The sequence below is a fragment of the Vibrio sp. 947 genome (assembly GCF_033339115.1).
Taxonomy (GTDB): domain Bacteria; phylum Pseudomonadota; class Gammaproteobacteria; order Enterobacterales; family Vibrionaceae; genus Vibrio; species Vibrio alginolyticus.
Genome location: NZ_JAWOTX010000013.1, coordinates 57,672 through 115,342, shown reverse-complemented (window position 1 = coordinate 115,342; position 57,671 = coordinate 57,672). Strand labels below are relative to the sequence as shown.

Annotated in this window: 53 protein-coding genes (2 of these 53 cut by a window edge); 32 read left to right on the top strand and 21 right to left on the bottom strand. The window is 45.0% G+C overall.

Annotated features, from left to right (window positions below):
• From R7Q39_RS17065 to R7Q39_RS17045, 5 genes are all read left to right on the top strand, one after another.
• Positions 1-999 carry the 3' portion of a heme lyase CcmF/NrfE family subunit gene (locus R7Q39_RS17065; RefSeq protein ID WP_053349548.1) on the top strand. 978 nt of this gene lie to the left of the window's left edge, so only the last 999 of its 1,977 coding nucleotides appear in the window; its start codon lies beyond the left edge, outside the window; its stop codon occupies positions 997-999.
• A gap of 1 nt (position 1,000) precedes the next feature.
• Positions 1,001-1,555: a DsbE family thiol:disulfide interchange protein gene (locus R7Q39_RS17060; RefSeq protein WP_005380518.1), complete on the top strand. Its 555-nt coding sequence runs from the start codon at positions 1,001-1,003 to the stop codon at positions 1,553-1,555.
• Positions 1,552-2,037, top strand: coding sequence for a cytochrome c-type biogenesis protein (locus tag R7Q39_RS17055; protein ID WP_005380519.1), 486 nt, complete (start codon positions 1,552-1,554; stop codon positions 2,035-2,037). The genes R7Q39_RS17060 and R7Q39_RS17055 overlap by 4 nt, the downstream gene beginning before the upstream one ends.
• Positions 2,037-3,251: a c-type cytochrome biogenesis protein CcmI gene (gene ccmI, locus R7Q39_RS17050; protein ID WP_318076476.1), complete on the top strand. Its 1,215-nt coding sequence runs from the start codon at positions 2,037-2,039 to the stop codon at positions 3,249-3,251. The genes R7Q39_RS17055 and ccmI overlap by 1 nt, the downstream gene beginning before the upstream one ends.
• A 216-nt stretch (positions 3,252-3,467) precedes the next feature.
• On the top strand, positions 3,468-4,241 hold the full coding sequence (locus R7Q39_RS17045) for a VacJ family lipoprotein (RefSeq protein ID WP_005380523.1): 774 nt from the start codon (positions 3,468-3,470) through the stop codon (positions 4,239-4,241).
• Between the two features lie 74 nt (positions 4,242-4,315).
• On the opposite strand, the gene R7Q39_RS17040 is transcribed toward R7Q39_RS17045, so the two are convergent.
• The 4 genes from R7Q39_RS17040 to R7Q39_RS17025 form a co-directional block, all read right to left on the bottom strand.
• The gene (locus R7Q39_RS17040) at positions 4,316-5,632 is read right to left on the bottom strand and encodes an outer membrane protein transport protein (RefSeq protein ID WP_005380525.1); all 1,317 of its coding nucleotides are present in this window, start codon (positions 5,630-5,632) and stop codon (positions 4,316-4,318) included.
• 309 nt (positions 5,633-5,941) lie between these two features.
• Positions 5,942-7,201, bottom strand: coding sequence for an outer membrane protein transport protein (locus R7Q39_RS17035; RefSeq protein ID WP_154205112.1), 1,260 nt, complete (start codon positions 7,199-7,201; stop codon positions 5,942-5,944).
• A 297-nt stretch (positions 7,202-7,498) separates the two neighbouring features.
• Entirely contained in the window at positions 7,499-8,230 is a 732-nt protein-coding gene (locus R7Q39_RS17030; protein ID WP_025767180.1) for a DUF3379 domain-containing protein, read from the bottom strand.
• Entirely contained in the window at positions 8,223-8,798 is a 576-nt protein-coding gene (locus R7Q39_RS17025) for a sigma-70 family RNA polymerase sigma factor (protein ID WP_033907378.1), read from the bottom strand. Before R7Q39_RS17025 ends, R7Q39_RS17030 begins: the two co-directional genes overlap by 8 nt.
• A gap of 720 nt (positions 8,799-9,518) precedes the next feature.
• On the opposite strand from R7Q39_RS17025, the gene fadI reads away from it, so the two are divergent.
• On the top strand, positions 9,519-10,826 hold the full coding sequence (gene fadI / locus R7Q39_RS17020; RefSeq protein ID WP_213966702.1) for an acetyl-CoA C-acyltransferase FadI: 1,308 nt from the start codon (positions 9,519-9,521) through the stop codon (positions 10,824-10,826).
• Positions 10,826-12,937 carry a fatty acid oxidation complex subunit alpha FadJ gene (fadJ, locus tag R7Q39_RS17015; protein ID WP_005384446.1) on the top strand — a complete coding sequence of 704 codons (2,112 nt, stop codon included), beginning with the start codon at positions 10,826-10,828 and terminating at the stop codon, positions 12,935-12,937. The genes fadI and fadJ overlap by 1 nt, the downstream gene beginning before the upstream one ends.
• Before the next feature lie 62 nt (positions 12,938-12,999).
• Here the strand turns inward: fadJ and R7Q39_RS17010 are convergent, their stop codons facing one another.
• Together R7Q39_RS17010 and R7Q39_RS17005 are read right to left on the bottom strand one after the other, a co-directional pair.
• Positions 13,000-13,254 (bottom strand): hypothetical protein, encoded by a 255-nt coding sequence (locus R7Q39_RS17010; protein ID WP_005384444.1) that lies wholly within the window; start codon positions 13,252-13,254, stop codon positions 13,000-13,002.
• Positions 13,255-13,421: 167 nt separating this feature from the next.
• Positions 13,422-16,199: an insulinase family protein gene (locus tag R7Q39_RS17005; RefSeq protein ID WP_017820804.1), complete on the bottom strand. Its 2,778-nt coding sequence runs from the start codon at positions 16,197-16,199 to the stop codon at positions 13,422-13,424.
• 374 nt (positions 16,200-16,573) lie between these two features.
• Between R7Q39_RS17005 and sixA the strand changes: the two genes are divergently transcribed.
• Positions 16,574-17,038 carry a phosphohistidine phosphatase SixA gene (gene sixA, locus R7Q39_RS17000; protein WP_318076475.1) on the top strand — a complete coding sequence of 155 codons (465 nt, stop codon included), beginning with the start codon at positions 16,574-16,576 and terminating at the stop codon, positions 17,036-17,038.
• Positions 17,039-17,134: 96 nt separating this feature from the next.
• Here sixA and smrB read toward each other — a convergent pair whose 3' ends face one another.
• Positions 17,135-17,665, bottom strand: a complete 531-nt coding sequence (gene smrB, locus R7Q39_RS16995; RefSeq protein WP_318076474.1) for an endonuclease SmrB — start codon at positions 17,663-17,665, stop codon at positions 17,135-17,137.
• Positions 17,666-17,727: 62 nt separating this feature from the next.
• Between smrB and prmB the strand changes: the two genes are divergently transcribed.
• Positions 17,728-18,660, top strand: coding sequence for a 50S ribosomal protein L3 N(5)-glutamine methyltransferase (gene prmB, locus R7Q39_RS16990; protein WP_318076473.1), 933 nt, complete (start codon positions 17,728-17,730; stop codon positions 18,658-18,660).
• Positions 18,661-18,840: 180 nt separating this feature from the next.
• Positions 18,841-19,926, top strand: a complete 1,086-nt coding sequence (gene aroC / locus R7Q39_RS16985) for a chorismate synthase (RefSeq protein ID WP_033907375.1) — start codon at positions 18,841-18,843, stop codon at positions 19,924-19,926.
• Between the two features lie 223 nt (positions 19,927-20,149).
• Here the strand turns inward: aroC and R7Q39_RS16980 are convergent, their stop codons facing one another.
• Positions 20,150-20,773 (bottom strand): trimeric intracellular cation channel family protein, encoded by a 624-nt coding sequence (locus tag R7Q39_RS16980; protein ID WP_005380544.1) that lies wholly within the window; start codon positions 20,771-20,773, stop codon positions 20,150-20,152.
• Between the two features lie 332 nt (positions 20,774-21,105).
• Between R7Q39_RS16980 and R7Q39_RS16975 the strand changes: the two genes are divergently transcribed.
• From R7Q39_RS16975 to R7Q39_RS16965, 3 genes are all read left to right on the top strand, one after another.
• On the top strand, positions 21,106-21,636 hold the full coding sequence (locus R7Q39_RS16975; protein ID WP_005380546.1) for an elongation factor P hydroxylase: 531 nt from the start codon (positions 21,106-21,108) through the stop codon (positions 21,634-21,636).
• A 25-nt stretch (positions 21,637-21,661) separates the two neighbouring features.
• Positions 21,662-21,925: a YfcL family protein gene (locus tag R7Q39_RS16970; protein ID WP_033907374.1), complete on the top strand. Its 264-nt coding sequence runs from the start codon at positions 21,662-21,664 to the stop codon at positions 21,923-21,925.
• 146 nt (positions 21,926-22,071) lie between these two features.
• Positions 22,072-22,596 (top strand): NADPH-dependent FMN reductase, encoded by a 525-nt coding sequence (locus tag R7Q39_RS16965; RefSeq protein WP_005380552.1) that lies wholly within the window; start codon positions 22,072-22,074, stop codon positions 22,594-22,596.
• Positions 22,597-22,672: 76 nt separating this feature from the next.
• Here R7Q39_RS16965 and mnmC read toward each other — a convergent pair whose 3' ends face one another.
• The gene (mnmC, locus tag R7Q39_RS16960) at positions 22,673-24,691 is read right to left on the bottom strand and encodes a bifunctional tRNA (5-methylaminomethyl-2-thiouridine)(34)-methyltransferase MnmD/FAD-dependent 5-carboxymethylaminomethyl-2-thiouridine(34) oxidoreductase MnmC (protein ID WP_064354220.1); all 2,019 of its coding nucleotides are present in this window, start codon (positions 24,689-24,691) and stop codon (positions 22,673-22,675) included.
• A 128-nt stretch (positions 24,692-24,819) separates the two neighbouring features.
• Between mnmC and fabB the strand changes: the two genes are divergently transcribed.
• The 10 genes from fabB to purF all read left to right on the top strand — a co-directional run bounded on the left by fabB (position 24,820) and on the right by purF (position 39,090).
• A complete protein-coding gene (fabB, locus tag R7Q39_RS16955) occupies positions 24,820-26,031 on the top strand; it encodes a beta-ketoacyl-ACP synthase I (protein WP_005380557.1) in 1,212 nt (403 codons plus the stop codon).
• Between the two features lie 340 nt (positions 26,032-26,371).
• Positions 26,372-27,505 carry a 4-phosphoerythronate dehydrogenase gene (locus R7Q39_RS16950; protein WP_318076472.1) on the top strand — a complete coding sequence of 378 codons (1,134 nt, stop codon included), beginning with the start codon at positions 26,372-26,374 and terminating at the stop codon, positions 27,503-27,505.
• Complete coding sequence (locus tag R7Q39_RS16945) at positions 27,502-28,515, top strand: aspartate-semialdehyde dehydrogenase (RefSeq protein WP_017635929.1); 1,014 nt, start codon at positions 27,502-27,504, stop codon at positions 28,513-28,515. The genes R7Q39_RS16950 and R7Q39_RS16945 overlap by 4 nt, the downstream gene beginning before the upstream one ends.
• 197 nt (positions 28,516-28,712) lie before the next feature.
• Positions 28,713-33,008: a FimV/HubP family polar landmark protein gene (locus R7Q39_RS16940; protein ID WP_318076471.1), complete on the top strand. Its 4,296-nt coding sequence runs from the start codon at positions 28,713-28,715 to the stop codon at positions 33,006-33,008.
• A gap of 142 nt (positions 33,009-33,150) precedes the next feature.
• A complete protein-coding gene (gene truA / locus R7Q39_RS16935; RefSeq protein ID WP_053304165.1) occupies positions 33,151-33,945 on the top strand; it encodes a tRNA pseudouridine(38-40) synthase TruA in 795 nt (264 codons plus the stop codon).
• A gap of 197 nt (positions 33,946-34,142) precedes the next feature.
• Positions 34,143-35,069 carry an acetyl-CoA carboxylase, carboxyltransferase subunit beta gene (gene accD / locus R7Q39_RS16930; protein ID WP_005380583.1) on the top strand — a complete coding sequence of 309 codons (927 nt, stop codon included), beginning with the start codon at positions 34,143-34,145 and terminating at the stop codon, positions 35,067-35,069.
• A 46-nt stretch (positions 35,070-35,115) separates the two neighbouring features.
• The gene (gene folC, locus R7Q39_RS16925; protein ID WP_213970724.1) at positions 35,116-36,378 is read left to right on the top strand and encodes a bifunctional tetrahydrofolate synthase/dihydrofolate synthase; all 1,263 of its coding nucleotides are present in this window, start codon (positions 35,116-35,118) and stop codon (positions 36,376-36,378) included.
• A 14-nt stretch (positions 36,379-36,392) separates the two neighbouring features.
• Complete coding sequence (locus tag R7Q39_RS16920) at positions 36,393-36,986, top strand: SPOR domain-containing protein (protein ID WP_005380588.1); 594 nt, start codon at positions 36,393-36,395, stop codon at positions 36,984-36,986.
• Positions 36,987-37,047: 61 nt separating this feature from the next.
• The gene (locus R7Q39_RS16915; RefSeq protein WP_005380590.1) at positions 37,048-37,539 is read left to right on the top strand and encodes a CvpA family protein; all 492 of its coding nucleotides are present in this window, start codon (positions 37,048-37,050) and stop codon (positions 37,537-37,539) included.
• A 36-nt stretch (positions 37,540-37,575) separates the two neighbouring features.
• Entirely contained in the window at positions 37,576-39,090 is a 1,515-nt protein-coding gene (purF, locus tag R7Q39_RS16910; protein WP_005380592.1) for an amidophosphoribosyltransferase, read from the top strand.
• 65 nt (positions 39,091-39,155) lie between these two features.
• Here the strand turns inward: purF and R7Q39_RS16905 are convergent, their stop codons facing one another.
• Positions 39,156-40,031 carry a LysR family transcriptional regulator gene (locus tag R7Q39_RS16905; protein ID WP_005384959.1) on the bottom strand — a complete coding sequence of 292 codons (876 nt, stop codon included), beginning with the start codon at positions 40,029-40,031 and terminating at the stop codon, positions 39,156-39,158.
• 289 nt (positions 40,032-40,320) lie between these two features.
• On the opposite strand from R7Q39_RS16905, the gene R7Q39_RS16900 reads away from it, so the two are divergent.
• From R7Q39_RS16900 to recR, 7 genes are all read left to right on the top strand, one after another.
• Positions 40,321-41,427 (top strand): response regulator, encoded by a 1,107-nt coding sequence (locus R7Q39_RS16900; protein ID WP_005380606.1) that lies wholly within the window; start codon positions 40,321-40,323, stop codon positions 41,425-41,427.
• A 223-nt stretch (positions 41,428-41,650) separates the two neighbouring features.
• Positions 41,651-41,782 carry a hypothetical protein gene (locus tag R7Q39_RS16895; protein WP_005380608.1) on the top strand — a complete coding sequence of 44 codons (132 nt, stop codon included), beginning with the start codon at positions 41,651-41,653 and terminating at the stop codon, positions 41,780-41,782.
• A 33-nt stretch (positions 41,783-41,815) separates the two neighbouring features.
• Positions 41,816-42,202 (top strand): YbaN family protein, encoded by a 387-nt coding sequence (locus R7Q39_RS16890; protein ID WP_080276930.1) that lies wholly within the window; start codon positions 41,816-41,818, stop codon positions 42,200-42,202.
• A gap of 162 nt (positions 42,203-42,364) precedes the next feature.
• A complete protein-coding gene (apt, locus tag R7Q39_RS16885; protein ID WP_005380615.1) occupies positions 42,365-42,910 on the top strand; it encodes an adenine phosphoribosyltransferase in 546 nt (181 codons plus the stop codon).
• An 8-nt stretch (positions 42,911-42,918) separates the two neighbouring features.
• Positions 42,919-45,024: a DNA polymerase III subunit gamma/tau gene (gene dnaX, locus R7Q39_RS16880; protein WP_318076470.1), complete on the top strand. Its 2,106-nt coding sequence runs from the start codon at positions 42,919-42,921 to the stop codon at positions 45,022-45,024.
• A gap of 82 nt (positions 45,025-45,106) precedes the next feature.
• Positions 45,107-45,436, top strand: coding sequence for a YbaB/EbfC family nucleoid-associated protein (locus tag R7Q39_RS16875; protein WP_005380618.1), 330 nt, complete (start codon positions 45,107-45,109; stop codon positions 45,434-45,436).
• A gap of 30 nt (positions 45,437-45,466) precedes the next feature.
• Entirely contained in the window at positions 45,467-46,066 is a 600-nt protein-coding gene (gene recR / locus R7Q39_RS16870) for a recombination mediator RecR (RefSeq protein WP_237306468.1), read from the top strand.
• A 51-nt stretch (positions 46,067-46,117) separates the two neighbouring features.
• Here recR and aqpZ read toward each other — a convergent pair whose 3' ends face one another.
• The 3 genes from aqpZ to R7Q39_RS16855 form a co-directional block, all read right to left on the bottom strand.
• A complete protein-coding gene (gene aqpZ / locus R7Q39_RS16865; protein WP_237306469.1) occupies positions 46,118-46,816 on the bottom strand; it encodes an aquaporin Z in 699 nt (232 codons plus the stop codon).
• Positions 46,817-47,046: 230 nt separating this feature from the next.
• Entirely contained in the window at positions 47,047-47,295 is a 249-nt protein-coding gene (locus R7Q39_RS16860) for a YkgJ family cysteine cluster protein (protein ID WP_017820793.1), read from the bottom strand.
• A 138-nt stretch (positions 47,296-47,433) separates the two neighbouring features.
• Positions 47,434-47,682, bottom strand: coding sequence for a GlsB/YeaQ/YmgE family stress response membrane protein (locus R7Q39_RS16855; RefSeq protein ID WP_005380625.1), 249 nt, complete (start codon positions 47,680-47,682; stop codon positions 47,434-47,436).
• A 188-nt stretch (positions 47,683-47,870) separates the two neighbouring features.
• Here R7Q39_RS16855 and R7Q39_RS16850 point away from each other — a divergent pair, with 188 nt between their 5' ends.
• Positions 47,871-48,311: a YcgN family cysteine cluster protein gene (locus R7Q39_RS16850; protein ID WP_005384948.1), complete on the top strand. Its 441-nt coding sequence runs from the start codon at positions 47,871-47,873 to the stop codon at positions 48,309-48,311.
• A gap of 191 nt (positions 48,312-48,502) precedes the next feature.
• Positions 48,503-50,182 carry a mechanosensitive ion channel family protein gene (locus R7Q39_RS16845; RefSeq protein ID WP_005380681.1) on the top strand — a complete coding sequence of 560 codons (1,680 nt, stop codon included), beginning with the start codon at positions 48,503-48,505 and terminating at the stop codon, positions 50,180-50,182.
• 69 nt (positions 50,183-50,251) lie between these two features.
• Here the strand turns inward: R7Q39_RS16845 and R7Q39_RS16840 are convergent, their stop codons facing one another.
• The 8 genes from R7Q39_RS16840 to R7Q39_RS16805 all read right to left on the bottom strand — a co-directional run.
• Entirely contained in the window at positions 50,252-50,536 is a 285-nt protein-coding gene (locus tag R7Q39_RS16840; RefSeq protein ID WP_025767189.1) for a putative quinol monooxygenase, read from the bottom strand.
• A gap of 17 nt (positions 50,537-50,553) precedes the next feature.
• Positions 50,554-50,949 (bottom strand): VOC family protein, encoded by a 396-nt coding sequence (locus tag R7Q39_RS16835; protein ID WP_005380685.1) that lies wholly within the window; start codon positions 50,947-50,949, stop codon positions 50,554-50,556.
• 140 nt (positions 50,950-51,089) lie between these two features.
• Positions 51,090-51,389, bottom strand: coding sequence for a ribbon-helix-helix domain-containing protein (locus tag R7Q39_RS16830; RefSeq protein ID WP_005384938.1), 300 nt, complete (start codon positions 51,387-51,389; stop codon positions 51,090-51,092).
• A gap of 136 nt (positions 51,390-51,525) precedes the next feature.
• Positions 51,526-53,103, bottom strand: coding sequence for an alkaline phosphatase (locus tag R7Q39_RS16825; RefSeq protein WP_318076469.1), 1,578 nt, complete (start codon positions 53,101-53,103; stop codon positions 51,526-51,528).
• A 398-nt stretch (positions 53,104-53,501) separates the two neighbouring features.
• Positions 53,502-53,861: a hypothetical protein gene (locus R7Q39_RS16820; protein ID WP_005380688.1), complete on the bottom strand. Its 360-nt coding sequence runs from the start codon at positions 53,859-53,861 to the stop codon at positions 53,502-53,504.
• A gap of 251 nt (positions 53,862-54,112) precedes the next feature.
• A complete protein-coding gene (locus R7Q39_RS16815) occupies positions 54,113-55,060 on the bottom strand; it encodes a ChaN family lipoprotein (protein WP_318076468.1) in 948 nt (315 codons plus the stop codon).
• Between the two features lie 97 nt (positions 55,061-55,157).
• Positions 55,158-55,985 (bottom strand): 23S rRNA (guanine(745)-N(1))-methyltransferase, encoded by an 828-nt coding sequence (gene rlmA, locus R7Q39_RS16810; protein WP_262591432.1) that lies wholly within the window; start codon positions 55,983-55,985, stop codon positions 55,158-55,160.
• Positions 55,986-56,081: 96 nt separating this feature from the next.
• On the bottom strand, positions 56,082-57,671 hold the 3' portion of the coding sequence (locus R7Q39_RS16805) for a methyl-accepting chemotaxis protein (protein ID WP_262583926.1). The gene runs 447 nt beyond the window's last position; only the last 1,590 of its 2,037 coding nucleotides appear in the window; its start codon lies beyond the right edge, outside the window — the gene reads right to left on this strand; the stop codon is at positions 56,082-56,084.

Sequence of the window (57,671 nt, the reverse complement as noted above, 5' to 3'; positions counted from 1 at the left end):
TTATTGCTGTTTGCCGTAAAAGGGGCAGCAGTGCGTGTACGAGGTAACTTCGACTTAGTCTCACGTGAAAATGCGCTCTTAGCCAACAACGTATTACTTATCGCCGCTCTTGTTGTGGTGTTAGTGGGGACACTGTTGCCGCTCGTACACAAGCAGCTTGGTTTGGGGTCGGTCTCTATCGGTGCGCCATTCTTTGACATGCTATTTGCGTGGTTAATGATGCCATTTGCTTTTCTGCTTGGTATTGGTCCTCTTATTCGCTGGAAGCGAGACAGTTTATCTAAACTTGTGAAACCAATGCTCGTTTCAGGTGTGCTTGCTTTCGCCTTGGCCGCGCTATGCGTGTACCTATTTGCCGATTTCTTCTCAACCATGGCTTACATTGGTTGGGTGATGGCGATTTGGATTATTGCGATGCATGGCTTTGAACTGTACGAGCGCGCAACGCACCGTCATAGCTTTAGTGAAGGTGTTCGCAAGCTGCAACGTAGCCACTGGGCAATGATGTTGGGTCATGTTGGTCTGGCGGTATCTGTTATCGGTATTGCGATGGTACAGAACTACAGCATCGAGCGTGATGTACGTTTAGCACCTGGCGAACACTTCCAAATTCAAGGCTATGATTTCTACTTCTCAGGCTTGCGTGATAAAGATGGTCCAAACTACGATGGCTACATCGCAGACTTTGAGATCACACACAATGGCAAATACGTGAATACGCTTCACGCAGAGAAGCGCTTCTACCGTACGGCTAAGTCTATGATGACTGAAGCAGCCATTGACCGTGGTATTAGCCGCGACCTATACATTGCAATGGGTGAACGTTTAGACGACAACCGATCTTGGGCTGTTCGTATTTACTATAAACCGTTCGTTCGTTGGATTTGGGCTGGCTCTTTGATTATGGCATTAGGCGGCGCACTAGCGATTTCTGATAAACGCTACCGCTTCCGTAAATCGCCGAAGAAAAACGCGAAGTCAAAAGAGCAGGAGGCATAACATGAATAAGAAAATCTTATTTATTCCGCTTGTCGCTTTCATGATTCTAGCGGGCATTTTCGCAACCCAATTAATGCGTAACCAAGAGGGCGATGATCCAACTAAATTGGAGTCGGTTTTGGTTGGTAAGCCTGTTCCTGAATTTCACTTAGAAGATCTGGCTGAGCCTGGAAAACAGTACGACCAATCAATTTTTAAAGGTGAACCGTTGCTCTTGAACGTTTGGGCAACGTGGTGCCCAACGTGTTATGCAGAGCATAAATACCTAAACGAATTGGCGGGTAAGGGCGTTAAGATCATCGGTATGAATTACAAAGATGATCGTAATAAAGCAATAGGTTGGCTGAATGATCTCGGCAACCCGTACTTGATCAGCCTATTTGATGGCAGTGGTATGCTTGGCCTTGACCTTGGTGTTTATGGTGCTCCAGAAACATTCATTATTGATGCAAATGGTGTGATTCGCTATCGCCATGTAGGGGATGTAAACCCACGTAATTGGTCAGAAACACTGGAGCCGCTTTACAACAAATTGGTTGAGGAGGCGAAGCAATGAGAAAGCTAATTCTTGCCGTTTTTGCTGCGATGACATTATCTCTTGCTGCTCATGCGGCCATTGAAGTGTACGAGTTTGATAATTTGGAACAAGAACAGCAGTTCAAAGAGTTAAGCCATACGCTCCGTTGCCCTAAATGTCAGAACAACACGATCTCGGATTCTAACGCTGAACTTGCTCAGGACTTACGCCATAAGGTGTACGAAATGACCAAAGAAGGTAAGTCCAAAGATGAGATTGTTGATTACATGATCGCCCGTTACGGTAACTTCGTGACTTACAACCCACCATTTACGGTCGCGACTGCGATTTTGTGGCTAGGGCCACTCGCTGTAGTACTGGGTGGTTTTGGCTTGATTGTACTGCGTAGCCGTAAATCTAAAGTTAAGGCAAAAGCGAGCAGTGACGAGCAATGGGATGAGCAAAAAGAAGCTCGTTTAAAAGCATTGCTTGAAGAAGAGAACAACGGAGATAAGAAGTAATGACACTATTTTGGATTTCCACCGTTGCTCTCACGCTTATTGCTTGTGCGCTGGTGGCTTTGCCGCTGCTTAAACAAAAAGCGAACAATGATGATGTGTTACGCGATGAGCTCAACAAGGCATTTTATAAAGACCGACTATCTGAGCTTGCAGAAGAAACTGACGAAGGTCTTGTTGAAAGTGAAGACGAACTGATTTCTGATCTAAAGCAATCACTGCTTGACGATATCCCTGGTGATAAAGCGCAAAAAGAAACCAAGGTTTCTCCAATCGCGGTTTTAGTTCCATCGGTAATTCTGACGGTGGTGCTGAGCTATGGTTTGTATTATAAATTTGGCGCGTCAGACGATATTGTTCAATGGCAAGAAGTGTCTGCAAATCTACCTGAGTTATCGAAAAAGCTGATGTCGGCTTCTTCTGAGCCGCTGAGTGACGATGAAATGGCGGATTTGACCCTTGCCCTTCGAACTCGCTTACATTACCATCCGGAAGACTCGACAGGTTGGTTACTGCTAGGTCGTATTGCGTTAGCAAATCGTGATGTCACCACAGCTATCGATGCGATGGAAAAATCGTACCGCCTAGAGCCAAAAGACCCAGATGTGATGTTGGGTTATGCACAAGCTCTGATGCTGTCTCAAGAGGAAATAGATCAAGCGACGGCTCGCTCATTACTCGGCAAGCTGATGCAGCAAGACTATGTCGATCTGCGTGTGTTTTCTTTGTTAGCGTTCGATGCGTTTGAGCGTCAAGACTTCCCGGCAGCCATCAAGTACTGGGGAATCATGCAGCAAATGATTGGTCCAGAAGATAGCCGCTACGAGATGTTGTCACGCAGTATTGAGAGTGCTCGTAAGCAAATGGGCGAAGCGGTTTCACCGGATAAGAGTGTAGCTGTGACAATTAATGTGGCACCAAATGCTCAGTTGGATCCAAACGCAGTTCTGATTGTGTCAGTACATCGTTCAGATGGCTCCCCAATGCCTGTGGCTGCTGCTCGTTATCCGCTAGGTACTTTCCCTCGCACAGTCGTATTAGATGATGGCAATGCCATGATGCAAGGGCAAAAGTTATCTACACTCGATAAGCTAATCGTCCGTGTGCGTGTAGATTCTGACGGTAACGTAGCAACGCGTGATCAAGATTGGCACGGAGAAAGTGACGTCGTTGAATTTGGCGCACCAGTAGAAGTGACCATTGATCAGCAGTATTAATTGTTAACATCTGTCTCTGAAACATGACAACGAGGTAGAGTCAGTTGCCTTTAGTGGTATGACTCTAAACGATCGAGTAGAATACCGAAGGCCAGCGATTGCTGGCCTTTATTTATTCCCATATCTGAGTCATCTTTACTATGTATCCTGCTCAACATACGTACAATGGTTAATCGGGGTGACTTAGGTACATTAATAGTCGTTATGGAAAATAAAATGTATAACAAAGGTAAATCTACCTTCTTGTTGCTGTTAGCCGTTGGACTGGTTGGCTGTTCAAGTGCGCCTGATGAAGCAGTAACAGGACAAGAAACAAATCAAACGACTTCTGATGTGTATGACCCGTTGGAAGGCTTTAACCGAACCATGTGGGAACTCAACTACGAATATTTAGATCCGTATTTGGTTCGTCCTGTATCACTTGCGTATGTAGAATACACGCCAGTTCCTATTCGTTCTGGTATTGCTAACTTCTTATCGAACTTAGATGAGCCAGCAAGCATGGTTAATAACTTAATCATGGGTAATGGTACGAAAGCCGTGGACCACTTTAACCGTTTTTGGATTAACTCGACGTTCGGTATTTTCGGTTTATTCGATATTGCAAGTGCCGCGGGTATTACGAAGTACGACGAGAAAGCGTTCAGTGATGCAGTAGGCCACTATGGTGTTGGAAATGGTCCTTACTTCATGGTTCCAGGTTATGGTCCGTATACCTTACGTGAAGTGACAGATACCGTAGATAGTACGTATTTACCCCTCTCTTATCTCAACTTCTGGGCGAGTTTGGGTAAGTGGGCGTTTGAAGGAATGGAGAAGCGTGCTTTATTAGTACCGCAAGAAGCGCAGCTAGACTCGTCGCCGGATCCATATATTCTAACTCGCGATGTTTATATCCAGCGTCAAAACTTTAAAGCAGAAGTTGAAACGGTAGAAGAAGTTAACATCGAAGAAGAAGAGTATTTAGATGAATATCTAGAAGACTTTTAAGCGTTGTTCTTCACAATAGAGAAATGAAAAAAGGCTTAGCTGATGCTAAGCCTTTTTTGTATTTTGCAGCTTGGTTAGAAACGGTAGTTTGCTTGAACACCGATTAGCCAAACATTACCCGTAGTTTCGCCTACAAATTGGCCGCCGACTTGTTCTGCAGTGTCGTCTGACTTGTAACCACGAGACTCAACGATTGGTGCGTCTTTCGCAAAAATATAGGTGAAGCCAGCGTCTAGGCTGAAGTCTTTCGTCCAATCGTACGTTGCGCCAATACTTAGCCAAGTACGGTCAGTTTCTGGAATAGTAATCGTGCGGTTTTTGTCGCTTACCGCTGAAGTATCGTATGCAATACCAGTGCGTAGCGCTAGCTTAGGATCAAGCTGGTAAGTAGCACCAACAGCAAAGCGATAGTTGTCTTCCCAGTTTTCTACTTTAACCATATGCGTGCCAGCAGTATTTAGACGTGCTTCCAATTTCTCGAAAGAGCTCCAATCCGTCCAGTTAACGCTTGCGTGTAACGCAAGTTGGTCTGTTACTTGGTGGAAGCTTGCTAACTCAGCCGTTGCAGGCAGGTTTAGATACATGTAGCCGTTGTCGCGTTCAGAAGTACCGAAGCCAAAACCAAGACCTTCAGCATGGCCTTCAAGCTTTAGTTCAACTTCAGATTTGTACGCGAAGCCGATACGGTTATTTTCATTGATCTGCCATGCTGTACCAACTTGCCAGCCCCAAGCGGTATCGTCACCTTCCATGTATTTTAGAGCGGTACCTTGAGGAACACTGATTGGTTGATTAGTTTCAGGATTTAACCCTACAACGTTATTCTTAGGAGCTGCTGCGCCAAAGCTGCCTTCGCCGATGATGTAACGGATACCACCACCAACGCTGATTGATTCATTGACTTTGTAAGCTGCGTTCAAGTTCGCTTCCATTGTCGTTACGCTTGCTTCGTTACCGAAGTGCGAGGCACCAAAGCCTTTACCTAAATCGGTTTCCATGCCGTAGTTGGTGCCAAATGCCAAACCAATCGCGAATTTCTCATTATATTGGTGTGATAGGTAGAAGTTTGGAATGATTGCATCATGTGCGAAGTCATCTGAAGATGCAGAAGAAGTGCTACCGTGGAAGTTTACATCACCTTCAATATCAATATTTGGGTTCACATAGATTGCACCAACGGACACTTGAGTGCCTTCCAAATAAGTTAGCATTGCTGGGTTACGCCATTGTGCACTTGCGTTGTCAGCCATTGCAGCTTCACCAGCATATGCTCGACCTAGGCCTGTTGCAGAATATTCAGCAAGTTGGAAACCTGCTGCGTTAGCCATGCCCGTTGTGCCAAGTAGGCTTAATGCCACTGCTGTTGATAGAAGAGTCTTGTTGGTTTTCATTCGAATGTTCGCTGATTTGTTTATAACGTGGGACGAAAGTTTAAAGGTAGAGTTTTTACTTTAGAAATGAAAATCCAGCGTAAGTGGTCTTTTGGAATATTATGCTTTTAAATGTTATTTGTGCGGTTTAATAATCTAACTGTGAAAGGCTTGTAAACGGAATTCAGCGAACAGCTGTGCGTCCTAATTGTGAGATTTAGATACACGTGTTCACTCAAATTGAGTGGGCAATAAATCGCAGATATGAAAAAAGGCTGGAAATCCAGCCTTTTATATAAAGTATTTTTCTACTAACTAACAGCGAAGCGTTTAGAAGCTACGGCTGTATTGTAAGCCGAATAGAATTGCATCAGCATGAGTTGTTGCTGTTACACCGGTAGAAAGAACAGGAGATAATTGAGTATTCTCATTAACTTTTACATCTTCACCTAACAAGTACGTGAAGCCAAAATCGATGTTTGAGCTATTATCAATATGGTAAGAGAAACCTGTGGAGAACCACTGGCGATCAGAGTCTGGTACCGAGATAGACGTTACTTTATCTTGAGCGCTTGTGTCGTACATGTAACCAGCACGAAGTGTCCAGTTGTTGTTTAGGTAGTAAGTACCACCAATTGCGTAGTGCCAGCCATCTTGCCATTGATAGTCTTTCGAGTAACCACCTTTAAGTAAACCCTGATTTAGGTTCTCAAAATCAATTTGGTCGAAATCTTTCCAACCGATGTATTGGATGCTGTAGTGTACAGCAAACTTAGTGTCTTGGATTTTGTGGAAACCAGAAAACTCGGCCATATCTGGTAGAGGTAGCGTGATTTCCTGACCTTTGTCGTCTTTCGCCGTAAATTCAGGGCTGTAACGATACGCTAGACCAAAACGGTTGTTTTCATCTAGTTCGTACACAGTACCAACGTTAAAACCAACAGCCCAACCATCAGCTTTATCTACGTCCAGAATTTTTTGACCGCCAACCCCTGGGACTGAAGAGCTAGTTGTACGCTTCATTGTGCCTTGGCCGTAGATTAAATCTAAACCAGCACCAAAGCTCCATTGTTCGTTTAAACGGTAAGAACCCGCCAATCCAAAGTTGAAGCTTTTTACATCCGTAAGACCACCGTACTCGGTTGCGGTGTAGTTATCTGAAAATTCAGTTTTAGTGCCGAAATTAGAGTATGCGTTTACGCCCCATGCAAACTTGTCATTTACTGGAACGATTAGGTGAATGTTTGGAGCTATTGACGTATCACCCACATCATCAGTATCAGCAACACTTACAGTACTGGAGCCCAAAGGAGTATTAACGTTATATTTCGCATCTTTCACTTCAATCATTGAAGTAATGCTTTCGAAGCCTAACGAAAGTTCCATTTTATCAAATAGAGCCATTGCTGCTGGGTTACGAGCCATTACCGCGGCGTTATCTGCGATTACTGCATCACCAGCAAATGCACGGCCGATGCCAGTTGCTGATTGAGCGTTGATTTGGAAACCCGCTGCCATCGATTGACCTGAGGCAAAAGCTACCGTTACTGCTAGGAGAGTCTTTTTAAACAGACGCGTGTTCTGAGTCATTTGTTTTTCCTTATTAGATTCGTCTCTTTGGACGATAAATTGAGCTTTTGCTCAGTGGCGCAGATAGTAGTATCAATAATTGCTTGGACAAATCCGACCATTGGATAAAATTGAATAAAAATTGCAGAAATGATGTCTAAAAGACGGGAAATTGCACTTAAAATGCATAATTTAGAGTTTAAGCTCTAAATGCGATAGGGGTGGTGAATGTTTTGTGTTCTATTTATACAAAAATGCCGCTAAATAAGATCATTTAGCGGCATTTAACCTTTTGAAGGCTGGAAATCGTCGAAGTTGTTACATTGGCTTAATCATTGATGCAAGAGTCGTAGCGAGCGCATCAATATTTTCACCTTCTTCCCCGACTAAAATCAGGCTTGAACTCCCGACGGGCTGAACGATTCCGGTCATGCCATCCTTATTAAAGTCGGTACTTTGTTCGCTTGGAATACCAGTAATAAATAACGTTACTTTACCTTTTGGACCTTGGAACACCATATGCACCGCATTGGATTCACCAAAACCGCAGTGGTTTAGGTAGTAAACGTGATATGGAAAGTTTTCACTAAACTGGTAATGAAATGGCGACATTTTCGCATTAATTTGCGAGCTTGGTACATCCTCATCAAGATGACGAACAAACGGTTCTTCATGAATAACGTGTTTCATCGCGGTATCCGCTAAACTGGCTTGTGCTGGAGACACCAAAACATTTCCCCAGTTTACTTGACCAACTAATAACCCTGCGGTGAACGCAATAGAAGCAGCAAGTGCCATTGCTTTGCGGACAAAGTTTGGTCTTACGACCTTCTCTTCATCAAGTGCACTCGACGTCTGGCTAAATAAAATCTTATCTGCGAGATCTTCGGGTACATCCACATTCATGGCTTGTTTAATTTTTACATCGAGATCCAAAACGTCATCAACAAACTTATTGTTGGCGTCGCTACCAGCTAAAGCTTGCAGAATCTCTTCATCCTTTTGTTTTGGATCCGACAAAATACGACGACGAAATTCTAAATCATCCATTCTTTTGTCCTCTCTTGGTATCTTGAGAATCCAACATCTCTTTAAGTTGATTACGAGCGCGAAATAGTCGAGTCATCACTGTGTTTTTATTTAAATCAAGAATGTCACCAATTTCTTCTCCACTGAAACCACCAACAACTTGGAGAAATAAAGGCTCACGGTATTCAACATCGAGCTTCATGATCTGTGCCTGCAGCCATTCTTGCTGATGATGTGGTTCATCGCTGACTTTAGCATCATTGCCGTAATCATCGATATCAACTAAATCAAATTGTTTACGTTCGAAGCGGCGCGCATTTTCTCGTCTCAATATTGTGATGAGCCAAGACTTGGCAGCTTTTTCGTCCTGGAGGCTATCGAGTGACTTCCAAGCTCTAAGACAGGTTTCCTGAACTAGATCTTCCGCGACCGCTTTATCTTTGCACAACCAATATGCGTAGCGGTACAAGTCACGATGATACCCTCGGACGAGCGCTTCGTATTTTCTTTGCTTGTCCATATCAGAGTTGACCGGACTGTTGGAATTTTTCTTTCCAAACATTTTTAATATGGCCACAGGAGCCTCCATCCTCGCTCTGTGAGTTTCTTATTTGTTCTGAGCATGACTTTACTTGCTTCATCGCTTAGCGGTTTTGGTTGCAGGATTTGTCATGCAACCCCTTTGACACAATAAGCCATGTGGTTACCTAAAAGTGTATACGCAAATGTCAGATATCATCGAACACGAATTGATATATATTGTTAACAATATTATCATTAGTAATCAATGGCTTGGATAAGTTCACTCGATGGAGCATTAAAAGGGACTTCTGATGGTGGATTCTTGAATTGTTTTGAATCAATAATCGCTCTAGGTGAGCTTAAAACTCGTAAAATCACTATAAAATTGATCTATTTCAAAATATCAAGCAGTGAAGGGGTTATAGTACACCTTGTCATCTCGTTAGTCATTGCGACTAACATGTTGAGCAAGATGACACTTCCTTTTGAAGGCTGACTTTACTTTCTCCTAATCAGGAAACTGATTACTTTTCAATTGGCGTAAGTTAATTGTTTTATAGATATTCCGACCACACAGTTATGTGTGGTTTTTTTTTGCTTCGATTTTACTTTCCGTATACCTCTTACCGTTTTAACTCTCTATAGTTAACCATTAGTAATCGCATAAGAATCAAAGAAGTAGAGTAATTGAACTACTTGCTTCACGTTTATTTAAACGCACGTTTGATAAATTTAACAAATTCATTACAATGCATCAGGTCAGACCTCTTGTATTTAAGGAGAAACAATGGGCAAGCAGGAAGTAAAAACACGCAATGGTGAGCGTGTCGCTATTGTCGCGGGGCTTCGAACTCCCTTTGCTCGTCAAAGCACGGAATTTAGCCAAGTGCCAGCGGTCGATTTAGGGAAAATGGTAGTAAGCGAAATGCTTGCTCGAACAGATATTGATCCGAAGCTAATCGAACAAGTGGTATTTGGACAAGTAGTACAAATGCCTGAAGCGCCAAACATCGCACGAGAAATCGTGTTAGGCACCGGTATGAACATCCATACTGATGCTTACAGTGTGACTCGAGCGTGCGCAACGAGTTTTCAAGCGGCAGTTAATGTCGCAGAAAGCATCATGGCGGGAACCATCGATATTGGTATTGCTGGCGGTGCAGACTCTTCTTCCGTCCTGCCTATTGGCGTATCAAAGAAATTGGCCGCTAATCTGCTTGCTCTTAGTAAGACAAAAACAATGGGTCAGAAGCTTAGTATCCTCAAAAACTTGAGCTTTAAAGACCTGATGCCAGTGCCACCAGCAGTAGCAGAGTACTCTACGGGTTTATCCATGGGACAAACTGCAGAGCAAATGGCTAAAACACATGGTATTTCTCGCGCAGAACAGGATGCGCTTGCACATCGTTCTCATACGCTGGCTTCTCAAGCTTGGAAAGAAGGAAAAATCCAAGGTGAAGTGATGACGGCTTTCCCTGAACCATACAAAAAGTGGATTTCGGAAGATAACAATATTCGTCATGACTCAACGGTTGAGGGATACGCAAAATTGCGACCTGCGTTTGATCGTCAGTATGGCAGTGTTACGGCTGCGAACAGTACGCCATTGACTGATGGTGGTGCGGCAGTGATGTTGATGCGAGAAGGTAAAGCGAAAGAGCTCGGAATGGAGATTCTTGGTTACATCCGAGGTTATGCATTCTCTGCTATCGGCGTGGAAAAGGACATGCTGATGGGTCCGACTTATGCCACAGCGAAAGTGCTTGAAAATACAGGCTTGGAACTGTCAGATTTGACGTTGATCGACATGCACGAGGCCTTTGCTGCTCAAGCATTGGCGAATGTGAAGATGTTTGCTTCCGATAAGTTTGCTCAAGAAAACCTTGGTCGCTCAAAAGCGATTGGTGAAATTGACATGGATAAGTTCAACGTGCTTGGCGGATCAATTGCTTATGGTCACCCATTTGCTGCGACTGGTGCGCGTATGATGACGCAAACCCTACGAGAGCTAAAACGCCGTGGCGGTGGTATTGCATTGAATACCGCATGTGCTGCTGGTGGTCTTGGTGCGGCAATGATTCTGGAGGTTGAGTAATGAGCGAGCAAAAAGCATTTAGTCTAAAGGTTGATGAGCAAAATATTGCTTGGTTAGCCATCGATGTTCCTAATGAAAAAATGAATACGCTGCAGGCGGCTTTTGCTGACGAAATGAAAGAAATTTTTGCTCAGCTAAAAGACTCCAGTGGTATTAAAGGGATGATCATCCACTCCCTAAAACCGGACAATTTTGTTGCGGGCGCAGATGTTAGAATGCTAGAAGCATGCACCACAGCAAGTGAAGCGGAAGCCTTAGCAAGGCAGGGTCAGGAGTTGTTCCAGCAGCTATCGGACTTACCGTATCCTGTCGTTGCGGCTATTCATGGCCCATGTTTGGGCGGTGGTTTAGAACTGGCTCTTGCATGTGATTATCGTGTTTGTACGGATTCTGACAAAACGCGTTTAGGTCTGCCAGAAGTACAACTTGGTTTATTGCCAGGTTCTGGTGGTACTCAGCGTCTGCCACGTTTGATTGGCCTGTTACCGTCGTTGGACTTGATCCTGACGGGTAAACAACTTCGTGCGAAGAAAGCTAAAAAATTGGGCGTTGTGGACGCCTGTGTGCCTGACACCATTTTGCTCGACGTAGCAAAACAGTTTATCGACAAAGGTAAAAACAAGGGCACGAAAAAGCTATCGACGAAAGAAAAGGTGATGTCTGGTAGCGGGCTAGGGCGCAAGTTTGTATTTGAGCAAGCTGCGAAGAAAACGAATCAAAAAACTCGCGGTAACTATCCAGCAACGGTTGCAATTCTAGAAGTTATTCAACATGGCTTAGAGAAAGGCTTCGCTAAAGGTCAAGAACTTGAAGCGAAGCGCTTCGGTGAGCTTGTGATGAGCTCAGAGTCAAAAGCGCTCCGTTCGATCTTCTTTGCCACAACAGAAATGAAGAAAGAAAATGGCACGGATGCGAAACCAGCACCAGTTCATAAAGTTGGTGTGCTTGGTGGTGGTCTGATGGGCGCCGGAATCAGCCATGTGTCTGTTGCAAAAGCAAAAGTACCTGTTCGCATCAAAGACGTTAGCAACGATGGCGTTTTAAACGCGCTCAACTACAACTACAAGTTATTTGAGAAACAGCGCAAACGTCGCATTCTATCCAAGGCCGATCTGCAAGCGAAAATGCTGCAACTGTCTGGTGGTGTCGATTTTACCAGTTTTAATCATATTGATGTCGTAATTGAAGCCGTTTTTGAAGACTTAGATCTTAAGCAAAAAATGGTGGCGGACATTGAAGCGAACGCTAAGACAGAAACTATCTTTGCGACCAATACTTCTTCGTTGCCTATCCACAAAATTGCAGAAAAAGCAGAGCGTCCAGAAAACGTAGTTGGTTTGCATTACTTCAGCCCAGTAGAAAAAATGCCTTTGGTGGAAGTGATTCCGCATGAAACGACGTCAGATGAAACCGTTTCAACAGTTGTTGCACTTGCTAAGAAGCAAGGTAAAACCCCGATCGTAGTGAAAGACAAAGCGGGCTTTTACGTGAACCGCATTCTTGCGCCATACATGAACGAAGCGGCGCATATTCTGCTGGCTAACGAACCGATCGAAAAGATTGATACGGCGTTGCTTGACTTTGGTTTCCCTGTCGGCCCGATTACCTTACTGGATGAAGTCGGTGTCGACATTGGCGCGAAAATTATGCCGATTCTGGTTAATGAGTTAGGTGACCGATTCAAAGGCCCGGATGTGTTTGATATCTTGTTAAATGATGGACGTAAAGGACGCAAGAGTGGTAAGGGCTTTTACACTTACAAGGGCAAGAAGAAAGATGTCGACAAATCAGTTTACAAACTGCTTAAACTCGACCCTGAATCTAAGCTAAGCGATAACGATATTGCGTTGCGCTGTGTGCTGCCAATGCTGAATGAAGCGGTACGTTGTTTGGATGATGGCATCATTCGCTCGCCACGTGACGGTGATATTGGCGCGATATTTGGTATTGGTTTCCCACCGTTCTTGGGTGGCCCGTTCCGTTACATGGACCAATTTGGCATTAAAGAGCTCGTAGAGAAAATGAATGAGTTTGCATCGAAATATGGCGATCGTTACGCGCCATGTGATGGTTTGCTTACTCGAGCTGGTGAAGGGACAACGTTCTATTAAAGGTTGCTTCGGTAGAGAAAAAGGCTTGCCAGTGGCAAGCCTTTTTCATAAAGAAGAAATGGTTACTTCTTCTTGTCTTTCTTATCTTTATTGTGGCCTTTACCAGGGTTGTCGTCCCCATGAACGCTGCTATTACCTTTTTTGTCTTTATCATTCCACTGTTTTGAAGAGCAATCATCTGATTTGATGGATACATTGTCTCCGCTAAGGCGCACACAGTCGTCACTTAGTTCGAAACCATCGCCTTTGACTGAGATTTCAGCGTGAGCAGATGCCAATGGCAGTATAAGAGCCACAAGTAAAAGTGCTTTTTTCATGATTACCTCATTAAGTTATTTTTAGTGCGGTAATTAGAGCATAAGCCGCAATGGCGCAATTTCAATTTTCTGCCAATTATGGTGCCGATTCAATCTATGAGACCGACAACCTCATGGGTTTGTAGGTTCATTCTAGTAATCGACAATTTTATTTCTGCGCAACTAGATCACCCCAAGCCGCAATCTTTTGGCCGAAGTTGGAACTCTTCAATCGATCCTATTTCTTGTCCTAGATGGATGCGCGGAGCCTCCGAATGCGCTTGACCTTGAGAGTGCATGATCAAACGATTTGCAGTACGAGGTTTCAATTCGTTCACAACGAAGCGAATCATGTCTGCGCGCGTCAGCTTCTTCAACTCCGCCAGTACCTTGTCACGTTGGTTAAACTCAGTGTCTTTATTTCCTATCGCAACCCAAAGACGTTGAGCCCGACCTCGAAGTGTGGTGTCCGGCGTTGCTATTTGGTTCCACAAGCCGCGCTTACTGCTGTGCCATTGGTAATCGTTTAACTCTAACAACACCATATAAAAGGCATTTAAAAACTCATCGATTGAGGTAACCAGCTCGGCAGGTGCTGCATTAGGTGACTGCACATACAGTACAATACCAGGGTGACGATTTAGCGGCATATTGCCAGTGCCTACCATGTAACCTAATTGCTGCTTGGTACGGATTTCGTGGAAAAACGTTGCCGACATAAGGTGATTGGCCAATGAGTATAGCGCGATACTACGAGGTTCAATATCCTCGCACTGGTGGTAAATAACGACCGCGGAATCTTGCTGGTTACAATGCACCTCACGTTGAAAACTGCCATTTTTACCTAGCATAATGAGCGGACGAAGTGTCTCTTCATAACGTTGCTCGTTAACTCTTAGAGCATCCTTTAAGGTCGTTGCCATGTCATGGGCTTGCTGGCGTTGCCAGTCTCCGTAAACAAACATTTCAACGTGCAGTTCTGCAAGAATGGATTCTACGAATACCGAGAGTTCATCGACTTCGATTTCTTCTAGCGCTTCGACTAAGGTTGCGAAAGGCGGGTTATTGGGTTGAAGTAACCCAGTAAGTGCGTTAAACAGCTGCGAAATAGGGCGATCTTGTGAAGCATTTCTCCAGTTTCGTAACAGTTGTTGTTTGATGGTTTCAAAGCGAGCAGGGCTGAAATCTCGAGAAGCAAAACGGTGCAGAATCATTTCTAGCAACTGAGGCAGCTTTTGACTGAACCCTGAGAGGGTTAAGGTCACGCCACCTTGGTGAGCATACATGTTGTAACCCATCCCTGCGATTTCTGCTTGATAGGTTTCTTTTGCTAGCGAATCGAGGAACATCTCTACACATAAGCGCGTTTTGACGATGTTCTTTGGTGATGCAACGGCATGAGAGCTGTCGATAGCGACATAAACGACACCTTTGGGCACGCGAAATTCGTCATCTTGCAAATGCCACAGCCGAAACCCTTCGAGATCCTCAATCAACTCTGGCAGTGAATCACCATTTTCGAGTGGCATGGGGTCGAGATCGTAGCAAATATAAGGGTTCTTTTCCGGTAAGACGAATTGCCAGCTTGGATCGATTTGTTGATAGAAACGACGTTGGTCTTCACTAAAAGGCGTGACGGAGTACGGGGTAAAGTACCATTCGGCAGTACGATTGTATTCCAGGCCTTTAGCAATCAAAGTGACGCGCACATTATCGATGGTTAAGTATCGCAGCAATGAACGCTGTAACTCTTCATCGTAGCCCGCCATTTTGTAGTCACCATAAACCGTGTCTTCCGGTTGATAGTGCTGCATGTTGATCACCAGATGGCTGACGAGATCCATTGGGCGCGATGGCTCTTGGAAGCGGAAAGCCGATTCTAATACCGCTTGTTTTTCGAGATAGCGCCATTCATCTAACCCGCCTTGTTTGATCATCGAGAGGTATTGAAAAACCGCTTGAACGATATCATCAACATGATCTAAGCCGTTTGGCGTCAGGGTGCAGCTTACGGTAAAGTCTCGGTAGTTACTGCCACTCGCGCCGCCGCCCGCTGAGAGAGAAGTAATCCAGCCTTTTTCTTTGAGTTGAAGCATCAAACTGCCTTCTCCTTCATAACCCAACAGGTGAGCAAAGTAGGAGAGTGGCTTCACGCTATAATGCGCATCCATTCCCGGCATGGGGAATGTGAGAATCAGTTTACGGAACTCTTTGAGCGGCTCGACTTGAACCAAAATGCCCGTGCTTTCCTCAGTGCCGATCGGTACATCAATCGATTTTCCACGAAGATGGTGATTTGGGATGTCGGCAAACATGGCTTCTACCCAAGCTTGCTGTTCATCGAGCGGCTGTGGCCCAAATAGAGTCAGTGTCATCAAATCGGCGGAATACTGAGAGTGGTGAAACTCCACAATTTCGTCGCGGATGGATTTACCATCTCGGTCGCCAAGAGTATCTAAGTTTCCGACAGAGAATTTTGAAAACGGGTGCTCTGGATTGATGACTTCTTTGTTAACTTGATACAGGCGACGAGAATCATCATTGAGTTTGAGCTTGTATTCGGAGTCGACAGCCTGGCGTTCTTTGTCTAATGCTTCTTCGTTAAACAAAGGTGCGGTAAAAAATTGGCTAAATCGATCTAAGGCACTTTCAAAGGCATTTGGAGCAATATTGAAAAAGAAACAAGTGTGCTCTGTACCAGTCCAAGCGTTGTTTGTTCCACCGTGTTGGCTAATATAGCTTTGAAACTCGCCCACTTTAGGGTATTTTTCCGTACCCAAAAAAAGCATGTGTTCTAAATAGTGTGCCAGACCTTGGCGATCGTTTGGGTCGTCGAAGTGTCCAACGTTCACTGCCAGAGCAGCTGCCGACTGTTGAGCTGTATCGGAATGAATCAGCAGTACACGCAGTTCATTGCTCAAGGTAATGTAGCGGTATTGATTTGAATCGTTAGGACTTAGATGCACGATGCGTCTCCAGATTTCGCATTACAGTAATTTAGGCTCCCCTCGCGGGGGGCGCAAAGTTTGCGTTTCGACAAATACTGCTTGCCGTATTTTTGTTATTCGTAGACTTCTGCACAGGCCCATCGCGTTTGCGTATGGGGAAGAACTGTTTGAGTGAATGCTCTGAACTCATTGCACAGTTAAATAGTGTGATGAACTGAGTACATTCTTTTAATAGATTGTTAAGAAAGTCGCTATCTTTAACAAGCGAATTGGTATAATGAACAGATAATTATATCAGTATTTTTGTTTCGTCATTGTTAAAGTTAGCCCCGTCTATCTAATAAAGATAGCAGTCAACCTTTTGGTAGCGTTAGCTATCCCTAGGAAATAACATGAAAATATTCATCATGCGTCACGGTGAAGCCGAGCATTTTGCAGATTCAGACGCAGCACGACAATTGACCCCAAGAGGCAGAGTCGAATCAGAAGCGGTTGCGAGAGCCTGTAAAGAACAGGGTTTTGCGCAATTCGATAAAGTGTTGGTGAGTCCGTACATTAGAGCTCAACAAACTTGGCAAGAGATCAGTGCGTATTTCTCTGCAAAAAGCATTGAAACTTGTGAAGATATTACACCTTATGGCCAGTCCGAGCATGTCTTCGATTTCGCAAGTGCATTAATCGAAGTCGAACAATTGGACTCGCTTTTGTTCGTATCGCATTTGCCTTTGGTCGGTTATCTGACTTCAGAGTTTGTAAAAGACATGACACCACCGATGTTTCCTACATCAGGGCTAGTGTGCATTGAATATGATTTACAAACACAAAATGGTGAAGTGCTTTGGTATATTACGCCATAAGTGTCTAAACCAAAATAAGCGTTTGCAAATTAGAGACAGAATAAGAAAGGCAGGAGATCCCTGCCTTTTCGTTTCGTCGTGTCTACAGCAAGCCTGTTACTTTTCAGGAATAGAAAGCAACACTAACAACGCACCATCACCACCAAATTCTAGTGGCGCTTGGTGAAAAGCCATAACGTCAGGATGCTGTGCTAACCAAAGTGGGGCTTTCTGTTTCAGGATGTGTTTCCCAATACCATGTTGCACACACGCACAATGAATCTCGTTTTTGATGCAATAGGCTATCATCGCACCAAGCTCGCGTTTTGCTTCTTGCTGTGTCATGCCGTGCATATCGAGGAACACGTCCGGTATATACACGCCACGACGTAGACGTTTGACTTCATAAGTGGAGACGTCGTCACGTGCATAACGAGTTGGACCTTCATCGTTTAATAGAGGGACAAACTCATCTGAAAAGTAAAATTCAGAGTCACTCGCTTCACGGTTGGAGCGCTTGATTTCTTTTTGCTTAGTATTTTTTTTTGGTTGCTGGATTATGGTATCCTGTCGCAACTTTTTTACGCCCTGTACTGCTTCCTGAAACAAGGCGAAATCGTCATCGTTCTCGGTGTCTTTTTTGCTCATTAGGTAAACAATTTCATTAATAAACTTTATTGGCAGTATTGTAGCGCTTTTCGGAGGCAATTTTGGATAAGATTTTTGTAGAAGAAGCGGTATCGGAACTGCATACCCTTCAAGATATGATTCGTTGGACGGTAAGCCGCTTTAATGCAGCGAACCTGTTTTACGGTCATGGTACTGATAATGCGTGGGATGAAGCTGTTCAGCTTATCCTGCCAACCTTATACTTGCCGATTGATGTGCCTCCGCACGTATTGAACTCTCGCCTAACGACAAGCGAGCGTCTGCGTATTGTTGAGCGCGTAGTAAAACGCATCAACGAGCGTACGCCAACAGCATACCTAACAAACAAAGCATGGTTCTGCGGTCTTGAGTTCTTCGTTGATGAGCGTGTACTTGTGCCACGCTCTCCTATCGGCGAATTGATTCAAGCGGAATTCCAACCTTGGTTGGTGGAAGAACCTACGCGCATCATGGACCTATGTACGGGTTCTGGTTGTATTGCGATTGCTTGTGCGCACGCTTTCCCTGAAGCAGAAGTGGATGCGATCGACATCTCTACAGATGCTCTACAAGTGGCTGAGCAAAACGTACAAGCTCACGGTATGGAGCAGCAAGTGTTCCCAATTCGCTCTGATTTGTTCCGTGATCTTCCAAAAGAGAAATACAATCTAATCGTGTCCAACCCACCATATGTGGATGAAGAAGACATGAACAGCCTGCCAGATGAGTTCACGCATGAGCCTGAGCTTGGTTTAGCCGCGGGTACGGATGGTCTAAAACTAGTGCGTCGTATTCTTGCTAACGCGCCAGATTATCTAACAGATAACGGCATTCTTATTTGTGAAGTCGGAAACTCAATGATTCATATGATGGAACAGTATCCAGAGATTCCATTTACTTGGATTGAGTTCGAGAACGGCGGTCATGGCGTATTTATGCTAACGCGTGACCAGCTGGTTGAGTGTGCAGAAGAGTTTAAACTGTACAAAGACTAATAGAGTCTTGCACTAAACATCAAAACACCGAGCTTTATGCTCGGTGTTTTTTTTATGCATACCTCGCCGATATTAACTCTTTACATCAAAACGTAATAAAGCCACTATGAATCCACGAAGAATTGGAAAGCAGCTATGCTCTGTTTTGAGAGAGCGTGGCGATAAAAACTTGAGGAAGTAATGGCAGGAAACAGTATCGGACAACATTTCCGAGTGACGACATTCGGGGAAAGTCACGGTATCGCACTGGGATGTATCGTAGACGGATGTCCTCCGGGGTTGGAAATTACAGAAGCAGATCTACAAATCGATCTCGACCGCCGTCGTCCAGGCACATCACGTTACACCACACAACGTCGTGAACCGGATGAAGTTAAAATTCTTTCTGGCGTTTTTGAAGGCAAAACCACGGGCACATCGATCGGTTTGCTAATTGAAAACACCGATCAGCGCTCAAAAGACTACTCTGACATCAAAGATAAGTTCAGACCGGGTCATGCTGATTACACTTACCACCAAAAATACGGCATCCGCGACTATCGCGGTGGCGGCCGTTCTTCAGCTCGTGAAACCGCAATGCGTGTGGCGGCTGGTGCAATCGCGAAGAAATACTTAAAAGATGAGTTTGGTGTTGAGATTCGTGCTTACTTGTCACAAATGGGTGATGTATCTATCGACAAGGTAGATTGGAGCGAAATCGAGAACAATGCATTCTTCTGCCCTGATGCTGACAAAGTAGAAGCATTTGACCAACTTATCCGTGACCTGAAAAAAGAAGGCGACTCTATTGGCGCAAAAATCCAGGTTGTGGCAACTAACGTGCCTGTTGGTCTCGGGGAACCCGTATTTGACCGTCTGGATGCAGACATCGCGCACGCACTAATGAGCATCAACGCGGTGAAAGGCGTAGAAATCGGAGACGGTTTCGAGGTGGTAAACCAAAAAGGCAGTCAGCACCGTGATACGCTTGCTCCTGAAGGTTTTGGTAGTAATCATGCGGGTGGCATTCTTGGTGGTATCTCGACTGGTCAAGACATTGTCGCAAACATTGCGCTTAAGCCAACATCAAGTATCACTGTGCCGGGTGAGACCATCACAAAAGAAGGTGAACCAACTCAGTTGATCACCAAAGGTCGTCATGACCCATGTGTGGGTATTCGTGCTGTGCCTATCGCAGAAGCGATGCTGGCTATTGTGGTGATGGATCATTTACTACGCCACCGTGGTCAAAACCATGGCGTAACAACTGAAACACCGAAGATTTAAGAGCTTTGTGTCATTCCAGCGAGCTATAGCGAGACTAGGAATCTAATTTCAGCACGATGAAAAGAGAAAGAAACATCTCTGACAACAGAGTGCTCGGATAATAGATCCTGAATCATGCTCCTTCGTCGCTGTTCAGGATGACTGAATATAAAATTATGCCACTCACTGAATCGCGGGTGGCACAATTTTATCAGGCAACCTTTTTTGTTTAAGTAGTTTTTGCTTAATGAATCGAGCCTTCGGTTTCCAAATGGAAAGAAGGCAGACGCCACTTAAAGCGTACCGCAGCCATACGCAACATGTAACCAGTAACCAGTGTAATAATAGTGGCAGTGACATCGGGAACATTGAATTCTAATAGCGCTAAGTACATTCCTGATGCGATAAGCGCGACAGAAGCGTAAAGCTCTTCATGCAGTACCAATGGTGTTTGGCGACAGATTAAGTCGCGAAGTAGCCCACCGAATACACCAGTTACTAACGCTGAAACCATACAAATACCAGGGTGCAAGCCCATGCCCATCGCAATTTTTGTTCCGATGATACTAAACACGATTAAACCTAATGCATCGAGGCGAATGAACAGACCTTTCAGCTTAATCACCCATTTCGCTAAACCTGTTGTTAGCACACCTGCAACACACGTAATTGCAAGGAACTCTGGGTTTTTTACCCAACCAAGAGGGTAGTGGCCTAATAGAATGTCACGTACGGTGCCACCACCAATGGCCGTTGCGCTGGCCACCAACATAACACCAAACCAGTCCATCTTTCTTCTACCAGCACTTAACGCACCTGTCATGGCTTCAGCCGTGATACCAATGATATACAACACACTTAGCAACATAGGGAAACACTCAACGTAAAAAGTCACTACGTTCTACGAGAATCAGCGTAGGCGAAGTAACAACACTTACAAACGGTTCTATCTCTCTTAAAAAGTGATTAAAACCAGCAACATGCTTGTAATCAAACGGCTTAAAAATAGCGGTTTGAACGGCATCAAAATAAGGCGAGAGTGTAGTGGTAAATAAGTACGCTGACGAATGAGAAATTGTATGGAGAAAGCGATGTTCAGATAAATTCAACTAATAACCAAAAATGTGGGGTTGCCTTTACCTCATAGCTAAAAACAGCGACAATATGCAGCGCATGTCAAACTGAAGTACAAACTCGACGATGACCCACGAATACCAAGACTTAATCACCATTTTTAATGACACCTTTTTAGAACAATTTAATACGAAATTAGAGTTAGGTGGTGATGAGCCTATTTATCTTCCTGCTGATGATGAACACCCTCATCATCGGATTATTTTTGCTCGGGGTTTTTACGCCTCTGCTTTACACGAGATCTCGCATTGGTGTGTGGCTGGTCCAGAGCGTCGTTTGCTGGAAGATTTTGGTTATTGGTATGAACCTGATGGGCGAACAGCAGAAGTTCAAGCGGAGTTTGAGAAAGTTGAAGTGCGACCTCAAGCTTATGAATGGATTCTGGCACAAAGCGCTGGCTTCCCTTTTACGGTGAGTTGTGACAATCTACACGGCGATTTTGAACCAGATAGGCTCGGCTTTATGAAAAAAGTGCATAAAGAAGTGCTAGGTATTTTGGACGTTGGCTTGCCTTTGCGAGTGAAAATGCTTTCTGATGCCCTGCGCGCATTTTATCAAACTAAGCCACTGGAAGCGTCGGACTTTTGCGTTAAATAACCACTAATAACCTCAGAGATACACCATGATTATTGAATTTGAAGAAAAACTACTGGAACTGATTGATGCTCGAATTGAAACAGCATCTGACGATGAATTGTTTGCTGGTGGTTATTTACGTGGTCACATCTCTTTATCCGCGGCGTCTTGTGAAGAAGAAGGGATTAGCGATATTGCTGAGCTGAAGTCACGCATTGAGAGCAGCTTAGAAGATTCGCGTACCGAGTTAAGCCCGGCCGATCGCGTGATTGTCAGTGATTTGTGGCAAGAGCTCCAGGCTCAGGCTTAATCCCTAAGCAGCGTTCTCCCTTTATTTAATCCTAGTCATTTACTACTTCGAAAAATTCGAACCTCTCAATAAAATTTTTGTGGTTGTAGCGAAACTGTTCAACTTTTATTCTGATCAGCATAAAACGTGAACAAAGGATTACAACCATGAAAATTGTCGCATTTGGTGCATCTACCAGCTCTACCTCAATCAACAAACTACTTGCTACATACGCAGCAAATCAAGTCGAAGGCGCTCAAGTGAATGTTCTAGACTTAAACGATTATCAAGCGCCAATGTTTAGCGAGGACAAAGAGAAAGAAATAGGTCAAGCTGAAGGGGCTGTCGCGTTTTTACGTGACTTGGCGGAGGCTGACGCTCTCGTTGTTTCCTTCGCAGAGCACAACGGTTCGTACCCAGCGGCCTATAAAAACTTGTTCGATTGGGCGACGCGCATTGAGCGTAATGTATTTCAAAACAAACCTGTCGTTTATTTAGCAACTTCCCCAGGTCCCGGTGGTGCACAAAGTGTTCTTGCGGCGGCGACAGGTTCTGCTCAATTTTTTGGCGCGGATGTAAAGGCATCGTTATCTGTGCCGAGCTTCTACGAAAATTTTGACGTGGAATCGGGTAAGGTTGTAAACCCAGAAGTGGCAGAGCAAGTGAAACAGGCAGTTGCACTGCTGAAGTAATCTCAGTACGAGCAACTTAGTGAGTTAGCGATTCCCGACACGTATCTGTGTCGGGAATTAAAACGAGAGAATACTCTTACAGCTCGGTAATGGCTTTGCCTTTTCTTAGTTTACGAACCCACATTCGACTTGGGTGAAGTTCGGTCAATACATCAACCGGTAATGGCAGCGGGTCCCCACAGATCTGGGAGGCCAACACTTCAGCTAATAATGGTGCAGAGCTCAGTCCACGAGATCCTAAACCTAAGAAGCAGAATAGGTTAGGGTACTGATGAATGGTTTCTACCTCTTCTGCTTTTTGATTTTGTAAGTTGGCGTATTGCGTTTTGATCGTCTCAAAGTCACCCACATTCCCGACAAATGGTAAGTGATCTCGGCTAACACAACGAATACCTTGGCGAGATTGATTATCAGTGATATCTACCTCTTTTGCCCATGTTTGATTCGGTACACATTTCACTAGCTTTTCCGCATTATCTTTTTGGGCGTTTTCATCAAATTCGTAGTCAAGGTGACTGCGGTCGTAGCTTGCACCGATACACAAGTGTTGATTACTTGGGTTAACAGGTGTCATGTAACCGTCGTAACACAACACCGTTTTCAGCTGACTCAGCGTTTCTGTTGCTGGCGCATGACTGACTTGTCCTTTCACTTGTCCCATTGGTAGGGAAGCGGTTTGACTCAATGTCTGGAACTCATGGCCGTTCGCAATTACAACCGTTGAGTGCTCAAATGTTTGACCACTCGCCGTTAGTAGCCAGAACTGACGCTTTTCATCCCAATCTAATGCCTCAACATGGTGTTCAAACTTCGTTGAGAGTAACGACGTCTTCTCCAATTGTTTAATTAACCCGCGAGTTAACTCGGCAGGGCACAGCCACCCTCCCATTGGGTAGTGCACAGACGCCATATCAATAGGTAACCCGATAGTGTTCGCAGTCTCCTCGGCGGACAGCTTGTGAATGAGCTCTGGAGTGAAGTTACCCGCAAGCATTTTCTCCAGTTTGTCTGTGGATTTGTCATCCCACATCAACTGAGTTACGCCACACCAGTCATGATCAAAATCGATCTCTTGTGCTGCTTGTTCAACAAACTGACGTGCGAACAAAAATGCAGGAGCAAACACTCGTGAAACACCCGTGTGCGGGCCATTAAGCAGTGGATAAACGGCTCCTTGTCGATTGCCTGAAGCTCCTTTGGCTGGTTGTTTGTCTTTACAGTAAAGGGTGACGTTTTGGCCACGACGAACTAACGTTTTCGCTAACGCCGCGCTAGCTATACCACCACCAATGATGGCAATCGAATCAAGATTGCTAGATGCTGAGCGATTGAACCAAGGGAGATGGTTCGACTGCTTTTCACGTTGCTCCATAGAGCCGGCGATCATTTCTCGCTTAGTGCCGAAACCTTTCACCTTTTTCATTGTAAAGCCAGCTTCGTTCAAACCACGACGTACAAAGCCTGCTGCGGTAAACGTGGCAACTGTACAATCTTGCTTGGCTAGCTTTGCCATGTTGTTGAACAGGCCTTGGTTCCACATTTCTGGGTTTTTGCTTGGCGCGAATCCATCTAAGAACCAAGCATCAATCAAACCTTGTTCGTTGTATGGAACTTGCGGCATGCAGTCTTTAATGTCACCAAACCAAAGGTCGAGTGTGATTGCGCCGTCTTCTAAAACAATGCGATGACACTCCGGCACAGCGGCAGGGTAGTGCTTTTGTAACTTTTCCGCGTACTCAGCTAGCTCAGGCCAAGCTTCATGCGCCTTCTTTAAATCGGCTTTGCTTAATGGGTATTTTTCAAAGCTAATAAAATGCAGCTCTTTCAATGTTGCGTCCGGATGCTGACGACGAAACTCACTAAACCACTGGCATACTGCTAAGAAGTTTAATCCCGTGCCAAATCCTGTTTCACCAATGACAAAACGTCTTTGGTCAAATTCCTGCCATCTTTCTGGGAGATGATTTTGTTTTAAGAAAACGTAGCGTGTCTCTTCAAGACCGTTTACGTTAGAGAAGTAAACATCATCAAATTGGTCTGAAACCGGAGTACCAGCTTCGTTCCAACCAAGTTCTGCGTTTTTTATTGAAGTCATAATGGTGCAAATTTGTGATTTGGCGCGGTAAGAATGGGGCGATTGTACGAATTTATGGGAAAGCTGACCACTTTTGTTGACTATCTTAGTTATCATCTAGCGGATTTTTGAATTATAGGAATGTCATAATGAAACGAGTCGTAATCACCGGTATGGGTATTGTTTCAAGTATCGGTAACAACGTCGAAGAAGTTCTAGCGTCTCTTAAAGCGGGCAAATCTGGCATCACTGCATCTGAGCAGTTCAAAGAACACGGTCTTCGTTCGCAAGTATGGGGTGACCTAAAAATCAACCCGGCGGAACACATCGACCGTAAGCAGATGCGCTTTATGGGTGATGCGGCTGCTTATGCATACCTATCAATGGAGCAGGCAATCGCAGACGCTGGTCTTACAGAAGAACAGGTTTCAAACGATCGTACCGGTATCGTTGCAGGTTCTGGCGGTGCTTCTGCATACAATCAAACGGTAGCGACAGACACGATGCGCGCCAAAGGCGTAAAGCGAGTTGGTCCTTACATGGTTCCTCGTACTATGTCTTCTACTGTTTCTGCCTGTCTTGCTACGCCATTTAAGATTCGTGGCGTGAACTACTCAATGAGCTCTGCATGTGCAACATCTGCACACTGTATCGGCCATGCTATGGAGCTTATTCAACTAGGCAAACAAGATATTGTTTTTGCTGGTGGCGGCGAAGAGCTAGATTGGTCTCAAACTATGATGTTTGATGCGATGGGCGCACTGTCAACCAAATACAATGACACGCCAGACAAAGCATCTCGTACATACGATGCAGACCGTGACGGTTTTGTTATCTCGGGCGGCGGCGGCATGCTGGTTATTGAAGAACTAGAGCACGCACTGGCACGTGGTGCGAAAATCTACGGTGAAATCGTAGGTTACGGTGCGACATCAGATGGCTACGACATGGTAGCGCCATCAGGTGAAGGCGCAATTCGTTGTATGAAGATGGCGATGCAAGACGTTGATGGTGTGGATTACATCAACACGCACGGCACATCGACACCAGTTGGTGACGTGAAAGAGCTTGGTGCTATCCAACAATTGTTTGGTGAGAACAGCCCTGCAATCTCTGCAACAAAAGCAATGACTGGCCACGCACTCGGCGCAGCGGGCGTGCACGAAGCAATTTACTCAACACTTATGCTAGACAAAAACTTCATTGCTCCAAGCATCAATATTTCAAACTTGGACGAAGCAGCACAAGGTCTGGACATCGTGACAGAAGCACGTGATGCAGAGCTAACGACCGTAATGTCAAACAGCTTTGGCTTTGGCGGCACAAACGCAACTTTGGTTATTAAAAAGTACCAAGGTTAACTGAATTTGTTGGCGCCTTGCGAGAGTACTGTAAACGCCAACAATCCAGTTTCCAGAGCTTGATCAGTCACACTGATCGAACAGACGCAGACTCTATCCCATGGAGAGCGGGATAGGATCCTTTTGTTCTGGAACTTTGCCCGGCTATTTAGCCGGGCTTTTTCTTTTCTCTGTTTCTGCTTTTCTCTAGGCTTCCCGTCAATCGATTCTATAGGAGTTACCTCCTTGAGGTTTATTGGTGTTATATCTTGAGATTTTTCGGGAAAAGGGCACAATCGCTTTAGTTTCGCATCTTGCGAATAAACGAACTCTTACAAATGGATGTTAGAACGCTGGCGTTATGAAAATTATTGTTGATGAAAATATGCCGTATGCTGAAGAGCTATTCAGCCAACTCGGTAACGTAATTCTAAAACCAGGTCGTACACTGACCGCCGATGATTTAGTGGATGTTGATGCCCTAATGATTCGCTCAGTCACCAAAGTGAATGCTGACCTGATCAGCAAAGCAAACAAGCTGAAGTTTGTTGGTACGGCCACGGCAGGCATGGATCATGTTGACCAAGCACTTTTAAAAGAGAAAGGTATTTTCTTCACTGCGGCGCCAGGGTGTAACAAAGTGGGTGTGGCGGAATACGCGTTCAGCGTGATGATGGTGCTCGCTCAGCAACAAGGTTTCTCGGTATTTGACAAGACAGTAGGTATTATTGGTGCAGGCCAAGTAGGTAGCTACCTAGAGAAATGTTTGAAAGGCATGGGTATGAAAGTTCTCATCAATGACCCATTCAAACAAGAGGCTGGTGATCCTCGTAGCTTTACTCCGTTGACAGAACTGATTGAAAGCTCAGACATCATTACACTACATACGCCAATCACCAAAGATGGCCCATACCCAACGCATCATTTGATTGATGAGAATGTATTAAATGGTCTCCGCAGCGATCAAATTTTGATTAACGCGGCTCGAGGTCCCATCGTTGACAACGCTGCTTTGAAGCAACGTCTTTTGAAAAACGATGGCTTTACAGCGGCACTTGACGTATTTGAATTTGAACCAGAGGTTGATATGGGGCTTCTGCCTCTGCTAGCATTCGCAACCCCTCACGTTGCAGGCTATGGTCTGGAAGGGAAAGCTCGCGGTACGACGATGATTTTCAACAGCTATTGTGAGTTCTTAAATAACGAATTACGTGCGCATGCCAGCGATTTACTGCCAACCGCGCCTGTTCCTACTATGGTATTGGACAGAGCTTGGGACGAAGCAACACTGCATAACATCACGCAGTTAATCTATGATGTGCGTAGAGATGACGCCCTTTTCCGCCGTGAAATCAGTAAGCCAGGTGCTTTTGACCTGATGCGTAAAAACTACTGGGATCGCCGTGAATACAGCGCTGTCACGCTAGTGGGTAACAAAACATGTAACCTTGCTCCATTAGCAGAACTAGGTTTTCAGATTGAGGTAAGTCAATGAGCCAGCAATATAATGTTGCCATTTTAGGTGCGACCGGTGCGGTCGGTGAAACAATTTTGGATGTGCTTCAAGAGCGCAAATTCCCAGTAGGCGAAATCTTCCTACTCGCGAGTGAGCGCAGCGAAGGCAAGACTTACCGCTTCAATGGTAAAACGGTACGCGTTCAAAACGTAGAAGAGTTCGATTGGTCTCAAGCGCATATCGCACTGTTTTCTGCTGGTGGTGAGCTATCAGCCAAGTGGGCTCCAATTGCCGCTGATGAGGGCGTGATTGTTATCGACAATACATCACACTTCCGTTACGAGTACGACATTCCTCTTGTTGTGCCAGAAGTAAACCCAGAAGCGATTGCAGAGTTTCGTAACCGTAACATCATCGCGAACCCGAACTGTTCAACCATCCAAATGCTGGTGGCACTAAAACCAATTCACGATGCGGTGGGCATTGAGCGTATTAACGTATCAACTTACCAATCGGTGTCTGGTGCAGGCAAAGCGGGTATCGATGAGCTAGCAGGTCAAACGGCGAAGCTGCTAAACGGTCTGCCCGCAGACAAGAAGCAATTCTCTCAACAGATCGCGTTTAACTGTATTCCACAAATCGATCAGATGATGGAAAACGGCTACACCAAAGAAGAAATGAAAATGGTGTGGGAAACACAGAAGATCTTTAACGATCCATCAATCGCAGTCAATCCAACGTGTGTACGTGTTCCTGTATTCTACGGTCACGCAGAAGCACTTCACATTGAGACTCGTTCACCTATCGATGCACAAGAAGTCGTTAACTTGCTTGAACAAACTGATGGTATCGAAGTGTTCCACGGTGAAGACTTCCCTACACAAGTTCGCGATGCGGGCGGTAAGGACCATGTAATGGTTGGTCGTATCCGTAACGATATCAGCCATCATAGCGGCGTAAACCTGTGGGTTGTTGCTGATAACGTGCGTAAAGGCGCGGCAACTAACGCGGTGCAAATCGCAGAAGTTCTGATCCGCGATTACTACTAAGTCGCTTACAGTTCATTTCAAAGCCTCGCACAGTGCGAGGCTTTTTTGTACGAACGAAACAAAATAGTGTGAGATTAGTACGAATATGGCGAGAGCCACACATTTTTTATTCTCAACGCTATAGTTTTGCATGCGATATCCGATATATTTAACCGATCACCATTTCAAATTGTATCTAGCACAAAACTGAGCCTTCTATGCGTCAAAATTATAAGCGTTTGTTAGCAGCCCTTGTGTTGATGAGCGCGACTCAGACATCATCAGTGGTTCAAGCCGAAGGAATTCGTCTTGTTGGACCGTCTGGTGAAGTGCAATCATCTCCGAGCTATGCTGAAGATATTGAGCGAGCATTACCTGCTCCTCCTGCGAATACTCAACCGTCACGTTTCTTTGGTCCGACTGGTGAAAATCAAACACTATGGTCGATCGCTTCAGAATTACGACCTTCACGCGGTGTTACCGTTCAACAAACGCTTCTTGCCATTTACCGAATTAACCCTCAAGCGTTTGAGAACCAAAACATTCATGAATTGATCCCAGGGAGTCGGCTACGAGTACCTTCTCTAGAGCAAGTGCAAAGCGCGACCACAGCGCAAGCTGTTGCGATTATGAAGGCGCATGAAGCTAAGTTAAAACAGCCGAAGCCGACAAATAGAGCGACGCCAGCACAACGAGTCACCGAGCAACCAAAGCCACAAATTAAAGTAGAACCCAAACCTGCGGCTAAGCCAGAGACAGTGGCAGCAACGGAGCCAAAACCAACTCCGAAAACAATACCAGTCATCCCTGCGCCACCAGTAACCACCTCTCCGCAGGGAGAAAAGCAGGTCAGTGCGCTAAAGGACAAACTTCAAGGCTCACAAAGTGAATTAGAGTCATTAGAAGAGAAGAACCATCGTCTTCGATTGATGCTGTCAGAAGTGCAAAGCGAAGTCGAAACTTTGAAAAGCGAGCTGAATGACGAAGAACGCATTCGCTCAGAAGTCGAGAAACTGCTTGCAGAAGAGCGCCAGCGCCTTGCTGAACAACAGCGCATGCAACCAAGCACCATGGACAAAATTTTGTCTAATGGTTGGCTTGTTGGTCTTGCGGCATTAATTCCTGGTGCTTTGATTGCGTTGCTAGTTGTTATGCTTCTTGGTCGACGCTCTAAAGCGAAAGGGGAAGAAGCGGCTGCACAGGAACAGCAAAACGTTGATCCTCTAGCGGCGCCAATCGGTTTAGCGGCGGCGGATGAGCTTGATGAAGAGCTCACGCTTGATGATGAATTGTTTGCAGATGAAGATATCAACACACAGTCTTTACAAGAAGAGAAGTCAGATTTAGAAGAAGACGTCTTTGCTAACCTCGACGATGAAGAACTTGATTTCAATCTGGAAGGGGACGATGACCCATTTGCAGATATTGGCGATGACGGTGACCTAGATGTTGGTCTGGATGAGTTTGAGTCATCGAACAATGGTATCCAAGTCAACGGCGAAGAAAAAGCGCTTGGTTTAGAAGAAATGGAGCGAGCCTTAGATGAGGTTGCTCCAGAACTAGAAGTGCTCGATGACGATGAGTCTGGCTTCGATCTTTCGGATGATGTGAATGAGAAATCAGACTCGCTTTCAGACGACGCATTTGCCGAGTTACTTGCAGCCGATGAGCCGTCAGAAGAGTTACCAAGTGACACTGTCGACCAGGATATGCTTGATGACTTGTTTGCTGAACTTGGCAACGATGACTTCGATTTAGATACTGATGAGCCTGAGTTAAAACAGCCCGTTTCGGATGATGACTTTAGTGTAGGAGAGGCATCTGACGACGATATCGATAAGCTATTGGCCCAGTATGAACAACCGGCTAGTGAATCGGAAGTTCGAGAAGCTGACGCCAATGAAGGTCCTGTTCTAGATGAAAACAGTACAGAGCTACTCGATGAACTCATTGATTTTGATGAAGATGACACAGACGAGTTTGATCCACTAAACGAGCTAGAAGCAATCTCTGGTTTTGAAGGTGATGACTCGATCGAAGAGTTAGACGCAGATAGCACAGACTTACTGGATGAACTCATTGATGATGTTACCTCTGAACTTGATGAAGAGACTGAAGCTGATTTAGATCCGTTTGATGATCTGATTCGAGAGGACGAGAGCCCAGAGCTGAATAAATCGGAAGAGGAAGAGTTACTGAAATCACTTGGTTTTGGTGAGCCAGACGCCGACGAAAAGCCATCTTCCGTAGTTGAGTCAGAACAAACTCATGAAGATCAGGACATTGAGTCTGGGTTGGACATCGACGCTTTATTAAGTGAAAGCCAACCAGACACGCAACAAGCTGCAAAAGAGCAACCATTAACCGAGCCAGAGGCTGCTTCAGAGCCATTTAGCAGCGATGAATTTCTTGGTGATTTAGAGGACCTCACACCAGAGAATGATCCTTTAATGAGCGAGCTAGACGACCTATTTGAGTCAGACAGTGAAGAACTTCTGCCAACAGAACAAGAAAAAGCGGATTTTTCTGCTGAACTTGACGCTCTATTTGATAGTGAAGACGATTTACCGCAGCAAGTTGAAAAAACACAAACGGAGATAGAGGAAGCTTCATCACTACAACAAGAGGCTACCGATACTGATTCAACACAAGAACCATCCGTGGAGTCCGGTGCTGAGGTACAGCCTCACGTTGAGCAAGAGGAAGACATTCCAGCCTTCACGCCGACACCAAATACAATAGAGAATGAATTCGGTGTTCCACAAGAAGAAGATTGGCTACTGGATGAGCCTGAATTGGAGCCGGAAACTGAGTCGACCAACGATTCAGAAGAAGAATTCAATTTTGATGAGCTAGATCTTCCAGAATTCAGCGAAGAAGATGCTCTAGCATCTATGGCTGGCGAACCTGCGTTAGAAACGTCCGAGTCCGTTGAACCAGAACAAATTGAAGCCGACTTGCCAGCTGAGTCCGAAGAAGAGTTCAATTTTGACGAGCTGGATCTTCCTGAGTTTAGTGAAGAAGACGCATTGGCGTCCATGGCTGGCGAACCTGCGTTAGAAACGTCCGAGTCCGTTGAGCCAGAACAGGTTGAAGCAGACTTGCCAGCTGAATCAGAAGATGAATTCAATTTTGATGAGCTCGATTTGCCAGAGTTCAGTGAAGAAGATGCACTGGCGTCTATGGCTGGCGAACCTACGTTAGAAACGTCCGAGTCCGTTAAGCCAGAACAAGTTGAAGCCGACTTGCCAACTGAGTCCGAAGAAGAGTTCAATTTTGATGAGCTCGATTTGCCAGAGTTCAGTGAAGAAGATGCACTGGCGTCTATGGCTGGCGAACCTGCGTTAGAAACGTCCGAGTCCGTTAAGCCAGAACAAGTTGAAGCCGACTTGTCAGCTGAGTCCGAAGAAGAGTTCAATTTTGACGAGCTGGATCTTCCTGAGTTTAGTGAAGACGACGCATTGGCGTCTATGGCTGGCGAACCTGCGTTAGAAACGTCCGAGTCCGTTGAGCCAGAACAGGTTGAAGCCGACTTGCCAGCTGAGTCCGAAGAAGAGTTCAATTTTGATGAGCTCGATTTGCCAGAGTTCAGCGAAGAAGATGCCTTGGCGTCGATGGAAGAAGAGCCAGAATTACCGAGCTCTGAGACTGCAGATATAGAACCAATCTCCGGTGAGGATGAAGAGTTAAGTTTTGACGACCAAGATCTTCCAGAGTTCAATGAGGAAGATGTTCTCGCGTCAATGAACGAGGGTGCGCCAGAGAGCCCTAAGGTTGAAGCAGAGACATCGAGACCAGCTATTCAAGCCGATAACGATCATGATGCTTTGTTTGAAGTATTTGCGCAGCAAAACGGCTTTGATACTGACCCAGAAGTGCAGCCAACAGCGACAGAGGGTGAGCCGCTCAGTAATTTGGATGATGAATCATCAATGGCTAACCTTCTTGCGGAAGACGCAAACTCAGAAGTATTTGAAGGTAAACTAGACAGTGACACCATCGCAAGTGCAGGTATGGATTTTGAAACCATGCTTGATGTTGGAGATGATTGGGATGGCTTTAAACCCGCTGCTGATAACGTAAGTTCTACTGAAGAAGTGCCTGAGGACCAGCGTGATGTTTGGAATTCGAGTGATGCACTAAGTCAGCCAGAGATCGCGCAAGAAAACTGGGCAGAGCAAAGCGACTTGGATGACTTCGACCCGAAGAAAAATCAATTTATGACGATTGATGAATTGATGGCTCAGGTCGACAGAGAAGGTGGTGAGTTCGAAGAAGAAGACCTTAAGCTCGATGTCGGATTGAACGAGTTTCCAGATGTTATCGGCGAGATCGGCGATATTGACGTAGATAACAATGCTGAAGCGGCTGGGAAACTGGATTTGGCTAAAATCTATCTCGAGATGAACGATTCTCAAGGGGCGATTAAACTACTAGAAGAGGCGATTGTTTACGGTGAGGATGATATTCGCCGCGAAGCAAAAAGCCTGATTGACGCCATTAATGGCCGATAAACCGAAACAAAAGGGTAGCGTTTGCTACCCTTTTTGTGTCCCGTTAGTAGGATGCTACCTTTATGTCACCCTTGGTGAAACTGGCAACTTGAGGTGACTTGAGTATATACTTCCCGCCCCATTTTAGAGTTCGAAGGTTAAGATGAGAATCGCATTAGGTATCGAGTACAACGGTACAAACTACTTTGGTTGGCAGCGCCAAAGAGAAGTGAAAAGTGTCCAAGAAGAGCTAGAGAAAGCATTGTCCGTCGTCGCTAATCATCCAGTTGAAGTTCAGTGTGCTGGTCGGACAGACGCAGGCGTGCATGGCACGGGACAAGTTGTGCACTTTGATACCAACGTTACTCGAAAAATGGTAGCTTGGACCATGGGCGCAAACGCGAACATGCCAAGCGATATAGCGGTTCGTTGGGCTAAGGAAGTTTCAGATGATTTCCATGCAAGATTCTCAGCGACAGCTCGCCGTTATCGTTACATTATTTTCAATCATGCTTTACGTCCAGGCATCCTAAACTCGGGGGTTAGTCACTATCATGGTGAGCTCGACGAGAAAAAAATGCATGAAGCAGGGCAGTTCCTACTTGGCGAAAATGATTTTACGTCGTTTCGCGCGGCGCATTGTCAGTCTCGCAGTCCATTTCGAAACTTGATGCATCTGAACGTTACGCGCCATGGAAACTATGTGGTTATTGATATTAAAGCCAATGCGTTCGTGCATCATATGGTTCGTAATATCACGGGTAGCTTGATAAAAGTTGGACGTGGCGAAGAGAGTCCTGAATGGATCAAGTGGTTATTAGACGCCAAAGATCGCAAACTAGCGGGTGCGACAGCGAAAGCGGAAGGTCTGTACCTGGTAGATGTAGACTACCCAGAAGAGTTTGGGTTACCTGAAGTGCCGATCGGTCCACTGTTTTTACCAGATAATTTGAACTAATTTTACAAACTTATCTCAAAATATCGGTAGTGTTTACATTGAATGTGAACGGAAAACATACGCTATTTACGATATCAAAAATAGGTACAACCAGTTTTTTATCTACAGTAGCTGCAAGATATGGTTTAATCCGTCGGTATTATGTCGAATTTATATCTTTCGCAATGAAGCGGAAGAGTTGAGAGAAAAGGTCTTCCATGAGTTGGCTTGAAAAGATTTTAGAGAAAAGCAATCTAGTAAGTTCACGCAAAGCTTCTATCCCAGAAGGTGTGTGGACTAAATGTACCTCTTGTGAACAGGTTTTATACCATGCAGAGCTAGAGCGTAACTTAGAAGTTTGTCCAAAGTGTAACCATCACATGCGTATGAAAGCGCGTCGTCGTTTGGAAACATTTTTAGATGAAGGTAATCGAGTTGAATTAGGTTCTGAACTTGAGCCACAGGATAAACTGAAATTTAAAGATTCTAAGCGATACAAAGAGCGTATCTCTGCTGCACAAAAAAACAGCGGTGAGAAAGATGCGCTAGTTGTGATGCAGGGTGAATTGCTTGGTCTGCCGCTTGTGGCGTGTGCGTTTGAATTCTCCTTTATGGGTGGTTCAATGGGTTCAGTCGTTGGTGCTCGCTTTGTGAAAGCCGTGGATGCAGCCATTGAAAATAACTGTGCGCTTGTTTGTTTCTCAGCAAGTGGTGGTGCTCGTATGCAAGAAGCATTAATGTCTCTTATGCAAATGGCAAAAACCAGTGCTGCGCTTGAGCGTTTATCAGAAAAGGGTCTGCCGTTTATTTCGGTTCTAACTGACCCTACAATGGGTGGTGTTTCAGCAAGTTTGGCTATGTTGGGTGATATCAACATCGGTGAACCTAAGGCCCTCATTGGCTTTGCTGGTCGTCGTGTAATCGAGCAAACTGTACGTGAAGATCTTCCTGAAGGTTTCCAGCGTAGTGAGTTCCTACTTGATCACGGTGCTATTGATATGATCGTTGACCGTCGTGAAATGCGTCAGCGTGTGGGTGGTCTTATCGCTAAGATGACTAACCACAAGTCTCCTTTGGTGGTTTCGGTTAACGAATCTCCAAATGAAGAGCCATATTCTGTACCAGAAGCGGACGAAAAAGGGTAAAGTATCAACTAACATAAAAACCAAAGAATTTAATGGTTAAAGTTAGATGACCCAAAACCCAACTCCTCAAGCCACATCTTCATTAAAGATGTGGCTTGATTATTTAGCAAATATTCATTCCTCAGCAATTGATCTAGGCTTAGACCGTGTCCAAGCGGTGGCAAACAAAGCCAATCTTACCAAACCAGCTCCAACCGTAATCACCGTTGCCGGAACCAATGGCAAAGGCTCAACGTGTGCGTTAATGGAAGCCATTTTACTTGATGCTGGCTATTCAGTCGGTGTTTACAGTTCTCCGCACCTGATTCGTTACAACGAGCGTGTACGCATTAATGGCGTTGACGTTGTAGATGCAAAGCACTGTGAAGCATTCGATTATGTAGAAAAGCAGCGTGGTGATGTTAGCCTTAGCCTCTTTGAATTCGGTACGCTTGCTGCGCTACGTATTTTCCAAGTAGAGGAAGTTGACGTTGTCTTGCTTGAAGTAGGACTTGGCGGCCGTCTAGACGCCACTAACGTTGTTGACCATGATGTTTCTGTTATTACGAGCTTAGCGATCGATCATGTGGATTGGCTTGGTGATGACATCAATGTTATTGGCTTTGAAAAAGCGGGCATTTACCGTTCAGGGAAGCCTGCAATTTGTGGTCAACCAACGCCACCAGCGACCGTGGCGGCTCATGCTGACGATATTGGTTCTGAGTTCTTCCAGGTAGGTATTCAGTACGATTACCAACTAACTGATAATGGTTGGAAGTGGAGCAGTGGGGCATTTGAGTTAGAGGATTTACCAATCCCATCGCTACCATTACAAAATGCAGCCACTGCACTGATGGCACTAGGGGCTTCGGAATTGCAAATCACTGACATAAATATTGTCAATGGCTTGAATAATGCGCGTTTGGCGGGGCGTATGCAAGTACTGCATCACGAACCTGAAATAGTCCTTGATGTCGCTCATAACCCGCACTCTGCTGAGTATTTGGTAGAGAGAGTGAAGCAACAATATCTGGGTAAGAATATCCATATTGTGGTTGCAATGCTGCATGACAAGGACATTAAAGCAACCATTGAAGCTCTAACTCCAGTTGCAACACAATGGTATCCAGCGTCGCTTACTGGACCGAGAGCGGCGACCGCTGATGAATTGTGCCAATACTTACCTGATGGGCAAGTTCATTTTGAAAACCCTGTTGACGCCTTCGAGAGTGCGAGAAGCCACGCAAAGACAGGAGACGTTATTCTGGTGGTTGGCTCATTCCATACCGTCGGAGAGGTATTGGAACATTGGCAATCAAATAATAAATAAGTAAAGGTATTTTGATGGCAAGTAAATTCCAAAGTCGTTTAGTCGGCACCATCATTCTAGTCGCAGTCGGAGTCATTGTTCTTCCCGATGTGCTAGATGGTAAGAAACTGCACTACAAAGAAGAATTTGCCAGTATTCCTATCAAACCAGAACTTGATAGTGATGTGGAAAACTTCGAAATATTAGAGCCAGTGGAAGACGACATTACGTTACCGGATTCTCCGGTTGAAGCTGTAGTGCAAGAACGTGAGGATGCTCAAGTAGCCGTTTCTGAGCCCGAGCCAGTGCCAACATCTAAACCTGAGGTCATCAAACAACCAGAGCAAGTTGAGGTCGTCACTCGTCCTGTTCAAGAGAAAAATCAATATGAAGATTCAGCTTGGATCATTCAGTTGATGGCACTTAAGAATCACGAAAATGCTGTCGCGCTTGTCGCGGATTTGCAAAAGCGTGGTTATCAAGCTCACACAAAGAAAGAAAACGAGTTTACGAGAGTGATTGTTGGCCCTGATGTGTCAAAAAGTAAACTTGAACGACAAGTTCAAGAATTACAAAAAATTACAGGTTCAAAAGGTCAATTGCTTAAATTTAAGCCATTAAATCCATAAGAAAACGTTTGCGTCAGCATTTTTTCTGTTAAAATGCGCGCCAACTTAAGATGAAGAAAAGATGAATTGGATAGATTTTATCATTTTAGGTGTGATCGGATTTTCAGCTCTGATCAGTTTAGTTCGCGGTTTTGCTAAAGAAGCTTTGTCTTTGGTGATTTGGTTCGGAGCGTTTTTTATCTCCAGTAATTACTACGCCAAATTGGCGGTGTACTTCACCAACATCGAAGATGATATGTTTCGTAACGGAGCGGCGATCGCGGCGTTATTTGTCGCAACCTTGGTAGTTGGTGCAGTGGTGAATTACGTCATTGGTCAACTGGTACAAAAAACAGGGCTATCAGGTACGGACCGAATTCTCGGGATTGTATTTGGTGGTCTACGCGGAGTCTTAATTGTTTCTGCGGTGCTGTTTTTTATGGATGCGTTTACTGCATTCCCAAGCTCGGATTGGTGGAAAGATTCACAGTTGATCCCTGAGTTCAGCCGTATCATCGCCCCATTCTTCGAGCATTTACAAGCAACATCAAGTTTTCTGTCTGGCACTATCTAGTAGTGCCAGCTACTGTCGCAAATCGAGGATTAGGACATGTGTGGTATTGTTGGAATCGTGGGCACAACGCCTGTAAACCAGTCTATTTATGACGCGTTAACGGTGTTACAGCATCGTGGCCAAGATGCCGCTGGTATTTGTACCATAGAAAGCAATCGTTTTCGTCTGCGTAAGGCGAACGGTTTAGTCAAGGATGTATTTGAAGCAAGACACATGCAACGCCTGCAAGGCGAGGTCGGAATTGGTCATGTTCGTTACCCTACAGCAGGCAGTTCAAGCGCTTCAGAAGCTCAACCTTTCTACGTAAACTCTCCTTTCGGTATTACACTTGCCCACAACGGTAACTTGACTAACGCCAACGAAGTTCGTCAGAAGCTGTTTGAAAAAGATCGCCGTCATATCAATACCACTTCAGACTCTGAAGTATTACTAAATGTACTGGCGCACGAAATTGACTCAGTAAAAGGAAATGTCACGACCGAAGACGTATTCCGCGCAGTCACCAATGTTCATCGCACAATTCGCGGTGCTTATGCTGTGACAGCTATGATCATTGGTCATGGTATGATTGCATTTCGTGACCCACACGGTATTCGCCCGCTGTGTTTAGGTAAGCGTGAAGTTAACGGCAGAGCAGAGTACATGGTTGCGTCTGAATCGGTGGCATTGGATGCGGTCGGTTTTGATTTCGTCCGTGATGTTGCACCTGGTGAAGCGATTTACGCAACGTTTGACGGTGAGCTTTACACGAAGCAGTGTGCAGATAATCCTAAGCTGAACCCTTGTATTTTCGAGTTCGTGTACTTTGCTCGTCCAGATTCGTTCATCGATAAAATTTCGGTATACAGCGCTCGCGTTGAAATGGGTAAAAAGCTGGGCGAACGTATTCGTGAAGATTACGCAAACCTTGATATCGATGTTGTCATTCCTATCCCTGAAACGTCTTGCGACATTGCACTGCAAATCGCACAAGCGATCGATATCCCTTATCGCCAGGGTTTCGTGAAAAACCGTTATGTTGGACGTACGTTTATCATGCCTGGCCAGCAACAACGTAAGAAATCAGTACGTCGCAAGTTGAATGCTATTCGTTCGGAATTCAAAGGTAAGAACGTGTTGCTGGTGGATGACTCTATTGTTCGAGGTACAACGTCAGAGCAGATTATTGAGATGGCTCGTGATTCTGGTGCCAAGAAAGTGTACATGGTCTCAGCGGCTCCTGAAGTTCGTTTCCCGAACGTATACGGCATTGATATGCCAAGTGCTACAGAGCTTATTGCCCATGGCCGTGACAACGATACAATTTGTAAGCAGATTGGTGCCGATGCGCTTATTTATCAACGTCTAGAAGATTTGGTAGAGGCGGTAGGTCTTGGAAACCAAGATATTACTCAGTTCGATACATCCGTGTTTAACGGCGAATACGTAACGGGTGATATTGACCAACAATACCTAGATTTTTTGGATGGTCTTCGTAATGATGATGCGAAAACACAACTTGAAATCCAACAGGATTTAGCAAACCTAGAGCTTCATAACGAAGGCGCATAGGATGCGCTTTCTTAAGTCGTAAAAAAACCAGAGCTTCGGCTCTGGTTTTTGTTTTCGCTATCTAATTAGTGAATGTTATAAGCGATCACAAAGTCAATAAAGAGGCGAACTTTCTCTGGCAGGTGATCTTTGTGGTTGTAAAGCATATAAATGTCGCGCGGGTTTGCACTCCAATCTGGCAGTACGCGTACCAAATCGCCGCTCTCGATGTACTCTTTGATCATGACATCTGGCATTAGTGTGATGCCTAAACCTTCGGAACAAGCACTGCGCACCACATTGAGCGCGTTTGCTTGAAAACGACCACGATCAACATTCACCACAGACTCGCCTTTGCTATTAATTAAGGTCCACTTAATAAGCGGGTACCCTTTTAGCAATGAATGGTTAGAGAGCTCTTCTGCATGGTGTGGCGCAGGATTCGAGGTTAGATAGTCAGGGCTTGCAACGAGAATATCCTTCACCTCGCCAATCTTACGCGCGATGAGGCTAGAGTCGCGTTGCGGTCCCACTCTAAAAATTACATCCCATTCAGTAGGGTCAAGCTTGTCCGCATTATTCTCTGTCGTTAGCTCAATGTTGATGTCCGGATACTGCTTCATAAAGCTGTTGAACATCGGCATCATCATTCGTTTAGTTAAGTTGTAAGGCGCGGATATCTTAATCTTGCCGGATGCTCCTCGGCAGTCGTCAGTGATTTCCTCTGCTGCGGTTGTTAGCCTTTGTAGTAAAGGAGAGCACTCATGGTAAAAACGTTCCCCTGCTTCAGTGAGCGAGAGTTTGCGAGCATGACGGTTCAATAGTCGAAGATTGACAGAGTCTTCTAGCGCTTGAATGCGTCGGGTGATGGTCGCAACCGGGATCATGGTTTTTCGCGAAGTTGCGGTGTAGCTCCCATTTTCGACAACCAGTCGAAACAGGTTTAAGTCATCTAATTTCATATTTCCAGACACATTAAATTACCGATTACGGTTAATTTATAATTAACTTTGTGGTCAAAGCTTGCTTTAAGTCAACATGTTGCATCATTTGAACACAGCAACCCTGTTTGAGTAAATACTGTTATACGCCGTAATATTTGTATTAATGCAGTTTCCGAGCTAAGTTTTATAACAAGGCAAAGCGGCCTCAAGTCTTGCTGTGACACGTTTTGCTGGAAGTAAACACAACAAAAATAATGACTTAATAATAAATCTGTTTTTTTGACTGAGCTTTGTGAGGGATAAAGGTATGTTTAAGACTCACAGTCAAACGGCAATGGTCTCGGCACAGGAAGTGATTAATCAAAAACTAATAATGTTGGTGGACGATGATCCAATATTTCGTAAAGTAACCAATGCCTATTTAGAAAGTCAGGGTTTTAAAGTAGTAGAAGCAGAAAACGGCCTAGAAGCGCTTCAACAACTCAGGGAATGCCAACCCGATCTTATCTTATGTGATTTATCGATGCCGGTCTTAGATGGTATCGAGTTCGTCGAAGAAGTTAGTCTCGAATATCCATATATGCCGCTTATCGTGGTATCAGGCACGGATGAAATGTCCGATGTCGCGAAAGCGTTGCGATTTGGTATTAAAGATTTTCTTCCTAAACCGATAGGTAATTATGAGCACCTATCTCAGGCGATAGAGAATACGCTAGAAGATACCGATAGCCACTTCTCAGAACAACGTGACTTTTCAAGTCAGTGGTTCAGGGTTGATGATGGTGGTGAAATCCCGGATGAACAAGAGCTGTATTGGCATCTGGAGTATTTGCAACAGAATCCGAGTGCGGCAAGAGATTTACTGCAAGCGCTATTGCCAGAGAAGGATGCTGCTCAGGGAGATTGGCGCTGCTCGTACCGTTTATTGCAATCGACGGATGTGATGCCCTTGGTTTTCGATTATCGTTGGTTAATGAATGGTCAATTTGCGTTTTATCTCGTTGATTCTGCTTCCCAAGCTAATGATGGAGTTGCGACGACATTGCTCGTTAGGGCATTGTTTGACGACTATCTCCGTAACTTGAAAAGTTTCAGTGCTGATCTCAAGGACATGGTAGGGATCATTGAAAAAGGAATTGAGTGTTCGGAGTGTGCGGGTGCAGTCAATGCTGTGTTTGGTGTCGCCGACCTCGCTTCATCCTCGGTCTCTATATTGCCTGCGGGTTTAGATAGCCATTGGTCTGACGGAAATACGAATCAACACATCGCAGCAGGTAACCGTTTAGGGGGAGGAAGTATGAAAAACTTCATCACCCGCGATTTACCGCTTAGTGTTGCAGGACAGTTATCTATCGGGTGTTTAGGTTCTTCAAGTTTTAGTTTAAGTATTACCCGGAAATCCCGACTAGTATAATTATGACTTGCAAACCAATAAGCAGCGTCCTGACGCTGCTTATTATCTTTTTAGAACCACCAAAACAACATACGTTTAGTTCAATAACCTTACTTTTTACTGGTGTTTAGATTTGGCTGTTTAATGTATAGTCAGCGCTTAAAACAATAATGACCCATTTGTGCAACGATAATTTAACGCTGTGCCTTGGGAGAAGCAAAGTCAACTAGTGAGAAGACACATCATGGCAGACAAAGATTTTAAAGAGCCTTATAATATTTTTTACTTTTTAGGTTTTATTGCAGTTCTTTTGATCCCAACACTTCCTGCAACGCTAACCTGGCTTCGTGTAATGAATGGTTACGCAGGCTTTTAATCTAGCTATTTTGTACCGGAGTTCACCATTCGTATTAAGCGTTACTTTTTCAATACTGTTGGTGGACTCTGTATTGTGCTCGGCATAGCCGGCATAGCCCTTCCACTGTTACCCACCACACCTTTTATTTTGCTTGCTAGCGCATGTTTTATGCGTGGTAGCCCTGCATTTCATCAATGGTTACATAACCACAAAACGTTTGGACCCATTCTCGACAATTGGCATAAGCATCGGGCTGTTACTTCAAAAGTAAAAAAGCGTGGTGCGATTTTTATTGCGCTTAGTTTCATGGTTTCAATCGTTGTTGTCCCCCTCGTTTGGGTAAAAATTGGTCTTTTAGTGATGCTAATCGTTTTACTCAGCTGGTTTATGCGTCTGCCTGTGATTGAGTTGGTTGCTGACCGAGAAGAAAATCACTAAGATTGTAGAGAATAGTGTGCCCGCTCTTCGAGTGGGCGTTTGTATTTTCAGCGCCTGTGACTTTTACGAAAATAAGCACATAGTGGTGAAAACCTATTGTTCGTTGCCCTCGTGATACTGCGATTAGAGAGGGCGATGAGCCAATCTAAGTAAATCGGTATTATGACTACAGAAACAATTTCACTGATCAAATCTAGCATCAAAAGCATCCAAGACTACCCAAAGCCAGGCATTCTATTTCGTGATGTGACGAGCCTTCTTGAAGACGCGAAAGCATACCAAGCGACGATCAACTTACTTGTTGAACGTTACAAAGATATGGGCTTTACCAAGGTTGTGGGTACGGAAGCTCGTGGCTTTCTATTTGGCGCGCCTTTAGCGCTTGAGCTAGGTGTTGGTTTTGTACCAGTGCGTAAACCAGGCAAGCTACCACGCCCTACTGTTGCTCAATCTTATGAGCTTGAATACGGCGTTGATACACTAGAAATCCATACAGATGCCATCGTTGAAGGCGACAAAGTACTGGTTGTCGACGATTTATTGGCAACGGGCGGTACTATTGAAGCGACGACTAAGCTGATTCGCCAATTGGGTGGTGAAGTTGAGCACGCTGCGTTCGTTATCAACCTACCAGAAATCGGTGGCGATAAACGTTTAGAAGCACTAGGTCTAAACGTGTACAGCATCTGCGATTTTGAAGGACATTAATACATTCAATGAGTTATTTAGCTTTAGCGCGAAAATGGCGTCCTAATCAGTTTGACCAAGTTGTCGGACAAAAACATGTCCTGACGGCGTTGGAAAACGCACTGGCGCAAAACCGTTTACACCATGCTTATCTGTTCAGCGGCACTCGTGGTGTGGGTAAAACGAGTATCGGTAGGCTGTTTGCCAAAGGCTTGAACTGCGAAACCGGCATTACCGCGACACCTTGTGGTAAGTGTGATACTTGTCGTGAAATTGATGAAGGTCGCTTTGTCGATCTTCTTGAAATCGACGCAGCATCACGTACTAAAGTTGAAGACACTCGTGAACTGTTAGACAACGTTCAATACAAACCTGCTCGTGGACGTTTTAAAGTGTACCTCATCGATGAGGTGCACATGCTATCGCGTCACTCTTTCAATGCGTTGTTGAAAACCCTGGAAGAGCCGCCAGAGTATGTGAAGTTCTTACTCGCAACAACTGATCCACAAAAGCTGCCTGTCACTATATTGTCGCGTTGTCTTCAGTTTCATCTGAAACCAATCAGCGTTGATGATATTCACCAGCAACTTGATTACATCCTAGGTCAAGAGCAAGTTTCAGCAGAGCCAAAAGCGTTGGGTATGATCTCACATGCTGCAGATGGCAGTATGCGTGATGCTCTTAGCTTGACTGATCAAGCAATTGCTTTAGGTAACGGTGCGGTGCAAACCGATATTGTCAGCCACATGTTGGGGACGATTGATACCGACCAAGCGATTCACTTACTAGAGTCAATCAGCAGCAAGCAACCTCAACAAGCCATGGATAAAATCCAGCAATTAGCAGCAAATGGTGTTGAGTGGGATGGTTTGTTGCAGCAAGTCGCAACACAGTTACACCGAATTGCGATGTATCAAGCGTTGCCAGCGTCGCTAGACCGAGCGCAGCCAGATGCAGAAAAAATCGAGTTGTTGAGTAAAGCACTAAGTCCGCAAGACGTTCAGCTTTACTATCAAATTGCATTAAAAGGTCGTGAAGATTTGACCCTCTCGCCAAATGGGCGAGTCGGTTTGGAAATGATTGTGCTGCGTATGTTGGCGTTCCGCCCATCAAGTAACAGTGGGGCAAATGTTGTTTCTAGTAACTGCGAGCCAGCGTCATCTCCGGCTCAAAGTACCAGTCAACCAAAGGCTGCGCCAGCTCAGACAGCCGCGGCTCCTCGAGCTCAGCAGCCGAGTCCAGCACAAAGCACACCACAAGCGGCGCCTCAACCTTCATCCAGTTCGCAACCTGAGTATCAAGCGAGTGGATATGAGACGGTTCCACCACAGTATGATATGGCGCCGCCGATGAGCGAAAACCCAGCGCCGCAACATGAAACGCCACCTCAACAAGTGCAAGAGAGCGTTTCAACATCAGCGCGCGGCGGTCTAAGCGGTTTGCGTCACCAATTACGTTCTCAGCGTCAAGGCCTACAACAGAGCACTCCTCAAAATGGTGGCTCAAAAAAGCCTAAAGCGGCATCTGCACAACCAGAATCGGTTATCGACCGAGTAGCGCAATTGCATGGCAATTCCGCGCAGGTGTCGCCAAACTCAGCTCCGAAGTCGACGGAGCCACAAGTTGAGGAAGCGTATCGCTGGCGTCCAAGCAAGCCTGTTGAGACAAAAGTAAATACAAAACTGACACCTACGCAGCTCAAGCAGGCACTTGAGCATGAGAAAACGCCTGAAATGGCACAAAAGCTCATCGATGAGTCATTAGAACATAATGAATGGGCGAAGCTCATCAGCTTAATGGAGATCCCTAAGCTGGTAGAGCAACTTGCGCTAAACTCTCATTATAGTAAGGAAGGAGCAACCGTTTCGTTACTATTGAGAAGCAGCCAAGCTCATTTGAATACTGATAGAGCTCAAGCCGAATTGCTCAAAGCACTTAATACCGTGTTAGGTGAAGAGTGCCACATGAGCATCGAAATAGGGGAGAGTGGAGAAACACCACTTGAACTGAGAGATAGGCTCTACCAAGAGAAATTACAGCAAGCGCTGAACAGTTTAGAAAACGATCCAAATGTTCAATTTATTGAACGTCGTTTTGCTGCAGAGCTTGATAAAGATAGTGTGCGCCCTATCTAATAATCGAATGGAATGGGGTTGAAAACCCAAAGGTATAACCCCATTAATTGATGCAACACCTCATTAAACCAGAGAGATAAACATGTTTGGTAAAGGCGGTATGGGCAACCTAATGAAGCAAGCCCAGCAAATGCAAGATCGCATGCAAAAGCTTCAAGAAGAAATCGCGAATATGGAAGTAACTGGCGAGTCTGGTGCTGGCCTAGTTAAAGTTACTATCACTGGTAGTCACAGCGTACGTCGTGTTGACATCGATGAAAGTTTGATGGAAGACGACAAAGAAATGCTTGAAGATCTGATCGCTGCGGCGTTCAACGATGCAGCCCGTCGTGTTGAAGAAACTCAAAAAGAGAAAATGGCTTCTGTAACTGGCGGTATGCAACTACCACCAGGTATGAAAATGCCATTCTAATCTGCTGATATTTAATTAAGCGGACTTTTAATGCGTACCAGTCATATGCTGGAGCAATTGATGGAGGCCTTACGTTGTCTACCTGGGGTTGGCCCCAAGTCAGCGCAGCGTATGGCCTTTCATTTGTTACAGCGCGATAGAAAAGGCGGTTTGCAGCTTGCAGATGCGCTTAGTCAGGCAATGACAGAAATAGGTCATTGTACTGAGTGTCGAACCTTCACCGAAGAAGAAGTCTGTCACATTTGTACCAACCCAAAACGCCAAGAAAATGGTCAAATTTGTGTGGTAGAAAGCCCGGCAGACATCGCAGCCGTTGAAGCAACAGGCCAATATTCTGGTCGGTATTTTGTTCTTATGGGGCATTTGTCGCCATTAGATGGTATTGGTCCAAGTGATATTGGATTGGATATCCTTGATTACCGCTTACGTCGCGGTGATATTACCGAAGTGATTTTGGCGACAAACCCAACAGTTGAAGGTGAAGCCACTGCCCACTACATCGCAGAGCTATGTAAAGAGCACCAAGTTGATGCCAGCCGCATCGCGCATGGTGTGCCTGTCGGTGGGGAGCTAGAGCTTGTTGATGGCACGACGTTGTCACATTCGCTATTAGGTCGACACAGAATTTAATAAAAAGCCGCTGAATTCAGCGGCTTTTTTGATTTTGGGAGTTAGGAACGATTAATCGTTCGATTTTTTACCAAGAAGGTTTTTGTAGATAACCGCACCAAGCACGCCACCCACAATAGGCGCAATCCAGAACAGCCATAGCTGAGAAACCGCCCAGTCACCCACATATACTGCGACTGCCGTGCTACGAGCAGGGTTTACTGACGTATTGGTGACAGGAATGCTGATCAGGTGAATGAGAGTCAAACACAGGCCAATTGCGATAGGTGCAAAGCCTTGTGGCGCACGTTTGTCTGTTGCACCCATAATGACAATCAGGAACATCATCGTCATGACAACTTCAGTCACAAGTGCAGCGATCATCGAGTATTGGCCTGGAGAGTGTTCACCATAACCATTGGCGGCAAAGCCAGAACCCACAACATCGAATCCTGCTTGTCCAGATGCAATAACGTACAGCACGCCACCTGCGATAAGCCCGCCGATCACTTGTGAGATGATGTAAGGCGTAACGTCTTTTGTCTCAAAACGACCGCCAGCCCAAAGGCCTACTGTCACTGCAGGGTTCAAGTGACAACCTGAAATATGACCGATAGCAAATGCCATCGTCAGAACGGTTAAACCGAATGCCAAAGAAACGCCCAACAGACCAATACCCACTTCAGGGATACCCGCAGCCAACACCGCGCTACCACAGCCGCCTAACACTAGCCAGAACGTGCCAAAAGCCTCAGCCAAATACTTATTCATGTTCTTTCCTGATCTTTAATTAAATGACCCGCTGAACATAGTCGAGAATTGTCAATAAATTGTGAGGGAGATCGCGCAAAAACCGCAAATGGAACGCTATGTGGCAAGAGTTCTCAAGGGTGAGATAAAAAGCAGAGGGGGGGAAGCGCTAAATCTTGAGTTTGCTTTGATTACTGCTTCGGAGAGAAACAACCGAGGTACTAACTTTAAACGTGTGGTCTAGAGTCGCATTACGTCAATTGTTCTAATTCAGTGATGTTGTCGAGTGCTTCTTGATTGGTGTTGCCGCATACAATCGGACACGGTTTAAAATCGTGACAGACTTTAGGGCGTTCAGGCTTACCAAATAGCTTGCACAAATTGTCGTCGTTGAGTTGCACACAACGAACACCTGCAGGTTTGCCCTTAGGCATTCCAGGTATTGGTGAAGAGATACTTGGCGCAATACAGCACGCTCCACATCCTAATCGACAATCCATAATGTAAACCTCTTAAAAAATTAAGGGGGCAATTATGGTCATTTTGACGTGGATTGGAAGAGTGAAGAAAGAAAAAAACAAAAGGGCGCGCTTAACATTACGCTCCCTTTTTGGTTTTTTGCTTTTAAATCATCGTGATTATTTTAAGAAACGGTTATAAACAAACAACAGAATAAATGCGCCTAGTGTTGCGGTAATGATACTACCAATGTTGACGCCAGTTGCTCCGCCGAAACCGAGAATGCCGCCAAGGAAGCCACCTACAAATGCCCCTGCAATACCAAGTAACATTGTTGCAATCCAACCGCCCCCATCTTTTCCTGGCATGAGCCATTTAGCAAGTGCGCCGGCGATTAAGCCCAAAATAATCCAAGAAATAATACCCATGAAAACTCCTTAATGCCTTCTTGATCAATTGAGTAATGGAAACTTGTTTAAGGATAGAACAGTAAAACGAAAGTAGTTGAATATCTCCACCGTTATGTGGGAAGGATGCAAGATCTTCTCAAAACTTGAACTTTTGCGTTGAGAAGAGTATAAATCGCCCCCTAAATTCCCTTGGTGAGACCTGAAGTATGAGCACTCCATTTTGGCAAAGTAAATCGTTAGAGCAGATGACAGAAGAGGAATGGGAATCTCTCTGTGATGGTTGTGGCAAATGTTGTTTGCATAAGCTGATGGATGAAGATACCGATGAAATCTACTATACCAATGTGGCTTGTAGCTGGCTGAACAGTAAAACGTGTTCATGTAAGGATTACCCAAACCGTTTCACTTCGGGTGAAGAGTGCACCAAGCTGACCCGAGAAGACATCGACGATTTTACTTGGCTGCCACACACGTGCGCTTACCGTCTGTTGGCTGAAAAGCAGCCTTTACCAGAATGGCATCCGTTGATTACAGGCTCTAAGTCCGCAATGCATGCGGCAGGGGAAAGTGTCCGTAACAAAGTTGTTTACGAGATTGATGTGGTGGATTGGGAAGACCATATTTTAAATCATCCCAACCGGCCTTAGTCGAATACAAACAAGCCTTTCATTGATTAAATGAAAGGCTTGTTTGCTATTGGGGCTCCCAACTTTGACGTCTCGCTAACGAAATGCTGCTCAGTTTATTATTTAGTGTTGTAAACTTAGGAGTATGATTTCAACGCTTTACACTTCTATTCCTGATTGTTTTGATCAGGATTGTTCCCTATGAGGTAAACATGACGTTTCATTTCCCCCAGAAACTGCGCCTGACATCTTGGGTGACATTATTCGCACTTGCCGTCATTATGTTCTCCCCAATGGCTGTTCATGCGACTGCTACTGACGATATCCAAGAGCCTTCTGCTGCCGAAATCTCGATTGACAACTTGAACCGAGAGATTGTGGATTTATCCCAAAGCCTCTCGCAAGCGAGTGGCGACGAGCGTGATGCCCTTCAACTGCAACTATTCCAAAAGAATGAAGAATTAAGAAGCCAGTTAGCGTCAGCGATTGAACGTGAAACTATCTCTCGCGACAAGCTGATCTTGCTAGTTAAAAAACAAGAACAATACTCTGAGGACGCGACGAACTATCTATCGGAAAAAATAAAGAAAGTCGTCGAGGATTTAAATAAGGCTAAGGATGAAGAGAAGCTTGCTCTTGTTAATGATTATCGAGAGCTACAGCGTTATCTTGATGTTAGCTTCGATTCGAGCTGGCAAAATCTCGCTTGGTTGAAGGAGCTAGGGGCCCAAAACGAGCGCGCAGAAGCGGAACTAAAAGATAAAATTGATAAACGTATGCGCTTACTCTCTGCTTCAATTGAGTACTTGAGTCAGCAAAGTGAGATCATTGGCTCCCAACTTTCGTCTAGCCCAGAGTCGGAAAAAGCGTCGTTGCAACTTAGTCAGCTCATTACTAAACAAAGGCTAAATATTGCGACAGAAAGCTTACGCAACCTGATTTCAATTGGTGATAAAGTCGGTTTAGAAACGTCTGAATACAAACGCCAAATTTTTGAAGTGACGGGTAATATCACCCATGATTTACTGAATACCAAAGTTGTGTGGTCAATACTGAGTCACTGGTCCAACTCGGCACTGGATTGGTTTGCCGAGAATGCACCGCAGCATATCTTCCAGTTGTTTGTTTTTGCGCTGATTTTATTGATCGCTCGCGGACTGGCTAAGTTAACTCGCAAAGTCGTCCGTAAAGCAGTTGCATCGAAAAACTTAAAACTTTCCCACTTGATGCAGGACTTCTTTATCTCGATGTCCGGCAAATTCGTGTGGGTGATCGGTATCATGGTGGGCTTATCTCAGCTTGGTTTGAACCTAGCGCCAATCCTAACCGGTTTCGGTATTGCTGGTGTGATTATTGGTTTCGCGTTGCAAGACACGTTATCCAACTTCGCGGCGGGTATGATGCTGCTTATTTATCGCCCATTTGATGTTGGTGATTTTGTGTATGCTGGCGGTGTGGATGGCAAGGTAAGCCATATGAGTTTGGTGAACACCACAATCCGTACGTTTGATAACCAAATTATTATTGTGCCTAACAGCAAAATCTGGGGAGATGTTATTAAGAACGTCACGCATGAACGCATTCGCCGCGTGGATATGGTGTTTGGCATTGGCTATGCGGATGACCTCTTAAAAGCGGAGTCAGTATTGTCTGATATCATTACCTCTCACCCGTCGGTACTTCGCACTCCAGAGCCAATGATCAAAGTTCATACATTAAATACGTCTTCTGTAGATTTTATTGTGCGCCCTTGGGTAAAAACGGATGATTACTGGGATGTATACTGGGATGTGACTAAAGAAGTGAAACTACGCTTCGACCGAGAAGGTATTTCGATTCCTTTCCCACAACAAGATGTGCATTTGCATATGGTGGAGAAGCAAGACGCTTAATCACAGATCCCAACTAGTGAAAGGCACTCTAGATAGAGTGCCTTTTTTGATCTTCGGTTAGCGCTATAGTTACAGTTCGTTAAAGAACACCAGTTTCGGCTCGCATTCTAACAAGTTGTCGATCTGGCTAATCAAAAGAGCAAAGTGTTCTGTTTTACCATGAAGCTCAAATGCTTGTTGGTCTTTAAATTGCTCCTGAAAAACGAAGTGGCATGCATTGTCTTTATCTTGGAACAATTGATAACGAACACAACCTTCTTCATTGCGAGTAGGTTCAAGCGCTCGGGTAAGTACCTCTTTCAACTCTTGTTCTTTTCCCGGTTGTGCATGAAAGGTAGCCGTCAAGTGAATCATAATGTTTACTCTTTTTGTTATAGGTAACGCCCTTGGCGTTGCAGGAACTCAATTTTGTAACCATCAGGGTCGGTTACAAAAAAGAACGTTGCTAAATGCTTTTGTTGATGGTCAAAGGCTTTGATGTCACCAGTTTCAATGCCGAGAGATTTAATGCGTTTGTGGGCTTGTTCAATGTCCTCCACGCTGACGGCAAGGTGGCCGTAGCCTGAGCCGTGAGTGTAGGGCTCACTTTGATCGTGATTGTGCGTCAGTTCCAATTCAAAGCCAGTTTCTTGGTTGGCTAGATAGGTTAGAGAAAAGCCATCAAAGATGTATTGATCAGCGACTTCTAGTTCAAGTACGTCACAGTAAAATTGTAGAGAGCGGTCCAGATCACTTACTCGGATCATGGTGTGAATCATTTTTGTCATAGGTACTCCTTGATAGTCCGCACAGGTTAGCGATTTCAAAAGGAGTCTGGGTAGTACTCTAGTACGACAAATTAGAAGATGTTCAAGGGTTTATAATACGGATGCACAGCCTAGGATGGTTATTGGTCGGTTGGTTGCTATTAACTGTTAAGTTGCGCAAGTGCTTGACGAGTGGTCTCTTGAGGTTGGCGGGCGTAAGTGAGGCAAGCGCATCGAAGTAAGGAGGCAAAGTTGTTCACTTCACCATTGTATTCGAGTGCTTCTTGATAAACAGTGCTTATGAATTTAGGGACCGTCATGTTTTGAGCACTAGCGATTTCCTCAAGAATTGTCCAAAAGCTCGCTTCAAGTTTTACACTGGTCGCGTGACCATCAATACGGATAGAGCGGGTGATGAACTGATAGTTGTCTTGGGGTTGCTTAGCAAAGATTTCGCACATTTTCTTTATTCATATAGTTAAAGACCCATAATTATTGTGGTGTACGATTTAAAACGTCAACTGTTTTCATGCATAAAAAAACGCTCCCTTGCGAGAGCGTTGAAACATCACGAGTTGTGAAGTAAGTGCAAGTTGATTATTTAATTTGTTGCTTCAAGTACTCGCCTAGTTGCGAGTGGTGCATGATTTTTGATACCGGAAGGATAGTTTCTGCAGGTCCCCAAGCAAATACGTTGACAGGAGTATGCGTATGAGTACCCGTCCCCCATACTGTGTTTTGCTTTGTTGCATGCTCACGCGCTAGCAAGTTGCCACGGTCGTTGTAAGGAAAGAAAGCATCAAAGTCATTGATTGTCGGTACGTTCTCTTCGCTTAAGTATTTGTGTCCAGCGAGTCGGTATGGATTTGGTTTACTTGCTAATACGCGTTCTGCTTGCTCAGGCGTAATCGAAAAATCGCTATTTGCGTTCACGACTTCCGCAAACTTCTCTGGAGTTTGCTCTTTCTTATCAAGCGCTTGGAATTCACTGATCATGCCGTAGTAACTTTTCTTTTGGTTGTATAAGCCATCGAGGATCTCGAACTGACCAAAGTTGAAGTTTGGCGCGTAATCCTGATTTTTGAATGCTTCGCCGTCGCGTTTTTGTGGTTTAGGCAAGTTTGCTGATGAGTAGCTAAAGCCAAAAGAGCCGGTTTCGTGGTCAGCAGTAACAATGATCAGGGTGTCATCACGGCCTTTTGCCCACTCATAAACTGAGTTTACCGCTTCATCGAATTTAAGCATTTCATGCAGCATCGTACCTGCATCGTTACTGTGGCCAGCCCAGTCAATTTGGCCGCCTTCAACCATCAAGAAAAAACCGTCTTTGTCTTTTGAAAGAATGTCGATTGCTTTGGTGGTCATTTCTTTCAGCGATGGCTGCGTGCGTTTTGGATCGTTTTTGCTTTGACTGTAGGCAATACCATCGTTCATGCCCGAGTAAGCAAAAAGTCCAAGTAATTTGTCACCTTTAGCTTGTGTGAGCATATCGCGGCTGAAAGCCAGGTTGTAACCTTGGTCTTGCGCCTCAGTAAGCAAGTTGCGTTCGTCTTTGCGTTTCGACTTTAGGTAGACATTACCTTCAGTGAGCTTTTCAAGTTGCTCGTATGTCTCTCCCTTGTCGTTTGTCGACTTTGGAATCCAATGACGAAGTCCACCAGACATCATCACGTCTACGCCTGTTTCGAGCATATCCGCCGCAATACTGTTTTCTAGGGAGCGATGTGGTTGATGAGCGGCAAATGCTGCTGGCGTTGCGTGGGTCATACGCGTATCAGAGACGAGCCCTGTCGCTTTACCTTTACTTTTGGCTTTTTCCAAAATAGTTTCGACATGGTTGCCTTGGCTATCAATGCCAATGACTTCAGAAGCGGTAGGGATTCCTGTCGCTAGCATCGTAGCTGAGCACGCAGAGTCGACGACAATTGCGTCTTCTGGATTGGTCAGTGATGATCCAATCACACCTTCTTGAGCGAGTTTGTATAACGCTGTGCTTTCGCCTTTGTAAACCGAGTTAGGTGCGTGTTTTGCGTAGGTCTCGAGTAAACCAACTTGTTGAGGACCCATGCCGTCGCCGATCATCAAAATGACGTTTTTGATTTCAGCTGAGAGTGCGCTGAAAGAGAGGGTAGATGCAGCCACTGCCGTAACGATTGGAGATACTAAGCGCTTCATTATATTTTCCTTGTTTATTGAAAGCGCAGGCATTAAAGCAATGATTTATGAAGGTTTTGTGTCGGTAGTAAAAGTTTAACCAAATTGTCGTTTTTGTTTGGTTTTACAGAAAAAATGAGTCGCTCTCTAACGTTCGTTAGTTTGGAAAGAAGAAAGCCCACAAACGTGGGCTTGGATTACGCTTAGGAGTTGAAAGCATGGACTAAAGTTATCCATTCAGTGCCTTCACAAGAAACCTAGTTTAGGGAGCAATAAACGAGCATGTATTATCGGGCCACAAGAGCGGTCGAATTCACTTACGTTTGCATCATATCGTTCTTTGGCTTATTAAATTATGGGCTGCAGTAAGTGTTTGGTTCAAATAGGATTTGTTGTCGTGACGATTATCAGACTGGTTATCAGACTAATGCCAGTATGATGCCACCAACGGTAAGTGCCGCAGAAAGGTATTGACCCGCAGAATATGAGCCATCCTCTTCTTTCTCGATTTTATCGGGGTGATCCATGCCAAGCGCACCATGCGTGAAAGATTCGACCTTTTCACCAACAGATTTATCTTCTGCTTCTATTTTCTTGCTGTCGTGCTCGATTTGTTGCAGAGCGGCAAGTAGCGCTTTGCCTTCGGTCGAAAGCGTCACCTTATTGTGTTCGACTTTCAGCGGCGAAGCACTAGTTTCTTCTTGTGCAATACTTGCTTGTTTAGAGGCGACAGATTGTTTGGCATAGCTATTAACAGAAGTGCTTCCTACTGGATTCATCGAATACTCCTTGGAACATCGACACTCGGTCACTGAGTGCGGGTAAAAAGCAGTTATATTTTTATCGGCGGCAAAGTTTATTTCTGAAGCTATTTGGATAAAAACAGGTCTGCTTTTGCCGCTTCTAGTTTCTATTGGTGATCATTAGCAAAAAATAGACCAGCAGGAAGCAGACCCTTGTCACTCGATGAACTCGGAGCGGTGTGATGATGCAACGCAACGACAAGGTAGAAACTTAAATTGAAGACCAGCTACTTACATTGAAGATCGTTATTGCGTTTAGTTAGATGTTGATATGCCGCCATGCGGTGAGCATCTTGTACATACCGTACTGGTGGTGCGAGAACCTCTAACTGATAGTCTGTATTATCAGAAAGCACGTTACCTGTTGGGCTAATTACAACCACTTTTAAGCTCGGGTTGCGGCTTAAGATTGATGCTGCCGTACCCACCCCTTGCTCGGTGTGAAACTTGCCCGCAACATGGACAACCTGAGCGCCTGGGTTGTCGTCTAGATAGCTAACGATAGATTCCGCCATAGTTTCATCCCAAGTAACTTGAGCTGCAAACTGTTTTTCCGTCTGCTCTGGCTTACCGTGATGCATGGATGCCATGAACTTTTCTTTGTACGGACTACTACCAGTGTTGATGGCTTGTGCAATGAACATCCGCTGATCATCATCGAGCTTGTTAATGTAATCTAGCCCTTGTCGACCAATGCATCGAACAATGCTCTTTGGTGCATTTGCTGCAATGACCGGGAGATTTTTCTGCTTAGCAAACTCCACGAGAGGGCGATAGTCGCTTTCATAATTGGGCCAAGCGTTGGCTTGTTTCATTAAGTACTGTTCGCCGATCTCCCCACGTAGGTAAGCGTCAACAACAGGTTGTTTGTCGCGGGTAAATTGTTCCATAGATAACGCGAGTGAGCGGTCGTAGGACGTAAGTTGTTTGAGCATATCGGTTTGAAAGCGATGAACGCCGGCGTGTGTGTGCCATTCACCAATAAGAATGACATCTGCTTGTTGCAGCTCAATTGGCAGTTTGCTTAGAGCTATGTGCTCGCCAGAAGGGGTGTATAGTTGGTAGTCGTAAAAACTAGTGACTTCCGCTGAGGTTGCGTGAGAGTTGGTGTGCGTATATGAAGAGCAACCAGTAAGTAAGCCTGCAAAGAGCAAGCTCAAAGTAGAAAAGCGCATTGAAAAGCCTCCAAAAATGTCCGGATGATATTAATGGAGGCTGAGCAATGAATCAATATAAATGATAACTATTTGCGTTTGTTGTTTTTTTGACGTATTAATTGAGTGTTTTTTTGCGATATACACGCAACATAAAATCAGCCTCACATTGGAAAAGTGTAGCGGACTTCAACTCTTCACGAAGAGCATCGGTTGCTTTCCATGCGAATGGCGTCATTTGCAATAAATCGACTGCGGCTCCGTTTTTCAAGTCCATAACATAGTTAAGATGCTGCTGGTGCTCTAATTCAAACCCTTCAATATGTTCTGGTTCTTCATTGTGAAGACGAACTTCTTGATAAATGCGCTCACGCAGTTGGTATAAGTGGCGACTAGCAGGAGTAACCGTGACAACAACGCCTTCGTTTTTTACAACGCGCTGCAGCTCCTCAGCTTTACACGGGGCATAAATGCGCAAAATGGCATCTAAGGATTCATTTGCGAAGGGAAGTCGGTGACTAGAAGCCACACTAAAGTTGCAGTGCGTGTAACGCTTCGCCGCGTAACGAATGGCAACTTTCGAAATGTCTAAGCCATAAATCGTGGCATGGTTTGCTTGTGTTTCTATCGTCTTTTGTACTTGATCTGTGTAGTAACCTTCACCACAACCAATATCTAATAATTGATGGGTGCTCCCCTCAGTGTATGTTGCACACAGCTGCGCCACTTCTTGGCGCATTGGGTTGTAGTAATCTCCTTCAAGGAATCGACGACGAGCTTGCATCATCTCTTTGTTGTCACCAGGATCTTTAGAACGTTTGTGGTGCGCTGGCATCAAGTTAACGTAGCCTTCTTTTGCTAAGTCAAACTGATGATTGTTTTCGCACTTAAACGTTTTTTCATTTAACGCTAGAGCTTGGTGGCATAGAGGGCATTGATAGTTCATGACGATCTCGAACAGAAAGTAGGGCGGCAAATTCTATCAAAAAGCGTGGTATCAAGTGAAACAAAAAGAGCCGACTGGGTCGGCTCTTATTAAGTATTAGTGGAAGAAGTCGACTTGCTCTTTCAAGTTTCGTGCTTGTTGTTGAAGTTCAATGGCACTTTGCGAGGTTTTTGCGCTCGTGTTGCGGCTTTCTCGGTTAAGTTCACTGATAGAATGGGCATTTGCTGCAATTTCTTGTGAAACTTGAGCTTGTTCTTCTGAAGTCGCTGCAATGGCGTCGGCTTGAGAGGCTATCGACTGCACTTGTACTGCGATGGCTTCTAATGCTGTGCCCGCGTCTTGTGCTTTGTCCAAGACCTGGTTTGCACTGCGTTGGCTGTCTGTCATCATATTAACTGCATTATGAGTCGACCCTTTTAGTTTCTCGATAATTTCCACGACATCTTGAACTGAGCTTTGGGTTCGGTGCGCAAGTGTGCGCACTTCATCTGCTACAACAGCGAAGCCACGGCCTTGCTCACCTGCTCGTGCTGCTTCAATGGCGGCATTCAAGGCAAGTAAATTGGTTTGCTCAGCAATTTCATCAATCATTTTAGTGACGGTTTGAATACTCTCGCTATCGCGATTTACTTGCTCGATAGCCGTTGCTGATTGATCCAATTGATCGTTAAGTTGAGCAACGTCGATACATACGCCTTCAACAATCGCGAGACCAGATTGACTATCAGTATTTGCTGAGCGTACGTTTTCCGCAATGCTTTCGACTTGTTGTGCGACAGATTGAGCGGAAGAGGCCATTTCTTCAATCGCTGTCACAACTTGCTCGACTTCTTGTTGTTGTCGGTCGGCTTGGGTCAAATTGTTATGGGCATCGTTGGCAACGCTGGTGGAGTTGCTCTCCACTAAGTCGCTTGTTGAACGGATCTTACCAACGAGTTCATTGAGCTGACTTGCCATACTGGCGACACCCGAGCTCAGGTTCGTAATTTCATTCTTTGATGCTTTACGAGACGCTGGGATGCTCAAGCTGACTTCGCCGCCCGCTAAGCGAGTCATGTATGAGTTTAGAGTCGTGAGAGGTTGTAAGCTGCGATTCAAGAAAAGCGTCAGTACAACAAAAGTAATGATTGCCGCTACCGAAGAAATGATGGCAATGAGTGTGAGAAGCGTGTCGCTACCTTTTGTAACTTCTTTGATAAACGTACCGCCTAGCAGTTTCCAGTTCCAACCTGGAACCTCTGTGTAGACAAGATACTTTTCGCCTACGTTACCTTGGTACTCGAAAGGGTAGCGAATTAATCCACTAGATTGTTCGAAAATCTGACCAAAAGGCTTGTGACCATTGTAGTCGGCGACTTCTAGTATTGACGAATCTGAGCCGCTTTTTGCTGGATGAAGTAGGTATTTACCAAGATTTTTTTCGTCGTTATCAACGATAATGGTGTAACCAGTGTCGCCCCATTTTATCTCTTCGAGTGCATCGAACAAGGTTTGTGTCGCTTGGTCTACTGGTAAGCCAATAAACGATAGGCCTGCTACCTTTCCTGTTGCATCTTTGATTGGGGCATAGTAGGTAATGTAGCGCTCGCCATACAATTTAATTTGAGCGTAATACGGTTGTCCTGCTTTAAGTTGCTGATAACCAGGATGGTTGATGCCTAGCGTGGTTCCGACCGCTCGTTGACC

Bases quoted from the DNA above. Each gene is read 5' to 3' on its own strand.
- R7Q39_RS16920 (WP_005380588.1), top strand. From the start codon at position 36,393: ATGGCAAGTAAATTCCAAAGTCGTTTAGTCGGCACCATCATTCTAGTC.
- R7Q39_RS16825 (WP_318076469.1), bottom strand. From the start codon at position 53,103: ATGAAGCGCTTAGTATCTCCAATCGTTACGGCAGTGGCTGCATCTACC.
- R7Q39_RS17060 (WP_005380518.1), top strand. From the start codon at position 1,001: ATGAATAAGAAAATCTTATTTATTCCGCTTGTCGCTTTCATGATTCTA.
- apt (WP_005380615.1), top strand. From the start codon at position 42,365: ATGACTACAGAAACAATTTCACTGATCAAATCTAGCATCAAAAGCATC.
- R7Q39_RS17055 (WP_005380519.1), top strand. From the start codon at position 1,552: ATGAGAAAGCTAATTCTTGCCGTTTTTGCTGCGATGACATTATCTCTT.
- R7Q39_RS16895 (WP_005380608.1), top strand. From the start codon at position 41,651: ATGGCAGACAAAGATTTTAAAGAGCCTTATAATATTTTTTACTTTTTA.
- R7Q39_RS17030 (WP_025767180.1), bottom strand. From the start codon at position 8,230: ATGGATGATTTAGAATTTCGTCGTCGTATTTTGTCGGATCCAAAACAA.
- R7Q39_RS16950 (WP_318076472.1), top strand. From the start codon at position 26,372: ATGAAAATTATTGTTGATGAAAATATGCCGTATGCTGAAGAGCTATTC.
- R7Q39_RS16900 (WP_005380606.1), top strand. From the start codon at position 40,321: ATGTTTAAGACTCACAGTCAAACGGCAATGGTCTCGGCACAGGAAGTG.
- accD (WP_005380583.1), top strand. From the start codon at position 34,143: ATGAGTTGGCTTGAAAAGATTTTAGAGAAAAGCAATCTAGTAAGTTCA.
- mnmC (WP_064354220.1), bottom strand. From the start codon at position 24,691: ATGACTTCAATAAAAAACGCAGAACTTGGTTGGAACGAAGCTGGTACT.
- R7Q39_RS16905 (WP_005384959.1), bottom strand. From the start codon at position 40,031: ATGAAATTAGATGACTTAAACCTGTTTCGACTGGTTGTCGAAAATGGG.
- R7Q39_RS16845 (WP_005380681.1), top strand. From the start codon at position 48,503: ATGACGTTTCATTTCCCCCAGAAACTGCGCCTGACATCTTGGGTGACA.
- R7Q39_RS17040 (WP_005380525.1), bottom strand. From the start codon at position 5,632: ATGAAAACCAACAAGACTCTTCTATCAACAGCAGTGGCATTAAGCCTA.
- R7Q39_RS16855 (WP_005380625.1), bottom strand. From the start codon at position 47,682: ATGGGTATTATTTCTTGGATTATTTTGGGCTTAATCGCCGGCGCACTT.
- R7Q39_RS17010 (WP_005384444.1), bottom strand. From the start codon at position 13,254: ATGAAAAAAGCACTTTTACTTGTGGCTCTTATACTGCCATTGGCATCT.
- R7Q39_RS16850 (WP_005384948.1), top strand. From the start codon at position 47,871: ATGAGCACTCCATTTTGGCAAAGTAAATCGTTAGAGCAGATGACAGAA.
- purF (WP_005380592.1), top strand. From the start codon at position 37,576: ATGTGTGGTATTGTTGGAATCGTGGGCACAACGCCTGTAAACCAGTCT.
- R7Q39_RS16815 (WP_318076468.1), bottom strand. From the start codon at position 55,060: ATGCGCTTTTCTACTTTGAGCTTGCTCTTTGCAGGCTTACTTACTGGT.
- R7Q39_RS16945 (WP_017635929.1), top strand. From the start codon at position 27,502: ATGAGCCAGCAATATAATGTTGCCATTTTAGGTGCGACCGGTGCGGTC.
- R7Q39_RS16940 (WP_318076471.1), top strand. From the start codon at position 28,713: ATGCGTCAAAATTATAAGCGTTTGTTAGCAGCCCTTGTGTTGATGAGC.
- truA (WP_053304165.1), top strand. From the start codon at position 33,151: ATGAGAATCGCATTAGGTATCGAGTACAACGGTACAAACTACTTTGGT.
- R7Q39_RS16915 (WP_005380590.1), top strand. From the start codon at position 37,048: ATGAATTGGATAGATTTTATCATTTTAGGTGTGATCGGATTTTCAGCT.
- sixA (WP_318076475.1), top strand. From the start codon at position 16,574: ATGAAAATATTCATCATGCGTCACGGTGAAGCCGAGCATTTTGCAGAT.
- fabB (WP_005380557.1), top strand. From the start codon at position 24,820: ATGAAACGAGTCGTAATCACCGGTATGGGTATTGTTTCAAGTATCGGT.
- recR (WP_237306468.1), top strand. From the start codon at position 45,467: ATGCGTACCAGTCATATGCTGGAGCAATTGATGGAGGCCTTACGTTGT.
- dnaX (WP_318076470.1), top strand. From the start codon at position 42,919: ATGAGTTATTTAGCTTTAGCGCGAAAATGGCGTCCTAATCAGTTTGAC.
- rlmA (WP_262591432.1), bottom strand. From the start codon at position 55,985: ATGAACTATCAATGCCCTCTATGCCACCAAGCTCTAGCGTTAAATGAA.
- R7Q39_RS16820 (WP_005380688.1), bottom strand. From the start codon at position 53,861: ATGAATCCAGTAGGAAGCACTTCTGTTAATAGCTATGCCAAACAATCT.
- fadJ (WP_005384446.1), top strand. From the start codon at position 10,826: ATGAGCGAGCAAAAAGCATTTAGTCTAAAGGTTGATGAGCAAAATATT.
- ccmI (WP_318076476.1), top strand. From the start codon at position 2,037: ATGACACTATTTTGGATTTCCACCGTTGCTCTCACGCTTATTGCTTGT.
- aroC (WP_033907375.1), top strand. From the start codon at position 18,841: ATGGCAGGAAACAGTATCGGACAACATTTCCGAGTGACGACATTCGGG.
- R7Q39_RS17025 (WP_033907378.1), bottom strand. From the start codon at position 8,798: ATGGAGGCTCCTGTGGCCATATTAAAAATGTTTGGAAAGAAAAATTCC.
- R7Q39_RS16860 (WP_017820793.1), bottom strand. From the start codon at position 47,295: ATGGATTGTCGATTAGGATGTGGAGCGTGCTGTATTGCGCCAAGTATC.
- R7Q39_RS16980 (WP_005380544.1), bottom strand. From the start codon at position 20,773: ATGTTGCTAAGTGTGTTGTATATCATTGGTATCACGGCTGAAGCCATG.
- R7Q39_RS16965 (WP_005380552.1), top strand. From the start codon at position 22,072: ATGAAAATTGTCGCATTTGGTGCATCTACCAGCTCTACCTCAATCAAC.
- R7Q39_RS17035 (WP_154205112.1), bottom strand. From the start codon at position 7,201: ATGACTCAGAACACGCGTCTGTTTAAAAAGACTCTCCTAGCAGTAACG.
- folC (WP_213970724.1), top strand. From the start codon at position 35,116: ATGACCCAAAACCCAACTCCTCAAGCCACATCTTCATTAAAGATGTGG.
- R7Q39_RS16875 (WP_005380618.1), top strand. From the start codon at position 45,107: ATGTTTGGTAAAGGCGGTATGGGCAACCTAATGAAGCAAGCCCAGCAA.
- aqpZ (WP_237306469.1), bottom strand. From the start codon at position 46,816: ATGAATAAGTATTTGGCTGAGGCTTTTGGCACGTTCTGGCTAGTGTTA.
- smrB (WP_318076474.1), bottom strand. From the start codon at position 17,665: ATGAGCAAAAAAGACACCGAGAACGATGACGATTTCGCCTTGTTTCAG.
- R7Q39_RS16840 (WP_025767189.1), bottom strand. From the start codon at position 50,536: ATGATTCACTTGACGGCTACCTTTCATGCACAACCGGGAAAAGAACAA.
- R7Q39_RS16975 (WP_005380546.1), top strand. From the start codon at position 21,106: ATGACCCACGAATACCAAGACTTAATCACCATTTTTAATGACACCTTT.
- R7Q39_RS17045 (WP_005380523.1), top strand. From the start codon at position 3,468: ATGTATAACAAAGGTAAATCTACCTTCTTGTTGCTGTTAGCCGTTGGA.
- R7Q39_RS16835 (WP_005380685.1), bottom strand. From the start codon at position 50,949: ATGACAAAAATGATTCACACCATGATCCGAGTAAGTGATCTGGACCGC.
- R7Q39_RS16830 (WP_005384938.1), bottom strand. From the start codon at position 51,389: ATGTGCGAAATCTTTGCTAAGCAACCCCAAGACAACTATCAGTTCATC.
- R7Q39_RS16970 (WP_033907374.1), top strand. From the start codon at position 21,662: ATGATTATTGAATTTGAAGAAAAACTACTGGAACTGATTGATGCTCGA.
- fadI (WP_213966702.1), top strand. From the start codon at position 9,519: ATGGGCAAGCAGGAAGTAAAAACACGCAATGGTGAGCGTGTCGCTATT.